The sequence below is a fragment of the Paraburkholderia sp. GAS32 genome, assembly GCF_050434225.1.
In the GTDB taxonomy this organism is placed as follows: Bacteria; Pseudomonadota; Gammaproteobacteria; order Burkholderiales; family Burkholderiaceae; genus Paraburkholderia; species Paraburkholderia madseniana.
In genome coordinates, this window is record NZ_JBNPVS010000025.1 from 57672 (window position 1) to 115342 (window position 57671).

General features: G+C 59.4%; 47 protein-coding genes and 1 tRNA gene (2 of these 48 cut by a window edge). 21 read left to right on the forward strand and 27 right to left on the reverse strand.

Annotated elements, in window-relative coordinates; all coding sequences use genetic code 11:
• From pglZ to P3T25_RS27365, 5 genes are all read right to left on the reverse strand, one after another.
• Positions 1 to 1076, reverse strand: partial view of a BREX-2 system phosphatase PglZ gene (pglZ, locus tag P3T25_RS27345; RefSeq protein ID WP_429359776.1) — the start only. The gene continues 1120 nt to the left of window position 1, outside the view; only the first 1076 of its 2196 coding nucleotides appear in the window; its start codon is at positions 1074 to 1076; its stop codon lies off the left edge, out of view.
• Entirely contained in the window at positions 1073 to 4771 is a 3699-nt protein-coding gene (locus tag P3T25_RS27350) for a hypothetical protein (RefSeq protein ID WP_429359778.1), read from the reverse strand. The genes pglZ and P3T25_RS27350 overlap by 4 nt, the downstream gene beginning before the upstream one ends.
• 32 nt (positions 4772 to 4803) lie before the next feature.
• Positions 4804 to 8496 carry a BREX-2 system adenine-specific DNA-methyltransferase PglX gene (gene pglX / locus P3T25_RS27355; RefSeq protein WP_429359780.1) on the reverse strand — a complete coding sequence of 1231 codons (3693 nt, stop codon included), beginning with the start codon at positions 8494 to 8496 and terminating at the stop codon, positions 4804 to 4806.
• On the reverse strand, positions 8493 to 12695 hold the full coding sequence (gene pglW, locus P3T25_RS27360) for a BREX system serine/threonine kinase PglW (protein ID WP_429359782.1): 4203 nt from the start codon (positions 12693 to 12695) through the stop codon (positions 8493 to 8495). The genes pglX and pglW overlap by 4 nt, the downstream gene beginning before the upstream one ends.
• 265 nt (positions 12696 to 12960) lie before the next feature.
• Positions 12961 to 13932 carry a helix-turn-helix transcriptional regulator gene (locus P3T25_RS27365; protein WP_429359868.1) on the reverse strand — a complete coding sequence of 324 codons (972 nt, stop codon included), beginning with the start codon at positions 13930 to 13932 and terminating at the stop codon, positions 12961 to 12963.
• Positions 13933 to 14079: 147 nt separating this feature from the next.
• On the opposite strand from P3T25_RS27365, the gene P3T25_RS27370 reads away from it, so the two are divergent.
• From P3T25_RS27370 to P3T25_RS27410, 9 genes are all read left to right on the forward strand, one after another.
• Positions 14080 to 15792, forward strand: a complete 1713-nt coding sequence (locus P3T25_RS27370) for a hypothetical protein (RefSeq protein ID WP_429359784.1) — start codon at positions 14080 to 14082, stop codon at positions 15790 to 15792.
• 231 nt (positions 15793 to 16023) lie between these two features.
• A complete protein-coding gene (locus P3T25_RS27375) occupies positions 16024 to 16257 on the forward strand; it encodes a hypothetical protein (protein ID WP_429359786.1) in 234 nt (77 codons plus the stop codon).
• Positions 16258 to 16571: 314 nt separating this feature from the next.
• Positions 16572 to 17048, forward strand: a complete 477-nt coding sequence (locus P3T25_RS27380; protein WP_429359788.1) for a hypothetical protein — start codon at positions 16572 to 16574, stop codon at positions 17046 to 17048.
• A 91-nt stretch (positions 17049 to 17139) separates the two neighbouring features.
• Positions 17140 to 18105 carry a DUF932 domain-containing protein gene (locus P3T25_RS27385; RefSeq protein ID WP_429359790.1) on the forward strand — a complete coding sequence of 322 codons (966 nt, stop codon included), beginning with the start codon at positions 17140 to 17142 and terminating at the stop codon, positions 18103 to 18105.
• Between the two features lie 80 nt (positions 18106 to 18185).
• Entirely contained in the window at positions 18186 to 19181 is a 996-nt protein-coding gene (locus P3T25_RS27390) for a YqaJ viral recombinase family protein (protein WP_429359792.1), read from the forward strand.
• Between the two features lie 107 nt (positions 19182 to 19288).
• Positions 19289 to 20209: a phage capsid protein gene (locus P3T25_RS27395; RefSeq protein WP_429359794.1), complete on the forward strand. Its 921-nt coding sequence runs from the start codon at positions 19289 to 19291 to the stop codon at positions 20207 to 20209.
• Positions 20206 to 21192, forward strand: a complete 987-nt coding sequence (locus P3T25_RS27400) for a hypothetical protein (RefSeq protein WP_429359796.1) — start codon at positions 20206 to 20208, stop codon at positions 21190 to 21192. Before P3T25_RS27395 ends, P3T25_RS27400 begins: the two co-directional genes overlap by 4 nt.
• A gap of 92 nt (positions 21193 to 21284) precedes the next feature.
• Complete coding sequence (locus P3T25_RS27405) at positions 21285 to 21584, forward strand: hypothetical protein (protein ID WP_429359798.1); 300 nt, start codon at positions 21285 to 21287, stop codon at positions 21582 to 21584.
• A 509-nt stretch (positions 21585 to 22093) separates the two neighbouring features.
• Positions 22094 to 24211 (forward strand): pentapeptide repeat-containing protein, encoded by a 2118-nt coding sequence (locus P3T25_RS27410; protein ID WP_429359800.1) that lies wholly within the window; start codon positions 22094 to 22096, stop codon positions 24209 to 24211.
• A gap of 528 nt (positions 24212 to 24739) precedes the next feature.
• Here P3T25_RS27410 and P3T25_RS27415 read toward each other — a convergent pair.
• From P3T25_RS27415 to P3T25_RS27435, 5 genes are all read right to left on the reverse strand, one after another.
• Entirely contained in the window at positions 24740 to 25255 is a 516-nt protein-coding gene (locus tag P3T25_RS27415; protein WP_429359802.1) for a hypothetical protein, read from the reverse strand.
• A 37-nt stretch (positions 25256 to 25292) separates the two neighbouring features.
• Complete coding sequence (locus tag P3T25_RS27420) at positions 25293 to 26453, reverse strand: helix-turn-helix domain-containing protein (RefSeq protein WP_429359804.1); 1161 nt, start codon at positions 26451 to 26453, stop codon at positions 25293 to 25295.
• 1 nt (position 26454) lies between these two features.
• On the reverse strand, positions 26455 to 27762 hold the full coding sequence (locus P3T25_RS27425) for a hypothetical protein (RefSeq protein ID WP_429359806.1): 1308 nt from the start codon (positions 27760 to 27762) through the stop codon (positions 26455 to 26457).
• Between the two features lie 110 nt (positions 27763 to 27872).
• The gene (locus tag P3T25_RS27430) at positions 27873 to 28418 is read right to left on the reverse strand and encodes a hypothetical protein (protein WP_429359808.1); all 546 of its coding nucleotides are present in this window, start codon (positions 28416 to 28418) and stop codon (positions 27873 to 27875) included.
• Between the two features lie 159 nt (positions 28419 to 28577).
• The gene (locus P3T25_RS27435; RefSeq protein WP_429359810.1) at positions 28578 to 28715 is read right to left on the reverse strand and encodes a hypothetical protein; all 138 of its coding nucleotides are present in this window, start codon (positions 28713 to 28715) and stop codon (positions 28578 to 28580) included.
• Positions 28716 to 28823: 108 nt separating this feature from the next.
• Here P3T25_RS27435 and P3T25_RS27440 point away from each other — a divergent pair, with 108 nt between their 5' ends.
• Together P3T25_RS27440 and P3T25_RS27445 are read left to right on the forward strand one after the other, a co-directional pair.
• The gene (locus tag P3T25_RS27440) at positions 28824 to 30287 is read left to right on the forward strand and encodes a hypothetical protein (protein WP_429359812.1); all 1464 of its coding nucleotides are present in this window, start codon (positions 28824 to 28826) and stop codon (positions 30285 to 30287) included.
• A gap of 61 nt (positions 30288 to 30348) precedes the next feature.
• The gene (locus P3T25_RS27445; protein ID WP_429359814.1) at positions 30349 to 32121 is read left to right on the forward strand and encodes a hypothetical protein; all 1773 of its coding nucleotides are present in this window, start codon (positions 30349 to 30351) and stop codon (positions 32119 to 32121) included.
• Between the two features lie 175 nt (positions 32122 to 32296).
• Here P3T25_RS27445 and P3T25_RS27450 read toward each other — a convergent pair whose 3' ends face one another.
• Positions 32297 to 33295, reverse strand: coding sequence for an HNH endonuclease (locus tag P3T25_RS27450; RefSeq protein ID WP_429359816.1), 999 nt, complete (start codon positions 33293 to 33295; stop codon positions 32297 to 32299).
• Positions 33296 to 34064: 769 nt separating this feature from the next.
• Between P3T25_RS27450 and P3T25_RS27455 the strand changes: the two genes are divergently transcribed.
• On the forward strand, positions 34065 to 34385 hold the full coding sequence (locus P3T25_RS27455) for a hypothetical protein (protein ID WP_429359818.1): 321 nt from the start codon (positions 34065 to 34067) through the stop codon (positions 34383 to 34385).
• 4 nt (positions 34386 to 34389) lie between these two features.
• Here P3T25_RS27455 and P3T25_RS27460 read toward each other — a convergent pair whose 3' ends face one another.
• Complete coding sequence (locus P3T25_RS27460) at positions 34390 to 35004, reverse strand: hypothetical protein (RefSeq protein ID WP_429359820.1); 615 nt, start codon at positions 35002 to 35004, stop codon at positions 34390 to 34392.
• Positions 35005 to 35529: 525 nt separating this feature from the next.
• Here P3T25_RS27460 and P3T25_RS27465 point away from each other — a divergent pair.
• Both P3T25_RS27465 and P3T25_RS27470 read left to right on the forward strand, forming a co-directional pair.
• Positions 35530 to 36243, forward strand: coding sequence for a MobA/MobL family protein (locus P3T25_RS27465; RefSeq protein WP_429359822.1), 714 nt, complete (start codon positions 35530 to 35532; stop codon positions 36241 to 36243).
• Between the two features lie 223 nt (positions 36244 to 36466).
• Positions 36467 to 36685: a hypothetical protein gene (locus tag P3T25_RS27470; RefSeq protein WP_429359824.1), complete on the forward strand. Its 219-nt coding sequence runs from the start codon at positions 36467 to 36469 to the stop codon at positions 36683 to 36685.
• Between the two features lie 159 nt (positions 36686 to 36844).
• Here the strand turns inward: P3T25_RS27470 and P3T25_RS27475 are convergent, their stop codons facing one another.
• The 6 genes from P3T25_RS27475 to P3T25_RS27500 all read right to left on the reverse strand — a co-directional run bounded on the left by P3T25_RS27475 (position 36845) and on the right by P3T25_RS27500 (position 42280).
• Positions 36845 to 38083 carry a hypothetical protein gene (locus tag P3T25_RS27475; RefSeq protein WP_429359826.1) on the reverse strand — a complete coding sequence of 413 codons (1239 nt, stop codon included), beginning with the start codon at positions 38081 to 38083 and terminating at the stop codon, positions 36845 to 36847.
• A gap of 218 nt (positions 38084 to 38301) precedes the next feature.
• Positions 38302 to 39666 (reverse strand): DUF3987 domain-containing protein, encoded by a 1365-nt coding sequence (locus P3T25_RS27480; RefSeq protein ID WP_429359828.1) that lies wholly within the window; start codon positions 39664 to 39666, stop codon positions 38302 to 38304.
• Between the two features lie 35 nt (positions 39667 to 39701).
• Positions 39702 to 40055 carry a hypothetical protein gene (locus P3T25_RS27485; protein WP_429359830.1) on the reverse strand — a complete coding sequence of 118 codons (354 nt, stop codon included), beginning with the start codon at positions 40053 to 40055 and terminating at the stop codon, positions 39702 to 39704.
• 10 nt (positions 40056 to 40065) lie between these two features.
• The gene (locus P3T25_RS27490; RefSeq protein ID WP_429359832.1) at positions 40066 to 40317 is read right to left on the reverse strand and encodes a hypothetical protein; all 252 of its coding nucleotides are present in this window, start codon (positions 40315 to 40317) and stop codon (positions 40066 to 40068) included.
• The gene (locus tag P3T25_RS27495; RefSeq protein ID WP_429359834.1) at positions 40314 to 40601 is read right to left on the reverse strand and encodes a helix-turn-helix domain-containing protein; all 288 of its coding nucleotides are present in this window, start codon (positions 40599 to 40601) and stop codon (positions 40314 to 40316) included. Before P3T25_RS27495 ends, P3T25_RS27490 begins: the two co-directional genes overlap by 4 nt.
• Before the next feature lie 692 nt (positions 40602 to 41293).
• Positions 41294 to 42280 carry a hypothetical protein gene (locus tag P3T25_RS27500; protein ID WP_429359836.1) on the reverse strand — a complete coding sequence of 329 codons (987 nt, stop codon included), beginning with the start codon at positions 42278 to 42280 and terminating at the stop codon, positions 41294 to 41296.
• 1091 nt (positions 42281 to 43371) lie between these two features.
• Between P3T25_RS27500 and P3T25_RS27505 the strand changes: the two genes are divergently transcribed.
• A complete protein-coding gene (locus P3T25_RS27505) occupies positions 43372 to 44745 on the forward strand; it encodes a hypothetical protein (protein ID WP_429359838.1) in 1374 nt (457 codons plus the stop codon).
• Between the two features lie 349 nt (positions 44746 to 45094).
• On the opposite strand, the gene P3T25_RS27510 is transcribed toward P3T25_RS27505, so the two are convergent.
• The 5 genes from P3T25_RS27510 to P3T25_RS27530 all read right to left on the reverse strand — a co-directional run bounded on the left by P3T25_RS27510 (position 45095) and on the right by P3T25_RS27530 (position 47686).
• A tRNA-Ala gene (locus tag P3T25_RS27510) sits at positions 45095 to 45170 on the reverse strand.
• A gap of 88 nt (positions 45171 to 45258) precedes the next feature.
• A complete protein-coding gene (locus P3T25_RS27515; protein WP_266261486.1) occupies positions 45259 to 45609 on the reverse strand; it encodes a c-type cytochrome in 351 nt (116 codons plus the stop codon).
• Positions 45606 to 46400, reverse strand: coding sequence for a BON domain-containing protein (locus P3T25_RS27520; RefSeq protein ID WP_154558884.1), 795 nt, complete (start codon positions 46398 to 46400; stop codon positions 45606 to 45608). Before P3T25_RS27520 ends, P3T25_RS27515 begins: the two co-directional genes overlap by 4 nt.
• 26 nt (positions 46401 to 46426) lie before the next feature.
• The gene (locus P3T25_RS27525; RefSeq protein ID WP_097390968.1) at positions 46427 to 47014 is read right to left on the reverse strand and encodes a phosphoheptose isomerase; all 588 of its coding nucleotides are present in this window, start codon (positions 47012 to 47014) and stop codon (positions 46427 to 46429) included.
• 228 nt (positions 47015 to 47242) lie between these two features.
• A complete protein-coding gene (locus P3T25_RS27530; RefSeq protein WP_408381760.1) occupies positions 47243 to 47686 on the reverse strand; it encodes a YraN family protein in 444 nt (147 codons plus the stop codon).
• A gap of 37 nt (positions 47687 to 47723) precedes the next feature.
• On the opposite strand from P3T25_RS27530, the gene rsmI reads away from it, so the two are divergent.
• Positions 47724 to 48602, forward strand: a complete 879-nt coding sequence (gene rsmI, locus P3T25_RS27535) for a 16S rRNA (cytidine(1402)-2'-O)-methyltransferase (RefSeq protein ID WP_097390966.1) — start codon at positions 47724 to 47726, stop codon at positions 48600 to 48602.
• Positions 48603 to 48812: 210 nt separating this feature from the next.
• Here rsmI and P3T25_RS27540 read toward each other — a convergent pair whose 3' ends face one another.
• Positions 48813 to 49415, reverse strand: coding sequence for a septal ring lytic transglycosylase RlpA family protein (locus P3T25_RS27540; protein WP_429359842.1), 603 nt, complete (start codon positions 49413 to 49415; stop codon positions 48813 to 48815).
• Positions 49416 to 50054: 639 nt separating this feature from the next.
• On the opposite strand from P3T25_RS27540, the gene P3T25_RS27545 reads away from it, so the two are divergent.
• From P3T25_RS27545 to P3T25_RS27555, 3 genes are all read left to right on the forward strand, one after another.
• Entirely contained in the window at positions 50055 to 50699 is a 645-nt protein-coding gene (locus P3T25_RS27545) for an MBL fold metallo-hydrolase (RefSeq protein ID WP_097390963.1), read from the forward strand.
• The gene (locus P3T25_RS27550; protein WP_429359844.1) at positions 50696 to 51325 is read left to right on the forward strand and encodes an exonuclease; all 630 of its coding nucleotides are present in this window, start codon (positions 50696 to 50698) and stop codon (positions 51323 to 51325) included. The genes P3T25_RS27545 and P3T25_RS27550 overlap by 4 nt, the downstream gene beginning before the upstream one ends.
• Positions 51326 to 51415: 90 nt before the next feature.
• Positions 51416 to 51874: an Lrp/AsnC family transcriptional regulator gene (locus P3T25_RS27555; protein ID WP_012431468.1), complete on the forward strand. Its 459-nt coding sequence runs from the start codon at positions 51416 to 51418 to the stop codon at positions 51872 to 51874.
• A gap of 14 nt (positions 51875 to 51888) precedes the next feature.
• Here the strand turns inward: P3T25_RS27555 and P3T25_RS27560 are convergent, their stop codons facing one another.
• The 3 genes from P3T25_RS27560 to P3T25_RS27570 form a co-directional block, all read right to left on the reverse strand.
• Complete coding sequence (locus P3T25_RS27560) at positions 51889 to 53133, reverse strand: cation diffusion facilitator family transporter (protein WP_171925062.1); 1245 nt, start codon at positions 53131 to 53133, stop codon at positions 51889 to 51891.
• Between the two features lie 257 nt (positions 53134 to 53390).
• Positions 53391 to 53693 (reverse strand): H-NS family nucleoid-associated regulatory protein, encoded by a 303-nt coding sequence (locus P3T25_RS27565; RefSeq protein WP_054037926.1) that lies wholly within the window; start codon positions 53691 to 53693, stop codon positions 53391 to 53393.
• Positions 53694 to 54088: 395 nt separating this feature from the next.
• Positions 54089 to 54751, reverse strand: a complete 663-nt coding sequence (locus P3T25_RS27570; protein ID WP_154558891.1) for a HugZ family protein — start codon at positions 54749 to 54751, stop codon at positions 54089 to 54091.
• Positions 54752 to 54876: 125 nt separating this feature from the next.
• Between P3T25_RS27570 and P3T25_RS27575 the strand changes: the two genes are divergently transcribed.
• Complete coding sequence (locus tag P3T25_RS27575; protein WP_429359846.1) at positions 54877 to 56088, forward strand: MFS transporter; 1212 nt, start codon at positions 54877 to 54879, stop codon at positions 56086 to 56088.
• Between the two features lie 257 nt (positions 56089 to 56345).
• Positions 56346 to 57671: the 5' portion of a collagen-like triple helix repeat-containing protein gene (locus P3T25_RS27580; RefSeq protein ID WP_429359848.1), read on the forward strand. Its footprint extends 396 nt past the window's final position; 1326 of the gene's 1722 nt are visible here — the first part of the coding sequence; the start codon lies at positions 56346 to 56348; its stop codon lies beyond the right edge, outside the window.

Consider the following 57671-nt stretch of genomic DNA (forward strand, 5'->3'; position numbering starts at 1 on the left):
CGCACCGCCATCTTGCATCTGAGCTCAGAGCGACTGCTCAGGACCGGGCCTCGGTGCGCCATCAAGCGCCCGAACCGGGAGATGGCCTCCGGCAAATTGAGGCCGTTCAGCGCAGCAGCAAAAGCCTTGGTCTTCTCGCGCACGGCAGCACTTCCATACCTTGCGTGCGCCGCGAGTGGCTCTGCCTTGAGTTGCGTCACCAACGATTCATAGCGCGCAACCTGTTGCTGTTTGGCGGCTTCGGTGGCGCGGTCGAACCAAGCGTCGGCTGCTCCGGCCAGTTGATGAGTGGTGTGTGACGAGATCGTCAATCCATCGAACAAGACCTCCAGCCGGGCTGCGACCTTGGCCCTGCTGGACTCCGAGCCAGTGGTCTTGTCTTCCAAGGCTTCACAAAGCATGGCAATGGCGACCAACTCATCGGCGCTCCCTGTATCGATTGCCGCAAAAACGAAGCTCACCAAATCGCCGAGCGTTTCCCGAAGGCGTTGGACCGCTTCTTGACGCGCGGGGTCTTCCAAAGTCTTGAATTGCTCACGCCGTTGGGCATCGCCAGCCCACTTCAACAAGTCAAGTTCCGTCGGTGGATAGGACTCGAAGCCCAATACAACCTTGAACAGCTCCTTCCAAGCCCGATCCTGGTCCAATACGAGTGAGCGGACAGGGGCGTAGCCCTCTGCTGGCATGAAGCGCACGAGCAGTTCAGCCAGCCAGCGATGGCGAGCCAGGCGCGGGTCAATGTGCGCCGCCCGAAAGAGAGCCAGCACGGTTTGCCAGAGGTCGTGCGTGATGGCGCGTCGCTTGGCGCAGCGTGCCAGTACGTCGGAGCCTAGCTCACTCTCGTCGCCTGAAAACAGCAAGACAACCGGCGTCGTGCTGGCGGCATGGCGGCGCATCGCGTCGCGAACGGCTAAAGGGGAACTGCAGGCCGAGACTGGCCAGCTCGCAGCGTTCACATCCACCGCTGCGCCATCGAAGGCGTCCAAGGGCAGCTGCAAAAGGATGAACCTTGCTGGCGGGTCCGCCTCGTGCGCCTGCTTCGCCTGAAGACTGATCTGATGTGCCGGGACCTTCATTCCTGTTCCCGGATCACGATCTGAATGTCCACACTGACTTCGCCGAGCGCCTCAAGTAGCGTCCGCGCATCGGCCAGTGCCTTGAGGGCATCGGTCTTGACCAATCTGGCGCGTTCAATTCGCCGAGGAGCCTTCATGCCGGGTTCCGGTTCCTGCTCCGGAGTGGATTGAGGCTGCGGGCTCGGCGGTATCGCCCGATTGGCGACATCGGCCATCAGTGTTCCCGCATCGCGCTCAAACTGCGCAACGGCAGCATGCAGTCCGTCGACGTATTCGTAGCGGAGCACGGCATGCGCGAGGCTTTCCAGAATCTGGTTGGCCCGTGGCGCAAACTCGCCGCTGCCGCTCGCAATCGAGCGCAGACTGTTGACCAGATAGTGTTTGGCCTCAACCCGCGCCAGCGCCTGGACGCCACCCAGCACGGCCTTGGCTTCGGCAATTTCCTCGGTACTGAAATCCAGTCGGGACACCAGATTGACGAGGTCGATCTCCGAGCTGCTGGACTCCATCGCAGCGAACCAGTCTCTGAGCCGTGTGCCGCCCGTCTTGCGCAGGGCAGGTTCTCCCGTGGCCACGACATCCGTCTGCACCAAGGTCATCAACTGGTCGACCACGCGCAGATAGTTCAGCAGATGGGCTGCCGTGTCGGCCACGCGCTTGCGCGCGGCACGCGAAAACTCCACCAGCCCAGGTGCTGACCGATAGAGTGCGGTCATCGCCGGGTCCAGCATTTCGCCCGCGAGTTTGGTCGCCTTGTCCCATTCGGCCACCGTCGGCAAGGGTTGCTCGCGCACCTCGCATTCGTTCGGCACGTTGCCGACCTCGCCTTTGAACGGTTGACCGAAGCGGTACAAGGAACGATTGCTCTTGGCCAGCCAGGTCAAGATTACAAGGTCTTGTAGGTCCTCGCGCAGCCCGCGTCGATCGGGCAAGTCCAGCCAGCGGCGGAGATCGGTCACCGTGGGCTCGCGTCCTGTCTGCTGCGCAATCTGTCTAGCAAAATGCTGCGACCAGTCGTCACGCAACTGCAGTGCGGCCTCGCCGACCTCGGCCAGATCGAGCTTGGGCGCAATACGCTTGGCGTCGTCCCGAAGCGAGGCTTCGAGTTCGACACGATGGGCGGGCTTCTGGGCCGCCAGCACCATCAGATCAGCGAGGCGCTTGACAACGATCGGGCGTGGTTCGGCGTCAAAGTGCGGGTGGGCCGGAAATTCGTAGTCCAGCGCTTGCTCGGTGAGTTTTTCGAACGCATCTTTGAAGTTAGCCGCCACCGGTGGGCGCAAGACCAAAGAGGGGTCCAGGCTGAAGTAATGCTCGTCGACCGTTTGCGCGGGGTCCAGTGCTTCCTGGGCGACGCTGTTGAGCCCGTAAGCCGTGTACAGGCAGTTGCGAATGAACTGGCGCAGTTGGTCACGCTGGTTGGTGAGCAGCACACGTGCTTGCTCGCGATCCGCCTGCGACAGCTGGCTGGCGTACTGGTCCAGGTTGTTGCCACGCAAGACGAAGTTGATGACCACCAGACGGCCCAACTGGTCCTGTGTGTTGGGGGACAGGAAAGACGGCAGCCACGCCATCGAGCGGCCGACCCTGCCTTCGTTGAGGAATCCGTTGATTTTGGCCACGTCGTCCTGTGGGCCGTGCTCGGGTTGGTGATCAAACGGGAAGTCGATCAGGATGCGCCACGTTCCTTCGCGCCCCTTGAGGGTGTCGAAGGACTGCTCACGGACATTGCCAAACAGAATCTCCGCGCCGCGCCGCGAGCCGCGCCAGCTGATCTCCATCTCGGGCGGCAGCAAGCTGGAGCCTGCATCGGCCAAGCCCAAGCCATCGGTGATCAACTGCCTGACTTCCGCCTGCCGGTTGCCCTGCGTGTCAAACGACATCGCATTGGCCAGGATGGCGTCGGTGTCGACCTTGGCCACTTCGACGGACACGATCGGATTCGGCGAATCGTCCGCGATCTTGATTTCACCGGCCTGGCCCGCCCAGCGCTTGAGCTTAGTCAGCACGGTGATGCCCTCGCTGCCCGGCACCGGCGTGCGAATCGTGCCGTGGTTCAGCGCCGCCAGCTTTGTTGGCGTTAGGTTCTTCAGGGCTTCGACTTCGGGCACCAGCGCCGCCAACACCAGAGTCTTGAGCAGCCGCGCGTCGTTCTGCAAGGCGGCTGCCTTCTTCGGATCGGCCTTACCCGACTCGATGTCTTCCCAAGCTACGCCGTGCTGGGTCTCCAGAATCGGCAACAACCGCCGCCGCCAGAGCTGCTTGGCCTGCTCGAAAAAGAGCTTGATGCCATGGGTGAAAGGCTCGTCCCCATCGGCAATCACGTCAAACAGATCGCCAACCGGGATGACGTCGCCAATCTCCAGTGTGTCGGCCTTGTCCACTAGCATCTGCTGCATCAGTTTGAGTGCCGTGCGCTCGCGCTGCAGCATCGACGACACAGCGATCAGGGTCTGAACCAGTGCTGGTGTGAAGGGGTACAGGTCCTGCAGCATCTGCTGATCACCGTCGCGGGTCAACAGGGTTTGCAGTACTTCGGGTTGGCTGCCCAGCAGCTTGTTGATCGCACCCTTGAGCAGCGCATCCTCTGCAGGCCCGCGCGTGCGCAGCAGTCGCTTCTTGGCAATCTCTGGAAGGTTTCGATCTTCCAGGTTCACCTTGTCGAAGCGGGCCTCCCAATACTGCAGCGTGTCGGCAAACGACAACTGCTCGGCACCAGGCATGTGCTCACCGACCAGTTCGCGCAGATCGCGCTGACGGGCCATGAAGCTGACGATGGGCGTCGGGCGGTCAGCGTTGCTCGATTCGACCAGCTTCGCGACCTTTTGTCCTTCACGGGCAATCCAGGCCACATCCGCCGCACGGCTGGCCAACCACAGGATGAACTCGTCCAGAAACAGGATGATGCCGTCGTAGCCCAGATCCTTGGCGTGGTGCGACATCGCCGACAAGCCCTCGTCCAGCGAGGTGTACATCTCGCGCTGCGAGGCCGACAAATGGCTCACGCTGCCGAAGAACGCACGTGTCAAGGCACCGACAAGTTGGAATCGCTCAGGGCTCCCGGGGGGCACCTTCAGGGTGGCCTCGAAGCGAGCGGCGGCCCAGGTCTGCGTGACGCGCCCCCAGCCGCCGCCACCAGTGGCCGCGCCGGTTGAGCCATTCAGGGTGCGGAAGAAGGCCTCGTCGCCCATCTGGGTGCGCAACTTCTGCGCATCGTTGAGCATGCCCTCGCTCTGATAGAAACCAGGGCTGGGCGCCTCTGGGTGCAAGCGGGCGGTGAGTTCAGCGTAGCCAGAGAAGAGCGCCGATTCCAGCGTCTCGGCATTGATCATGTGGTACGGCACGACTAAGAACTTCTTGCCCTGCGTCCAGCCGTTGTGCTTGGACACCACCGGAGCCAACTCGGACTTGCCACGGGCCATGGCATCGCCGCGCAACAACAGCGACAAGATGGCCATGAAGTGGCTCTTACCGGAACCGAAGCTGCCGTGCAGGTACGCGCCCTTGCTCATCCGGCTGTCGATCGCGCCCTTGACCACCCCGAGCGCCTGATCGAAGCACTTCACCAACTGGGGCGTAGCGATGTAGTCGCGCACGGTTTCCGCAGGCGCACTCAGGCCATCGGTGAGGCGAAGAACAAAGTCACCCTGGTGAACCTGCTCTGGCAGGTCAAATATCTCGCGCAGTTTTGGCATGTTGTTGTGTCCCTCGTATTCAGTGAATCAGGTCAGGCCTGGGCGGCAGTACTGGCCCGCCTGCCGCGTGTGCGACGAACGGGCGCCGGGGGTTGCCAAGCGCGCACTGCGCTCAGCGTCAGCCCGTGCTGCGCTAACTGCGCATCGAGCAGGCCTTGTAGGTAGTCGCCGGTGTTCATGCCCAGGTCGTCATCGACCTCCGGATGCCATTGGTGCACCAAAGGCAGAAGTTCGTCTAGACCGGCCAACGCGGGCGTCAAACGCGCCGCATCAGCGCCTTCACGTTGCAGCATCTCGTACAGGTAGCCCGTCAGGGCCAAGGCTCGGGCCTTGGCGTCATAGCCGGCCCACAGCAGCATCGGGCTTCCTGCGTCGTTGCTACGCTCCAAGTCCGGGAAACTGACGAAGCGCTCCTTCGGAACATCCAAAGCGCCGCGCAACTTCCAGTACACGCCGTCGCGGTAGTCGTCTTGCTTGTACTTCGGTGGGACGGGAATGGCACCCACGTCCGTCGCTTTACGTCGCGCCTGCTCCTCCTTGATGACCTCGATTGGCTCATCAGCCAGTCGCCGGGCCACCTCCGCATCGATCGCATCCTCACGCCTCTGCATCAGCCAGGTGTTTTGCCAGACTGCGCGCTTGCGCAAGCCACTGTCGCTGTAACGCAGCGCATCCAGATATGGCACGCTGGCCTGCTGCACCAGTGCCACAACGGTCGCGTGCGCGTCGCTGCCGCTGCCTGCATACAAGTCCAGAGCGCGCCGAAATTCTTCGTCACCAGACAAAGCATCGACAAGCTCGCGAACCGCACGCAATTTCGGTGCGGGATTTGCGTCGCGCTGCCACAGGTCTGGGGCTTCCAGGCGATTCAACAGCCACTCTTCGAGAGCCGCCTTCTCCAGCGTCTCCCATTCGGCCGTAGCCCAACGACGCTTGTACTCTGGTCGCTCGATCAGTGCTAGATCGCGCGACTGGCGAATGGCAGCGATCCGCCTTTCGACCACGGCACGGTAATTCGCGGGCCAATGGCTCGGGATCTCGGCAACGGGATGAGTCCCATGGCGTTCGAACCAAGTCGTTGCAGTGCTTCCGGTAGCGCAGTCTTGCGCAAGTACCAATTCGAAGGCGCGTTCACCAAAACCGATCGGAGGAGGCTCTCCGTCGAAGATCAACTCTTCAGGCGCCAAACCGTAAGATTTGTACACCTGCCAATCCAACTCCTCCTGCAGGGCGACCATCTGGCGCCGAAACAATTCGGCGGAATTTTTTGAGCTTATTAGATGCGTACGGGCCGGGACATTGTCGGTAATAAGTTGGTCCGGAAGCACTCTGGCGCGCTCAAGTGCCACCTGGTGAATCTGGAGAGAAACAGCGGTTGGTCGCTCCTCCACTGTCGGGAATCGACCAGCTACGGTTCCTGCGTACTCATAGAAGTCCTCAAATGCGTCCGTTCGTTGGCGCGCCCCTCGCTGATCGACTGTGCTGCCTTTGTTATGACAAACCTGCTTGAACCAGAAACAGGCAAGCGATGAGTTCAATAGTCCAGTTAGCCCGTGATACTGACTATCGCTGGAGTCGGCCGCAAGCTTGATGATTTGGGCTGATCTATTGAATACTTTCCCTCCGTTGTCCACGACAAAATGGTTATGCGTGGCGACAAAAGCGAAAGTAATCGAATCAGGTGGATTAAACCGGCGCAAGGAAATCTGATGCCACTCCCACCATGGCCTGCTTTCTGAGAAGTAGGTGCCACCAGAAAAAGTCGCTCGATTCCCCAGTACTGTGCGATATGGCCAAACCCAGCGATGAAGGCCTGGCATGGTTTCAATAGCAACAAGGTCCGTATCAGAGTACGGGAAAAGACTCGATTCGCTGCTACGTTCAACAAGCCAGTCGCGGACAACGTCGCCTACAACAAATCGCCTTACGTAACGCTCCTCTACCCCCGCTCGCTTGAAGTCACCCAGGTTGGCCAGAAATACACCGTCTGCATTTGTTTGCCCCGAGTAGCCAATCTCCACGACTTCCTCTGCAACAGTACTTTTATCATTCGCAATCTCCTTTACGAGATCTGCAGCCCCTCCGCCCCCCATAGTCCACGGGTGACTCGTGAAGGCGTCGCGACTAGCATCGGAAACGCTCACCCATTCGGAAATGGAACCCCGAATATCAATCTGATCAACGATAGCCCGCCAGACAACTCCCAACGCGGGATCTTCGGGCGTTTTTGGCTCACCTTTGATCCCCATTACAGCTCGAACCGTTTCACTCGCAGGGGCTCGCTCACGGCCAATCAAAATCACTGTCGGCGTGCCATGGCCTGGGATGTATGCCCCCGAGGTGTCAATTACATGAGTGAGGTCCACTTTTTGGAAAAATACCTCTACCAGCTTCTTTCCAAACTCGCGCTTCATGAACGAGTTGGCAACGATCAAACCAACAAATCCGGCCCGCTGTGTGGAGTCAGCTCGCTTGGCTAAAGCCCAAAAGCGTTCGCAGAAAGGTGCAACCAAGGCATACGTCCGATGACAACTTTGGTATCGCTGCCTATATAGCGCAGAGATCGCGCGATCCTTTACAGTGATGTACGGAGGATTTCCGACGACCACCGCATATTTGCGCGCAAGGATCACGTTGGTGGCGTTCAGGTCTTCCGCTGCGAAAGCATGGCGATAACGATGGTCTGCACCTGCTCCCAGGTTTTCTTGTGGGTTATTCAAGCCCAGTGAGATTTGCGCGCGCGTGTAATCACGCTGGTCGAAGCCGTGCAGCAGACTGTCGCCCGTTTCGATGTGCAAGTGGAAGTCTGGAGCGAGCCTCAATTTGTGGACGCTCGCCATCTTCAATGCGGCGATGAGCAGGCGGAACCGCGCTATCACCACCGCGTAGGGGTTGAGGTCAATGCCCGCGATGCGGTCGAGTGCCTCCTGCAAGGCCAAGTTGACGTTGTCCGGGCGCTTGCGCAGCCAGCGCGGGGCCAGGCGTTCGAAGGCGCCGAGCAAAAAGTGCCCCGAACCGCAAGTAGGGTCAATCAGGTCGACTTCTTCCAAGTTGTAGATGTCGAGCGCCGGGGTCAGGGTGCGGTCCAGGATGAAGGACTCGACAAACTCGGGCGTCTGCAGCAGCGCATAGCGTTCGCGGGCGGCCTCGGACAAGTCCTGGTAGAGGTCGCCCAGGAAGCGCGTGTTCCAGTCGGGGTCGGCAAAGTCGTGCACCAAGGCGCCACTGTCCGCGTTGGTGGCGCGAAAGAAGCGCACCAGTTGCTTGCCCATGTCGGCCGACACCGGGCCGAGCAGCAGGCTGCGCTGAACTTTCAAGACGTCCGACAGTCCAGGCAGACGTCCGGCCACGGCGAACACGTCGCGCAGGTAGTCGTTGTCGGACGCCGTGGGGTTTTGTAGATAGAAGGCTTCCTGCCGTGCCACGGCGGTTTGTCCCCGGCTGTCGGTGCCGGCGATCAACGGGGCGTCGAGCAGATCGTTGTCTTCGCAGAAACGCACGAACACGCAGGCAAGCACCCACGCCACAGCCGATTGCGTGAATTGGGCTTCAGCCCAAATGGCCACATCCTCTGATGTGCGCCCAGCGTCACGCGCGGCTTGCCAGTCGGCGGTGAGGTGTGTCCGGTAGCCATTGTTGTCGGTGACGAAGCGTTGCCGGAGGTCAGCCTCCAGGTCTCGAACCTGGAGCTTGAGGTCCGCCAGCAGTTTGGTGCGATTGATCATCTTGGTTTTGCCTTCGTGCTGGTCGTCATGACGGCGCTGCCGTGTGTGCGGTGGGCGTTCTCAAGCCAGGCGCGCGGGATGCGACCGTAATCTGTGGTGTTGATGGTGACCGGAACGGCTTCGCCATCCAGCACCGGGCGGTTGTCGGGTGTCAGTGGACTCGCAAGCAAGGCAATCAGCGGCGGGCGCTTGCCAAACATGCAGGCATCGGCGAGCTTGGCGAACAGGGGCATCTTCTGCCAGCGTGCTGCCAGACCGAGGTTCACCAGCAAGCCCGGCCGATCGTCCTGCAGGAGTTGCGCTTCGACCTTGGGCCAGACTTCACCGAGAACGGTGGTGAAGTTCTGCGCATCCACCGAACCTGCGGGCGCGGCATCGGCGGCCAGCAGGATGTTCCAGTCCACGTCCCACTCCTTGGTTTGCGCCTCGAGTAGGGTGAGCACGACCTCGTCGAAGTCGATGACTTTCAGTCCAAAGCGCTGCGCCAGTTCACGCTGCGCGATCGCGAGACCCTTGGGGTCGACGGACAAGGTGAGCAATTTGCCGCTGCTCAAGGCGTGCTTGATGCGCTCGTCGATCTGCAGAGCGGCCTGCACATCCGGCGCGGTCGCCGTGCGCGGACGGTTGTTGGTGCCGAAGCGGGTGATCTGCGTGGTGCCCGAAATGATGCCCGCTGAATAGAGCGTGACGAAGGCGCGCTTGGCGGCGTCCCACTTCACCTCCAGCCCAGCGTCCTTGAGCAATTGCTCCAGTTCTGTGGGGCCGGGCAGCGGCGCGGCCTCAGGGTAGCGAGCGAAGATCCGGCGCCGGATTGTCTCCAGGTCGAACTGACGCAAACCGAGCAATGAGTTGGTGGCCAGTTTGACGGCGCGCGCAGCAGACAGCTGGACTGGGTAGAACTCCAGACGCGAGGACAAAGCCGCCTGTCGGGCACAAGCGGCGGCCAGACGGATCAGTCGCTCAGAGCTCAACCCAGCATCGCCAGCCGGCGGCGGTATGCGGGCTAAGGTGTCAGCCACCTGTTGCGACGACGGCAGGGGGTCTTGTTGGGCCAGCCGGTCCGCTGCTTCACCCAGAACCACTGCGTAGCTGGCTCGAACCTCAGGAGCCGAAGGGTATAGCCCGGCCGCACCGCTGCTGGCCAAGGTTGCGACCACCAGATCGTCAACTTGGGGCGCTTCCACCAACGGGCGAACGTTGGCTGCGCGCATCACAAGTTGCCAGCGGGCTGCTTGCTTGGTGCGCTCGACGGTGATGACGGCCCGTGTCAGGGCTTCGGCCTCGCTGCGTCGGGCCGCGCCTGTTTGCACGCTCCCACGTCGGGCCAGCAGTGCGGTGGCAATTTCCCCAACGGTCGCAATGCCGCCCAAACCGGCCAGCACAAGGGCCACGTCGTCTCGCAGGTGGGTGATCTCTGGCTGGCGCGACATCCGCTCAGCCATCGACTGCAACAAGTCCTCCTGCAGCGGCGAGGTGCCTGGCTGCGCGCTCAAGCCGAGCCATCCCTCCAGTACCTCGAGTTGGGCCTCATCGCCTTTCTTGGGCACGAGCAAGGCAGCTGCGGCATCCACGGATAGTTTGGCTACGGTGGTATCTGCGGGCTCGTCATCCTTGGCCGCGCCACCGCTGAATTGGTGCCGCAGGCGGTCGGCAATTTGATGCAGTTCACGTGCTACAGCCAGCGCAATGCCCCGGTGCCTGTAGAGCCGATTGCGCGGCAAATCGGCCAGATCCCCCGCAGTAGCCAGCTCATCGCGGCCGATCCGGTCGAGCAGTTCGAGGTGACGCGAATCCAGCTCCAACGACTCAAGGGGGGTGCCCGGCGTGATGCCACCCGCCGCCTGTTCTTCGCCGAATGGCAACTGACTTTGCGGAGGTTGCGTCGTGTGCGTCGTGACAGGACGCGAGACGTTCTCGAATACCTTGCGCCATTGACGCAACATCTGCTCGGCGTTGTCAAAACGCTTGCGATGATCGCGGGCCAGCGCCCGGCTGAAGAAGTCGAGTGCCTGCTTGCGAATCGACGCGTCAAAGCGCTCTGAGTCCAGAACGATTTCCGACTTCAGGGTCGCCGGGTCGGCGCTGCCGTCGCCCCATTCGGGCAGTGTGCCGGTGGCCATCTCGTGCAAGGTAAGCGCGCAGGAGTAGCGCTCGGCATAGCCATCCCACATCCCGCGTTTGCGCAAGAACGGGTCCATGTAGACCCGTGTACCCGCGTTCAGGTCGGTAGCGGGCACACCCGCCAGCGAGAAGTCAAACAGCGTGAGGGTGAGTCGTTTGCCTGTCCCCGGTCGAATACCGATGTTGTCTGGCTTGATGTCGCGGTGCGGCACGCCCTCGCGCTCCAGGTACTCCACAACGGAAATCAGCTCTTCGCCAAACCGCTGCAGCAGGTCCAAACCCAAGCGCCCTTCTTGCCGCAGGCGCTCGCCCAGCGTTTCCTCTCCCGCCGAGGACAGGAACAAGGTCGCCAGTCCAGCAATTTCGAAGCGCTCAAAACACTGGACGATGTTCTGATGGGGCTGGAGTCTGACCAGCGTCTCGGCTTCCTGCTTGAGTCGATAGTTGTACTCCGACTCCAACGCAATCTTGAAGACACCCTGGCGTGGTTGTCCCGCGCTCTTGCGCCGCACCTCTAGGGCCAGGCTGGTACCGCCCTTGCCCAGCCGACGCAGGACTTCAAAGCCGTTGAGCTCATTGCCGGTGTTGGCCTCAAGCGGCGACGCCAGGGGGGACGCCGGTGCGGTCAGAGCGTCTTCAAGCGCCTCCTCGGCCTTGTCGAGCGCAGTCAGGAATTCGTTGGTCGAGCTGAACCGATCATCGGGCGAGGGCCAGGTAGCAAACTGGATCAGCTCCTCGATTTCGGCCAAGCACCCGTTGACCATCGCCGACAAGGTGAGTCCGGGGCCCTGTTCGCACTTGGTGACCAACTCATCGCCGCTGATGGCCGGCGGCTCACCGGCGAGGACGAAATACGAGATGGCACCAAGCGAGAACAGGTCCAGCTTGATGGCATCTGGCCGGGGCGCGTTGCGTGCTTCGGGCGCGAGATAGATCTCTTGAGTCACACGGTCTGAGAGCATTTCGACATGGAGCGTGCCCGTCGTCTCGCCCTCGGCCTCTTGCAACTGACGTGTAGCGATCTGCCAATCGAAGAGGGTGACGTCGAACGAATTGGTACCGACGGTCCTGACCATGATGGTCTGCGGTGACAGGCCCCGGTGGTAGAGCCGATAGCGGTGCGCCGCATCCAGTGCTTCGGCAATCGCGCGCACGAGCTTCAGCCGTTGCCAGAGATCGAGTTGTTCGCCTTGCGCCCGAATGAAGTGGTCGAGCCGTTGAAGTCCTTCGTCGTACTCGAAGATCAGGGCCGGCCCATGTTCACTGTCAATGAAGTCCGACGCGCGCAGGATGCCCGGATGGCGTATGCCTTCAAGCAATTGAAACTCTCGGCGAGCCGCGTCGGCCAGCATGGCGCGTTGCGCGGCATTGAGCGTGCGCTTGGCGGTGTAAAGACGGACTCGTCGCCGGAGGTTCTTCAGCGATACGTGCTTGGCCAGCCAGTCCTGGTGAAAGTCGGTCTCTGCGAGGACCTGTTCGAGCTGGTAATCACCCACGCGCCGGCTTTGCTGCGGCGGACGAATGCCAACGGTTTCCAGCGCCCGGTTGATGGACGTCGCCAGATCGCGGTCGATGGGCTGCGCGTTAGCGACCGGGGCTGTCTCATCGAACAGTTTGCTGGCAATGTCCGCCCGCAGATGCACGTTCTCTCGCGCGGGACCGGTAAGCTTGCAGCGTTGCGCAGGGTCCGACAAAAAGACCAGGGACTGGATAAAGGGCGTGCGACGCTTCTGGACAGTCAGTTGCTTGCGCAGGAGCGACGCGAGCTTCTTCGCCTTGCGGTTGGTCAACAGCAAGGGGTTATCATCGAAGTACTCTCTCCCGCCGTCCCGCCAGATCCAGGTGTGAGAATCGCCGCCGACTTCGCCAGGTCGGCTCTTTATCTCGACAAGAAAGATGCTGTAGCGCGAGATAATTAGTAGATCAACTTCGTTGATGCTCCCGTCGTCGGCGACAAACTCGAAGTTACTGTACGCGCGGAACGGTTCGCGGTTCGGCAGCGCGCGCTGGACAAAGTCGAGCGCATCCTGTTCCCACGGAAACTGAGACGGCGAAATCGTCTTCCAGCGCCCACTCATCGACAAACTCCTACTACGTTAGAGGCCTTAGCTAGACGACCTGGATGTGTCGTGCCGAGCCTTCCTTTGTTGTTTGGTGGGCGTGTCATATCAATCGCAATCTTGTTCGGGCTCGACGGGTTGCGCAAGGCGACTAATGCCGCTTCGATCTGATGTGGATCATCAACGCTCGCGTCGAACAGCGACTGCAAAAGACGGTCTACGCCGTCAGCGCTATGCCGTCGCGTCAGCTCATGTGCGTAGTACTTTGCGTGACAGGCAGTAATCAATCGACTACCCCCGCATTTTTTCCGGCCGCACCGTGACCAGCCGGTTCAAGCGTACGTGACTTTCCCTTGCCTACATGACGATCGTGATGCGTCACATACCCAGGCGCCAGCACCGCATTCGTCACGCCATACAGGGCCAGGTGGTCCCGCAACCAAAGCCGGTACTCCGGCCCGCGCAAACTATGATCCGGCGAGCAGTCAACACTCCACTTGCGCAGCACATAACCCGCCGTCGCAGCGCGTAACCGCATCTTGAGCATGCCATCGCGCATTCGGTAGTCCACCTCGGTAATCCTTGGATGGGGTTGATCAGGATGCGGCACGAGTTCGACCTCGACGATGCGCGACCACTGGATATCCTGATCCGATTGTTCACGTGCCTCAACAACACCGTCAGGCAGGACCAATGCCTCCTGAATACGCGTCAGTACGAAGTCACGGAACTCACCCGATTTGCGATCATAGGCACGAGCATGCCAACGCAGGCCTGTATCCAACAACGCGAAGGGTACGATTTCACGCTCACTACGTCCCGCGCCAATGGAGTGGTACTTGATGCGCAGCACCTGACGCTGTTTGATCGCCCGGGTGACCATCGCAAGGATGGGCAAAGCGGGCTGGGCCAGCCGCGCCGGGATATCGCACACAACCCCCGCTCGGGAGCTGACAGGCTCCCCATCCCCGTACCCCTCTGACAACCACGTGAGGATGCGTTCGGGAGAAAAATCAAACAAGGGGGAGAAGTTTGCTCCGAGCACGTAAATTTTTGCCCGGCCGTCATAGGCCAGGTTCCCCGGAGCCAGGTCACGGTACACGCTTAGATCGCGGGTCGCCGCCGCCGTTTGCACGCCAAAGCGATCAACCAGATCCTGCCGGCGCATGTCGCCCACAAACCAAAGCTTCTGCTCGATATAGGCCAGGCGGTCACGCTGCGCGTGGCTAAGAGCGTGTAACCGTTCTGGTGGCATCACAGGGGGCTGGTCCGTATTCAATAGGTTCCATTTTACCGCATAGAGAGCATCATGCCGCATCCTTCGGCAATTCATTTTAATCAAACATGCAGATCAAAATGATGTATATTAAGAATTATAAAGATCCTCTATAGGGACATTTCCATGTGGCTGATCACGACTTTCGGCTTCTTCAGCATTGTGCAAAAGCCCGAGGATGTCGCTCGGGGAACCCTTACCGTACGAGCCAGAGCGCGCAAAGACCTGCTGACGCTGAAACAGCACCATCTTCCCGACCTAGGGCCGATCGAGCAGAGCAACCACACGGATTATCGCTACCGGGCCACAGCTTCACGCATATCGATCGCAGCCGCTGTCGCCCACCTGACCGGCGAAGTGGATTACAGCAATTTCAAAAGCGCCGTTGAAGAACGTCAGGGCGCCATGCGAGCCAAGCTTTACCACGATGTCTGGCATGTGCTGTACGGGATTCAATCCAACCCAGCTTTCGATCCCCCGGAACCCAAGGCAGACAGCTACGGAGGCATCCTCATGAGCGGCGGGGGCAAGGTGTTGCTACGTGCGCCAGCCAATCAGCATGGAGGCTATGCCTGGACCTTCGCCAAGACGGCATCCAGCGCTGGCGATGCCCCGAAAAAAACGGCCATGACCGCCATGTACCAGAAAACGGGCTATGTGGGCCGCGTCCGCGCCGAAATTCCGGGGCTCTTCCAAGGCGACGACAGTCTGTCCAGCTACTTCCTGATGGACGTCGATTACCGGGAAGGCGAGCCCAACTGGCAAACGTCAGCACTGCGCTGGGCAAAGCCTGATGAGGCACGAGACCTGATTCGTCTTTCGCCCAACGAGGACGGCCGCAATCGCGATCTGGCGATTCTGGATGCAGCCGAAGCCACGCTGAAAACCATCCCGTACCTTGAGCACCTGGCGGTGCAGCCAGAGGACTGGGATGAGCTGCACGCCATGCCTGAGAGCAATGTCGTACTTCACCCGCGTCTGTGGTACAGCATCGAAGACATGGCCGCCATTCGCCGCGGCTTCTATCCGACTGTCATGGAACAGAAGTGGTTTCTGACCTTCACCGACAACCGCCTGCGCATGTACCGCAGCTGGACGGGCTACCTGATCTTTGATGTTGGATTCACGTTCGGCCCGAAAGGCGCCGCATATGTCAGCGATGTCATCGTCAACCGGGAACGTGAACAGTACCAGCAGGATGACGCCGATGAAGACCTGACCTTGATGAAAAATGTGATCCAGGGCCATCTGCTGATGCCGCTGGATGCGCCGGTAGAAGACGACTTCGCCCTCGCATTGCAGCAAGCGACAAAACCAAATTATCTGGGCTCACCCGATGTAGTGGGCAAGCTCATCGCCAGCATCATCGACGTCGTGGTACGCGATTACATCTCGGACCCAGAATTCCGTGACGATGTACTCAACACACGTGAGGAGGTCGCACTCACCGAAAGCCTTCCCTCGGAAATTGACCGGGGAGTGCTCGCGCGCGGGGTAATTTCCGCGCTGTCGGGTTTTGATGATGCCTACACCACAATGCCGACTTGGCACAGCGCCGGAGAACTTGGCTCGAACATCATGGAACACTTGGCGCCCAAGATCAGCTTTACCGGCTACGAAAGCCTCTATGAACTCGTCGCAGAAGGTATCAAGCAATTGATCGACAGGGCTTATCAACTGCTAATGGCCTATTACGAAGACCCACAAGCCACATGGGACGAGCACGTACTGCCCCAGTTACAGGCATTGCACCAGTACGTGACAGCCGTAATGCTTGGCACCAATACGGTAACCTACGGAAAGAAGACTCTGGACGATATCCGCTGGGAGGCGGCATGATGGTTCATCAGACACGCTAGGCCGGTGCTACGTCTGCAATTGCGATATTCAGCCGCATTTTTTCAGCTTCTCTGACCGCACCCAGCAGGTCGCCCTGGACGGAAAGACGATTACATCTTTGTACGAGGAAGAAACATTCCGGTTTTGCGGAAAGTCGTCTTGGGATGTAATCGAACAGCCCATCGTAGCGAGCTTCAATCCGGTCTATCAGGTATTCCGGATCACCGCGACATGCTCGAAATGCCGGAAGCGGGTGACCGTGCCCAGCGCCGCTACGCGCTCCACATTTCCGAGATGGAAGACATTTCGCAGCCTTGGCTGGCGTCACATCGGACGCTGGACTCCCGGGAGATCGCTGCCTTTTGCCCGTCATGCATCGCCCCCTGGCAAAAGGCAGCGCTTGGCACAGAACTGATCGAAGAGGACAACCTGCCCGTAGAATCCCGAATGGTCGAAGCTCAATAGCCCGAACAGAACAACCACCGTCGACATTCATTCGGTGCTGGAGATGGTGCTCGGCTGCTCGCTGACACCCGACATCGTAGCTGTATCCGAATGAACTAAAATTCAGACCTATATCACCCACCTGAGCATGGCCCTCGTTGCCGCTCCGTTGGCACGATCCCGTGCTGACGCATTCCGTCTCAGGAGTCTGGTGATGATCCCCATATGTCCCCTCGACTATTTGGTCGCCTTCGCGATCGCTTTCCTTCTCGGCGCGCTCTGGACGTTGTGCTTCGGCTGCTACGCAAACAAGATACGGCGGGAGGCGGCCGCCCATGCATGATCACCGCCCATTTGAACCTTCCGACGATGACGAGGAGTGGCTCCAGCACTGCAGGCGACCGCACGATCCACGCGAGCCCCCGGATGATCGTCACCTTGGCGATGAACTGCCCCGCTACCACTCTGGCACGCACAGCGTGATCTATCCCTGTCCGGCCTGCCAGTCATTACTGACTGAGCCGCGTCATCGTGCGCGGCGCATCGGCGGCGCAATTGGTGCTGCTGCCGGAGCAGCTAGCGCGGCAGCAGCAGCACTGACCGGAGCAGAAATCGGAGCGACAGTCGGTACGCCTGGCGGGCCATTCGGCGTGCTGTGTGGCGCCATTGCCGGCGCGGTCATCGCTGGACTGGCCGGAGCTGCCGCTGGCTGTGCCACTGGCGCGACACTTGGCGAATCCCTCGACCAGAAGGTCCTCGACAACTGGCGCTGCCGCGCCTGCGGACACACCTTCTCCATCCGGCCGGACTGACCGGCCTGCGCTTCTCCCCTTTCCTGTTTCCTGATCTTTCCACTGTCGCCCGGCTACGTGCCGGGCTTTATGCACTTGTCTGGAGGTTGATATGCATCTCGTCAGCAATATGGCCTATGTCGGCGAAACCCCGTGGCACGGACTCGGCAACCAGCTTTCTCCGAAACAGCCGATCGAAGTCTGGGCAAAACAAGCCGGCATGGACTGGAACATCGAATCGGCCGAAGTCCGGTTCGTCGCCGGACTGCCCGGTTCCGGCCTCGGTTCCATCCACGCGTTTCCCGAACAACGCGTGCTCTATCGCTCCGACACGAAAGCTCCACTGTCCGTCGTCTCGCCTCGCTATCAAGTCGTGCAGCCGCGCGAAATCTTGGAGTTCTATCGCGACCTGACCGAAGTCGGCGGCTTCGAGCTGGAAACGGCGGGCGTACTCAAAGACGGCAAGAAGCTCTGGGCGCTCGCCCGTACCGGCCAGTCGATCTCGCTCAAGGGCCGCGACGAGGTGAATGGCTTCCTGCTGCTCGCCACCGCCTGCGACGGCACGCTCGCAACGACTGCGCAATTCACATCGGTTCGTGTGGTCTGCAATAACACCTTGCAGATCGCGCTCGGAGACAGCGCCGGTGCCGTCAAGGTACCGCACCGCAGCCAGTTCGATGCGCAGGCGGTCAAGCGCCAGCTCGGCATTGCGATCTCGTCGTGGGATGGGTTCATGGTGCGCATGAAAGCATTGTCGGATCGCAAAGTCTCCGACACGGCGGCGGAAACGTTCTTCCAGCGTGTCTTGACGTATCCGGCGAGTACAGGTTTGCCTGCTCCGGCGACAAATGACAGCGCGATCAAGACTGCGCACGCACTGTACGCCGGTCGCGGCAAGGGTGCCACTTTGCCGTCTGCCTCGGGTACGGCATGGGGTCTCGTGAACAGCATCACCGAGTTCGTCGACCATCAGCGCCGGGCACGCAGCGAAGATCACCGGCGCGATGCCGCGTGGTTCGGCGCTGGCGCCACGCTCAAGCAGAGAGCCTGGGACGAGGCGATGAAGCTCGTCGCATGAAATTTCCATTCCCTGTTGTTACGTCATATATGCCCGGCCGGGGTTTTCCCCGCTGGGCATTTTCACATCTGGAGGTGGTTATGTCTCAAGCTGAACCGGCAGGACGGGGCAGAAACCGTCCGGCATTACGGCTCGTGGAAACGAAAGACCTCTCACGCGACGAATGGCTATCCGCGCGGAAGAACGGGATTGGCGGATCGGATGCGGCGGCAGCCATCGGCCTGAGTCCGTATATGAGCCCGCTGGAATTGTGGCTCATCAAGACCGGACGCGATGCGAACGTGCCCCGGCCCGATGCGGACGACACGACGGAGCCCGTGTATTGGGGCACGTTGCTCGAACCTATTGTCGCCGCGTCGTACACGAAGCAGACCGGAAACAGGGTGCGGCGGGTCAATGCCGTGCTCCGGCATCGGTCTATCCCCTTCATGCTTGCCAACATCGATCGTGAAGTCGTCGGCGTGCCCGATGTGCAAATCCTTGAGTGTAAAACGGCCGGAGAGTTCGGCGCACGGCTGTGGCGCGAGGGTGTGCCCGAATACGTGCAGGTGCAGGTTCAGCACCAACTTGCCGTCACGGGTAAGCGGGCGGCGGATGTGGCCGTGCTGCTCTGCGGGCAGAAGCTTGACGTGCACCGGATCGAACGTGACGACGCATTGATCGCACGGCTCATTCCACTCGAAGCCGCGTTCTGGCGATACGTGGAGACCGATACGCCGCCGCCCGCGGATGGCTCGGAATCGGCTGATCGTGCGCTGCGCCACCTGTATCCGGGAACCGGCGGGACGGTTGATTTCAGCGACGACCGGCGCATGTCGTCGGCGTTCGCCGACCTGGTTGCAGTTCGGGCCGACATCGAGCAACGCGAGGCGCAGGAAGCGCTGCTCAAGCAGACGATCCAGCAGGCGATGGCCGAAGCCGACCGTGCGATCTTCGAGACGGGTTCGGTGTCGTTCAAACGCAGTCGCGATAGCACCGGTGTCGATCTCAAGCGGCTGCTTGTCGATCACCCTGAATTCACGACACAGTACGCGCTCACCAAACCCGGCTCACGCCGGTTTCTCGTGTCCGTCTGAACCACTTCCTGCAGTTCCCGCGGTTTTCTCTTTCTCCCACGTTGGTTTGCTTCGCCCATCAGTTTCTCTTTCCGTTGTCCGTTTCCCTAATCTACAGGAGAACCACCATGCTCAAGGGCCTCTCAATCACGCCACCCGTGATCGGTCGCATTTCCATTGGCCGTGTCGTCGAAAAGAACGGTAAACGCCTGCCCGAGAAGGACGATCAATTTACTCTGACGACCCAGGTTCAGCAGCGCGGCGAATGGGTGCTGCATCCGCTGAACGAGTCGTTGCGCAAAGTCACCTCTGGCAAGCTTCGCGCGATTCCCGTGCGTTTCCTGTTTAACGATCCCAATCTGAACCTGCGCGCCGAGTATTCGCTGTTCGACCGCGATACCGGGCGACCCGTATGCGTCGGCAATGGCGAGACGTGTAGACGCGCGGGCGACGCAGGCATTGAAGCGCTGCCGTGTCCGTCGCCAGACGGCTGCGCATTCGGGCAGGCGGGCAACTGCAAGCCATATGGTCGGCTGAACGTCACGATCGGCGACGAGGATGAACTTGGGTCGTTCGTCTTTCGCACAACCTCGTTCAACTCGATTCGCACGCTTGCCGCACGGCTTCATTACTTCAGCGCCGTGTCAGGCAATCTGCTCGCGTGTCTGCCGCTGGAGTTGAAGCTGCGCGGCAAGTCCACAACGCAGAGTTACCGGTCTGCCATCTACTACGTGGACCTCGGGGTGCGCGGCGGCGCCACGCTCGAGGAGACGATCACGCACGCACGCGAACTCGATGCGCGCCGCAAGGCTGCCGGTTTCGATCAGACGGCGCTGGATGCCGCAGCGCGAACCGGTTTTGCCAACGGCGCTTTCGAGGACAGTCCGGAGGACGGTGCGGCCGTCGCCGAAGAGTTCTACCCGGAGGGCGAACCGGATGGATCGAGCGTCAAGGCTCAGACAGAGCAAGGCCAGACCGGAAACGATCGGCCGACGCTGCGCGACAAGCTCGACCGGAAAGCAGCGCTCCTTGGGGGAGCCGCCGCATGAGTACGCGTGGCGTTGCGCCGTCGCGCTGGTCAATCGTGCTCGCAAGCGGGGCCACCGGAACCGCCATCTGCATGTCGGTGCTTGCGGGCTGGCAACGCGGTGGGCGACTGTCCGAGCGCCTGGTGTGGGTGGCAATCGGTATCGTAATGGCGAGCGCCGCCCACCTCCTCCCTGCCCTTACCCGCTCAGCTCGACGACCGGTTCGCTGGGTGGCTAGCTGCTTGTGGATCGCGTGTATGGGGGCGGCTTGCTACGGTCACGCGACGTTTTTCCTGCTGGCGCAGCAGCACGCAGGTGAAGACCGAGCGGCATCAGTCACGCCGACGGTCACGACGCTTTCGGGTTCGTCTCATCACAGTCTCACGGCGATCATGACGGAACGGGCGAGGGTGACGGGCGCGCTGGCTTTCGCCAATACCCGGCATTGCTCGCATGACTGTTCAACGTTACTGATCCGTCGGGCATCGCTGGCGGCACAGCTCGATGCGCTGAACGCTGAGGCCGACGACGTCAGGCGAAGTCGGACGGCGGATGACCGGGCAGAGGAACGACGGGACACGCTAACGGCCGATCCAGTCACAACGCGACTGGCGGCGTCACTCGGCACAAACGTGACTCGCATCGATCTGATCTCGGGACTCGCGTACGCCGCGATACTCGAAGGAGTTGCCGCTCTACTCTGGACGGTCGCGCTTCAGTCACGAATCAGGGGGGCAGTCACGCCGGAGGTGATAGATCCGGTAACGGTCAGTCACGTCAGCGTCGCGCCTGGTCGCGTGTCGGTTAGCGAACCCGGTACAGAGACTGTCGCGTCTCCAGTTCCCCGAGAGACGCCGGAAATCGAAGTCATGAAACTCGCCCGGGATGTCGCAGCAGGTCACGTGCGCGCAACCGTTGCCGATATCCGCCGCCACAAGGGCTGCTCGCAGGCCCGCGCGGCAGCCTTGCGCAAGCAGCTGAACGAGCTCTCCCAACCCTCGTAAGCCAGGCGCCCGCCTGGATTCTTTCCCTTAAATCCCGTGTATCCGATTCCCGTCGGAGGCGGACGCACGTCTATCCACTGGAGAAAACCATCATGAATCTGCCGTCCATCCACCTCGCTCGCCCGCGTCTGAAGCCCGGGAAGATCTTCGTCACACCCGCGGCGCTGAAGGCGTTGCAGAGCGCGGGCATTTCCCTCTTCGACCCGCTGCTCCGACACATACGCGGTGACTGGGGCGATATTCCAGAGAGTGATCGCCAACAAAATGAACTTGCCCTGACGGCCGGCTTACGCATCCTATCGAGCTACGCGCTACCGAACGGTCGACGGGTGTGGCTCATCACGGAATGGGACAGGTCGGCGACGACCATCCTGCTGCCCGACGATTACTGACGTGCTGATGGCAAAAGCGTCCTCGCCAGTTTGCGAGGGCCCGTGTTCATTTCGTTAAAGAGCGAGCGCCTTCGGGCGCTCGCTCACCCTGGTTCGAGATTTTTTTGCACGTTTCCAGATAATTTCGTCCCATGCGGTGCAATGCATACCGTGGAGCGTAAGTGAAAACGAAAGCGTCTCAGAACGGCCAAGCGACGTTCAACGGCATTGCGTTGAACTGCCAAACTTCGGCCATCGCTGTCATTCGCTCCGCATGGTCCCCGTGCTCAACGGATGCCCGCTCGCGAGTGAAGCCTAGGACTGGAGTCGACCCCATATAGCCGTTCGGCGCCCCATCGGGGGAACGGCGGCTTTGCCGGCCTAACGGTCTCTCGCGTACATCCGCTGCAGTCTAACTGTCCGTCTTAGCCGTGTATCCAAAGGTCTATCTCGAATGCGCCTCCCTACTATGGCATTGGGAGTTCCATCGGTATAGTCTTTACGAATCCTGGGCGATCCACGGTTCTTATATGACGAACGAGACAGAACCGAAGGGAAATAACCCGCCGCGGGCGGACAGTGGCGTCAATGCCGCTGCGACGGCCGATGCCACCGACGAAGGTGCCGAGCGAAACCCCGCGTTAAAGCCCCGGCCTGATTTTGCAGCAAAGGCGTCCGATCTTGAAGCGCTTAGGGATGCGGTTGCTGATGCAGCGAGCGTTGCGGGCGGGCTATGGTTAAGCTATATCTTCACATTCTTTTATCTAGCTATTGCGGCTGGCAGTGTGACGCACCGCGACCTTTTCTTCGAGCGACCGGTAAAACTACCATTCCTTAACGTCGACCTTCCTCTCGTTGGTTTTTTCACCTTAGCACCAGCAATTTTTATTGCCGTACATACTTACCTGTTGCTGCACCTTGTTTTGCTGGCGACCAAAGTTGGCGCGTTCGCTATCGAACTTCATTCGCAGGTCGGCGACGATAGTCAGAGAGAACGACTCCGTGGGCAATTGCCGAGTAGTATTTTCGTTCAACTGCTCGCAGGCCCGCGTGAACTCCAGCATGGTCTGATTGGCTTAACTCTGGGACTTATCGCACTTTCGAGTCTCTGCGTCGGACCGCTTGGATTACTCATATTTTTCCAACTTCAATTTCTGCCCTATCAAGATGATGCGGTTGTGTGGTGGCAACGAATCATTGTGATTGCGGATGTCGGGTTACTTTGGATTTTGTGGCCGACCTTCTGGCGAGGAAATCAGGCACCCTCGTCCAATGTCAAAAACGGCACCTTTATACTCCTTTCCTGCGTAAGTCTTACTGCTGTTATCTTCGCCTTCGCGATTGCCACGTTTCCCGGCGAGTGGCTTGAAGACCGCATACCTACGATCGACATAATTCCATTGAGGGACGCAAACGGCGGGCAATGGCACTTTATCTCCCCTCATAAATTCTTGGTTGCCGGGGATGTTGATTTGCGGACACGCAGGCCAGTTAGCCTCTGGTCTAATCGGCTCGTACTTCCGGGAATTGATGTGCTTGATCGTTCTAAATTTGATACTGAGGCGAAGACGATGGACGCGACAGAAACGCTGTCATTGCGCGCTCGCCACCTACAAGGCGCTGTTCTTATTGACGCTAACTTGAGGAAGGTGGACTTTACTGCGGCAAAATTGCAGGGCGCGTTGCTTACCGACTCCGACCTGCGGGGCGCAAACTTCGGATGTACACGTGCACAGTTGCAAACTAAGGACTTCGAATGCACTCATCTCGAGGGCGCTGTTCTTGTGGGGGCACATCTAGAAAACGCAAACCTGGTTGGAGCACAACTTGCCGCCGCATCTCTAACAGTGGCTCATCTTCAAGGGGCATCGCTTGCCGGCGCTAACTTGTTAGGAGCATATCTTGGCGGAGCTTATCTTCAAGCCACGACGCTTGACAACGCTGATCTTCGGGGAGCTGTACTCTCAGAGGCAGATCTCAGCGAATCGTCATTCGAAGGGACGCAACTGCAAGGAGCAGTACTCTCTGACGCTAAAATTCAGTACTCTTCATTTCTAAGAGCGTTCGTTTGGCGAGCAGACATTCTTGGGGTCTCCGCTAAAGACACGATTGTGTCCGCTCCTGAGACTGGGCCCAAGGACGTGTGCGGGAACACAACCGCGAAAGAAAAATGCACATTTGTGGTCTACTCGCCAGAAACTTTTCATTCACTAATGCGCCGGCTTGCGGAAGATGTCCCCGCAGGCGAACTTCGGGTCAATGCGCTTCAGCGAATTATGCAGAGACTCAATCCCGAAACACCGTTAAATGAAGAAAAACGGATAACCGCTGCGTGGATAGGATTCGAGAGATCGTCCCCTGCAAAGACTGTATTCGAGAAGGGGCTCATGTCGCAGTTGCGTGCTACCGCTTGCGCGGTCGAAGGTGCGCCCTATCCGCTTCTCGGAGTTCTCGATCGACTCTGGGAATACACTATCGATGAGCCTCAACTTAGTCCGGCGAAGCTCGCGCTAATCGATTCGCTTCTCGACGAGAAGCACTGTCCCGGCGCTCAGGGCCTATCAGCAGCCAAAAGAGGTGAGCTCCGTCAGATCCGGGAGCAAAGTGTAGGCGCAATACCCAACCAAATGGCCAAGCGGCAGAGGTGACTGATTGGCGTTCTCACGGTAGCTGTTGCCAACGGCAAGTAAAAGTGCGGTCGAAAGTACAGACTGTATGAGACGCCGGATAATACGCGCAACGCGGCGCCCCGGACCCTGCCGTAGGACGGTCCATTGGACGGCACAAGTCGAAGTCAACCGCGAAATACGAATACCCCGCTTCCTGCTTGTTCCGACCATTCCAGGGCATAGCGACAGACCATTATGCGGGTCCTGCGTCGCGCGCTGATAAAATCCCGCACAGAAGGATCGCCCTCCAAGGTCAGGACAGTCATGGATTACCGCGTCAGCTACGAACACAGCCTGAAGAATGCACCTGATGCTCATGGGGCGAAGCTCACCGATAGATCAACGGCCCTTAGCGAATAGTCGCTACGCGAGGCGACTTCGATCCGCGTCCACGCTGAGTGTTGCGAGCACTACTTCACCCTCCGGACATCGAATGGGCGCGCGGTTGTGAAGTCAATCATGCTTGCTAGCGACTCAACACAGTGGCGATTCATTTGATCGAAGAAGTCACCCCTGACTGGCAACCGCGAATAATTCGGTAAATAGCGCGCGCTCTTGCAAAACAACCGCCATTCTCGAAACATCGCGAGCCGCGGTGACGGCATCGCGCAACTTCTCGTCGCTCCAAGGAGCGCGGCGTGCGGCTTCAATCATCAGTGACAGAGAAGTTCCTGATGCAGCCCTCGGAAATCGCGCGGCCAATATCCGTCTTGCTTTCTTGTCATCTAGAACCACGCTCCCTAAACCTTCCACTGCCATGGCGATAGCTGCGCTTTCGCCATCATCCAGGGTTTCTGTCGACGAGCCGCTTAGCAATGAGAGGTACGTTTCGTACGCCCGTTCTGACATCCGGCAGAGTTTCAATGATCCATCGTCGAACAGTGGTTGCAGAGGAGCACTCTCGGTTCGCTGCCCCGGCATGCGTCGAACCTCGGCCGCGGTGCGCTCCTCCACCCAACATGGAACGCCTAGAGCCTGCAGTAGCTCTTTGGGTATCCCCGTTCCGAGAATATTGAATAGCACACTTGCGTCCAGTACCAACGGTCCGCCCGGAAATTCACTAGATGGTAAGCTCAAGCTCGTCCCCTTCGCCTTCCGGAACCACATGCTCTAGTACATCTCGCACAGAACCCAAGTCCAGTTGCAGCTTTTTCGCAATCTGCTGCTCTGATAACAAGCCCTTTTCGAATGCCTCTGCAGCCAGTAGCATGGTCCGCGGGGTAAAACGGTTAGAGGTTTCCGGCTCGTCCAGCTCGCGCCGTACCTCTTCAAGGTGCTGCGTTCCTAGTCCCTTCGCCTTCAGTGCCTCATAGGTGCCTTTCGGCAAAAGGCCCAACCCTTCGAGACGACGCGTCATCGCTTCAATAGAAGTATGGAAATAAACGGCCATTGCAAGTAGCTGTCGGACGGAGAACTGGCCCGCAGCATCGCGCAGTTCGGCCGCCTTCTTTCGGACCGTCATTGCGGGCATAAGCAACGCTCGCGCGAACGCATCGCAGAACCTTTCTTCCCTGTCGCCTGAATCACTTTCAAGAGTATGAATGACCACACCGGAACGTCTCAACAGAGCATGACAAAGCTCATGCGCGATAGTGAGGCGTCTGCGTGCAGCGGGGTGAACTGCGTTCACGACGATGAATCCCCCAACTGATTCATCGTAGGCGAAAGCTCCGCTAATCCGCGGGGGAAGGCCGCGCTCGAATACGCGCAACCCCATGTCTAGCTCGACAAGAGATATGAGGTCAGGTATTGGACCAAAGCCGATGCCTAGGCGTTGTCGAGTAGCGAGTGCGACGTCTTCCGCCTGCTGCTCGACAGGCCCAGACTTAGAAATAGAGATGACTGGCAAGTCTGGCTGCAGCATCGGTCGGTCGAGCATGGCTTCGAGCTCCACCGACGCTGCGGCAAGCTTGTTCAGAAGCAAATGCGCGGCAGTGCTATCGGCGTCATCACTGCTCGAGTGAGACCGAAACTTCAACTCCATGTCCAAACTTGGCGTGCCATCAGCGAGAAGCTCGCTCTCCGACACGGCATACAACTCCGCAAATGCTCGCAGCTCATCGGACGAAATCGATCGCTTTCCGTTCTCGATGGCGACCACAGTCGTACGCGCGAATCCAAGGTTCTGCGCCACCGCTTCCTGCGTCAACTTTGCTAGCGAGCGGGCGCTTTTCAGTCTCGGCCCTAAGACCTCGGGACGGACCTTCAATTCGATAGCCATGCTATCCCCTCGCAGTTCGTGAAATCCATGAGTTTCCGCCGCACGCAGAGAGGAATGCACTCCACTCTGCCGCGTGACAATTCAACAAACTGATCAAGCCGTTTGTCGTACTTTCGATGCCACCGTCAACGAACCGGGCTAAATCAACGGCGGTAGCTTGAGCGGCGTTGTGACCCGATGCCGAAGCCAAATCGGCGAGACGTTGCATGTCTCTAGCACCGTTTCTCGCAAGGTCAGAGAAAAATTTCATCTTGACCGCACCATCCCCCGGCCGCAGCGCTGATTCGAGCGTGACTGCGGTCAAGTCTTCAAAGAGGTACTCGGTCGCGCCGTCGAGATTTACGGAGTGTTCCGCAGAGCGCCTAAGAAGACAGTTTCCGCACACGCCACAGTGGAACATTTGTCCGTCGCGGGACGTGAGCCGCGCATCGCATGAGCACGACCAGTGCCTCTCCAAGACTGCTCGCACGTTTTCGCCAGCATCCGACAGCGCACGCAAAACACCGCCCTTCGTTTCGAAAAGCGCCGGATGATAGAACTCGACCTGCTTCCCCGTCAATGCTTCAATGAAGCGAGAAAGTTTGGTGGTGAAGCCGGGATAGCAGCTCCGGTGTTTCGCCTCGTGCCCGGTCATCACCAACGATCCGCCAATGCTGCCTTGACCGTTCTCGGGAATCATGACCTTGTTTGCTCCCGACTCGATCGCGCCGAAACTAGCGAGGAGATAGAACATAAACGGGCGAGACCTGAAGCTGGGCTCTCCGCGCCGCATCGGTTTTACCGAAACGGGAACTCGCACGTACTGGATGCCTTCAGATGCCTTGCGTTTCAACTCGTTGCCATGAGCCAAGCCCGAAGCGCGGGCATCGGCATAAACACAAACCACTTCTGTACCCGGTTGTCTCAGTTGCCACAACCGGACCTGTCCGTAAGAGTCCAAACCGTGGCTGAAGGGAACGAAGAGTAACTCTCTGTTACCGAGCGATATGTCAGTTAACGGCGACTGCTCCAACGTTGGGGGGGCGCCCGTTCGCTCCGTAAAAGCAAACGACCAGTTATCTCCGGTCAAATAATTTAGACAATGCACGAGCGAGTCTTGAACCGCTTGCTGCAGCCAAAGGTCTCGCTCGAAAACGGGAAGCTCAATGTGCAAACGACGCCCCCAGCCCTTCGCATGGTGTCGCATAAGCTTTCGGTCAGCATACTTGACCGCACCAATCAACGTCATCAGGTCGTGAGCGAGCCCGTCCGATTGCCGGAAGCAATACGCGGAGAGGCGATCTGGGCGCACCTTGATGTCGTCGCCCAAGCGAACCAAGTGGACTTTAGGAGGCTTGCGTGCGCGCCTGTCCGCAACACGCCTGTCCGTAACACGGAAGCGGGCTGAGGGCGAACCGGCAGGAGAAGTGGCTTGGCGATTCATAGGTTTATATCTAGAGACAGACCTAGCATCTGGCCCTTATCTAGCTTCTTCCGCATGCGGGGGGCTGGCTCCGAGGTGAAGTCGATGTCGGCGGCAAGCTTGGCCATGGCGCGACGCAATTGAAAACTCTGCATCTCACCAAACTCATCAGCGACACTCAATGCGCAGTGCTCAATTCCGTGACGGGCGCAGTCGCTAACCACAGCTGCACGGACCACGCCCTCCAACTTATCCATAGGACCGCCATAGGCTACCTGGCGAGCAACCTCGCAGACGTTTCTCTCAAGCGGCGAGCTGGCGCTTTGCTCGAAGTCGTCCACGACGGCGAGAACGCTATCGATACCGAAGAGATCCCCGCGCGCTTCTTCTACCTTGAACGCGAGCTCCGCGAACCAAGTCGAGCGCACACCATCCTCCCATTCGCGGCACGAAGCTCGATGGATTTCAAGCACAGCCTCGGCCTTGTCTGGCAATTCCACAGCTCGCACGGCTTTCCGCCAATGCGGCCGCAACGCTACAGTCGTATGCAGATCATCACGCATCCACACTCTCCGCCCGATTCGGATAGGTACATCATAGGCCACATCGTGACAATGTCAATTTATTTTTATATTAACTTTCGACATTGTCAAATCGGGTTAGGAAATTGTGGACCGTCGTCAGCGGAGTGCGATGGGAGCACCGGGAGAATTGACGTTGCGTCAAGCAGAGCGACTTACGCCTGCAGTTGGCTCTTTCGGCTCTTTCGGCTCTTTCGGCTCTTTCGGCTCTTTCGGCTCTTTCGGCTCTTTCGGCTCTTTCGGCTCTTTCGGCTCTTTCATCGGCAGCCGATCACGCATACATCACTTTGCTCTCGGTGCATCCCATTTCGCCGTCATCGCCGCGATTGACTATGGATCGTCCGCGGGGAACAATCTGCGTCACATTTTTAATTAGGTTGTCATGCCATGCCCGGTAGCGATCAAGTCCCTGAGGAACATCGGAAGCACCTGCAGGAGTTCGCACAGGCGCGGTCTCCGGAGACTCGACAAATCGCGTTAACGGCGCTGATCTCTGGAAAATTCCTGCCGAAGTTCGCCGATGCACCGGAAATTATCGAGGGCAAACGTCGCACGCTCATAGATGCCGTGTCTCACGAAACGCCACGTCTTCGCCTGTTGGCCATCGCCGAAATCATGCGACTGGGTCAGGTCGTCAAGCGTTGGCAACCGGAAATCACGGCCGCACTGGAACAGGCGTTCGTGTCCGAACTGCCGCCGATCAGCCTGCTCGACGAGGCGGACGATCGCCTGAACCTCGCGCGCGCCTTGTCGCAGTTCCAGCGCGACTGGCTCGTGGATTATCTGGCGACATCGATCGTCGAGGAGGAGCAGGGCGAAAAGGCGCGCGCCGAACTCATGGCGGCGCTTTTGGTTCGCTGCGATACGCTCGCCGCAGCGGTCGCGAAACTCGCGGCGCGCTTCAAAATGCTGCGGCCCTCGACCGATTCTCCCGCGAATACCGTGGCGCGCCGGCTCACGCGGACGCTTAGCGCCTTGCGCGCCTGTTTGCCCGAACTTGACCTCGAGGCAGGCACGGAAATCGGTGCCGCGCTAAATACCATCGTGGAAGGCGCGTTCTCCGCATCAGGCCGGCCGGACGACGAGAAAGCAAAGATCGAACTGGTACGCGAGACGCTTCTGGCGCTGCACGACATCGTCCGCACGCGGTTCTCCGTGGTCGCAGACGCAACCACGTATCAGGTCGTGAGGTTGTGCAAGCGCTTCTGGCGTTCGAGCAGTTGGCCGGACGAGCTTGCCGGCGCACTCAGCAAACTTATCACGGACGTCTCTGAGGCGCTGATCCTGCTCGGCCGCCAAGGGCGGCGCGATCAGTCACTTCTCGATCAACTTGACATTCTGTGTAAATACCCAGAACGCGCGCGGGCGATATCCAAATCACTGGCGGACCGGCATATCGAGCTCGACGAATCTGTACGCAAATGGCTTTCACGCGAGCGGGACACGGATTCGACGCTTTCAAGTCATGCTGCCGAAGAAATGGCGGCAAGCAACGCGGACGCGAGCATCGGATTGGCGCTGCAAACCGTGCGCGAGGCGCGAGCAATGGCGGCTGGTCTTGGCGAACCGCTTTTGTCGGGACTGGAGATCTATGAGCCGAATCTGGCGGGTGCCACGCGGGCGCTACTTGACACGGTGAACGCTTCCGCAGTGGAAATTGAACAGGTGGCCAGGTTGCGCGGGATCAGCCTGTACGGGAATCGAGGTGAGGAAATCGATGTCGCGCCAAAATTTTTTGAAGTCGTCGGTGCGACGCCGCGAAGCCGAATGACTGTGACGCAGCCTGCAGTCGTTCGGATTCGCGAAAACGGGGATATCAGGGACGTAATCTTGAAAGGACTTGTCCAATAGGACCTATCGAGCAAGACGCGTCGAAAACTAATGTGGGTATGCGTGACGGAGACCAGAAAAAATGGACGAGAAGATTGCGTATTACTTGATTTCGAGTTTGATCGACCGGGTCGAGCACGGCACGGTCGGCTCAGTGTCGGAGGTAGAGAAGGAAGCGTTGAAGGTCGCGCTTCGCGCCCTGACCGGGTATTCGTCTGCTTCCGCGGAAGTCGCTAAGGTAGCGTCCGCCGATGTCGCCAAGGTGGTTAGGCAAGCGGAGGAGGCAGCAGCCGAAGAACTGGACGTTGAGCCCGGAATTCGCGACCCCGACGCGATCGACTCTTCCGCAGGGTTGAAACCATCGATCGAACCGCCGGAACTCGAAAAGCTTGGGACCGTGGAACTCGTGCTCGACGCCTTAAATACCGATGCACCAAGCGACCCCGGGTATCTGCTGTGTCTGGACTTCGGCACGGCATCGTCGAAGGCATGCGCTACGAAGGGACGCATGCACTTCGGACTGGAATTGGGACGAGCAGTGGGGAGCGAAGGATTCACGCTTCCCTCGTCGATCTTCGTCGACGACGGCAAAGTCTATTTCGGCTTCGAAGCGATCGATCGTAGCGAAAGCATGGTGGAAGCCGGTCGCCAGCGTCTCGACTCCATCAAGAGCTGGCTCAGCTTCGCGGACCAAGTCAGTATCGACACCATGCTTCTTTCCGAAGCGCTCAATCCCGGCCCCACCAGGTTGACGCAAGGTGACTTCCTGCGTATCTATCTGGCGTATTTCACGGACATTGCCACAACGCAACTCTCGACACTGTCAGTTGAAGGGGCCCCGCTTGGACGGTTCATGAAGCGCCGCTATGCGCGTCCCTGTGGCCGCGACGCGCAACAGGCAGCTTGGGTCGACACACTGATGCGACGCCTGTTGTCCGAGGCGCAGATCCTTGCCGACACATTTCACGGGCAATGGGCGGGCGGCATCGATATCCGATGCCTCAAGTCGGCTATCGATGCAGTAAGAAAGCTTGAGCAGCGTCCGGAGTTTCTCATCGGTGACGGCGTGCCGGAACCGGTCGCAGTCGCAGCGACGGCGATCGAGAGCAGCGAGAATCGCATCGACGCGTATATGGTCGTCGACGCGGGCGCCGGCACCACCGACTTCGGCTTGTTCCTCGCGCTCCGCAACCAAGATATAGATGAGCCGAAGGTGGTCCAAGTCGCGCCATCGATCAAAGGATCTGGTCAGGCAGGAGACAAGATCGACCAGTGTTTGCAGGCGTTCATCGGGCAGCGGGAAGGATTCGATTCCAAGAGCACGCACGGCGCGATGATCGAAGCGGACTTGCGCCGGCGCATTCGCGTTCTCAAGGAGCTCCTGTTCACGACGGGAACGCTCGAGTACACGCTGGCTGACCGAACCGTCGGCTCCTTTACACGCGAAGAGTTCTGCAATGATTTTCGGGTACAGTCGTTCGCCAAATTGCTGCAGAAAGGCTTCGTCGATGCGCTGAGCGACGTGAACGATAGCTATCTTGACTACCTGGCTCGCGATCCGGTGAAGCTACAAGTCATTCTCACTGGCGGCAGTTCGCGCTTACCGATGATCCAGGATCTCGCACACGGCGTGATCGAGGTGAAAGGCAGGAAAATCTCGCGCGTTCCAGTTGAGGCCATGCCCGACTGGATGGAACGCGCGACCGACGCGATGAGAAGCGTGTATCCGCAACTGGCGGTTGCCATCGGCGGCGCAGAGGAACAATTGCCCTCCACGGACTTCGCACCAGAGGAGTGGTTCCGCAAGACGCATAATTCGGTCGTCGCAACACGAGACCCGATCTCGGGTGCATAAGACAGCACAACGATCACCGAAACAAAAAACGGCACTTCCAGTTTCGGAAATGCCGCTTTTTTGTCCAACAATGTGGCGTGTCAGTGGTCCAGCTACGCTAGCGCGTCGCGCCTCTCTTTTATATTGGGACTGCCACGGGCAAACAGCATTCCGAGTGCCCATCGCCGGGCACAAATCATTGAGCATTGCCGAACCGCTTCTCCGCCGCCAACTCCCGATGCACCAGCCGATGACAGTTTGCGCATAGGCACTGAAGGTCTTCGAGCTTCGTCTTGTGGCCGTCTTTCATTTCACTCATCTGCGTAGCCGCATGGTGCACCTCGATACACGCTTCCGCGTCCGCTGTGCCATACGCGGCGACGGGGTCACAGCCACATCTCTCGCACGTCAACTTTCCGTGCAGCCGAAGAAACTGTGCCTTCTTGGCCTTCGACACTTGCGCTCTTTCTCGCGTCCTGTGTAGACGCAGTCGCACGCGACCTTCTTCGAAAGTTGACTCATCATTCTCCGAATTTTGATCGCCTCGAGTTTCCGCGTTTTTTGGGATCACCTCAAAGCCAGCTTCGCGCAGCAGTCTGACACACGGCGACGCCTCGCCGCCTGAGAAGTGCTTTGGCTCAATTGGTCGGCCGTCGAGCGCTAAGGAAAGTGCCAGGCCAAATATGGCTTTCGGCGGCAGTCGATTTCCTTGCTCGGATATCAAATCGTAGTCCAATGACGGGCCATATGCATCGTCAACGTAGCCGTCATCATACATTTGCACCGCTCGCCAAATGAATTCTGGCGTAGCCTTGGAAAGTGTCGCAACTGACAGACGCTCGCCAGTCTCGACAGACTCCGCACCTTTCGCGGGCGCCGCAAATTCCTTGCAGATGTAGCCTACTCGGGACAGTTTTTTACTCGCGAAATCCAGCAAAGACTGTGAGAAGTGCTGTCGCCACTCGCTCTCAACAACCAGCGCTTCGACCGTTAGCTCCAGGCAACCTGCTTCTAATAGCTTGAGGAAGCCTTTCGTGTAGTCCCTACGGCTCATCAACCGGCCGACTGCATTCGCGCTGCCGTCGACATTGAGCAGGCGTTCAAACGCCTTGTAGTCGATCCCAGCTTTGTCTTGTGCCACCCGAGCCTTCTCAAGCAAAAACTGGGTAAAGCTCTCTTCAGTCGCGCGATCCACGATCTCTTCCCCTCGGCTTATTGCGTTGTTATCCGTCGGACACACTGTAAAGACGTGGGCTGCCAAGCACAACCCAGACCAACCCAGTCGACTTTCCGAATGCCTTCCACGAGCCTGTAGTCATGCCGTAGGCGCATTTACATGCAATCTTGAAAAACGTTGCGCCCGTGACGACCCCATGTCCTCTGAGGTCCGATTCGTTCGCGGTCTCCTCATCAGAAGTTGACGGCAGCGTATAGAACTCCCTTCGACTATCATCCATTCATCACCTAACATTGACGACTTCTCTTGGAGGCCAATTGGCGACGCATGTTCGTGGCGTAACCGAACCCCGCGATCTGGAATCCGACGTCATGACGCGTTTTTCTACGCGGCTCGACCGGCGCTTTACGACGCTCTACAAGGGAGAATCACAGGTTCCTGACGCGCTCGGTGCAACAGCACTCGGTAGCCAGGACAAAGCACTCGCTGATATATCGTCGCACGACGTGGTCGATACTGCCTCGTCGAGTTTAAGGCCAACGAAGCCGCCTTCCGGTCGGAAGCGCGAAAAGAACTACGCATCGCACTCTGCAAAACAGTTGAGAGACAGAAGAATCCGCTCCGTTGGGCGCGATCTGCACACTTTATAGGCTGGGGAACGATGATCACAAAACCACTCCCCGGAATCGGTACGGAGGCTGTCGAATCAATTGCACTCGCAAGTTACCCCGGAACTGTCTGCCCGCTACTGGGTGTCCACGTTCAGGCTCCGGAGAATCGAGTCGATGTGGATCAATTCATCGAGATGTTCCTCGAAAGCCGAATGGTTGGATCAAATGCGGAACAATTTGAAAAGTATCTGGCTTTGCTTTTCACACTTGCCGGATCTTGCTCGACAGACTCGCTCAAATCGATCGAAGGCTCCGTCTATGTGTACGTCCCAGATGAAGGTTTGCGCTCCGCGGAGCTTTATTCGATTCGGTTCCGCGGTTTGGAACACCTTTTCCTGCTCACACAGGGCAGAAAGATGCCAAGGCACGCCATCCAAAAGCATGCTCCTGAAATAGAGCGAGACCGCGGCATAGAGCGCGGTGGCATGGAGCCCTGAAATCTCACGACTGAGGTGTGGTTGCGCGGTGATACAACTGCTCAAGTCTCGACCGGTCCTTCGCTGAGCCTTGCTGAAACATCTTCTCGAGTGCACCGCCGTAGAACATAAGCTGCGCGCGACGTTCCGCCGACGGCTCGACATGACGCGCAGCCTCATCGCTGGCGCCCTTTCTGTAAGCCAAGTAAGAACAGCCAATGCGGATGGCGAGCAGCAGTAAAAAATATGCGATGAGGATCACACGGCTAGATGAAATCGTCTTCTTCAGGGCACCAGTGACTTCCCTGGCACTCGTCGTCGCCTGTTCCAGCGACAACACCATTTCATTAGTCGCCACGGCCACCGCTGATGTCGCGGATGACGCGGCGGTTAACCCAACCGAATTTGCAATGTCCTCAGCCTTGTTCCATGCAGCCTGAGCTAGCCTGACTTGAGATTCGATGAGCACGGCTGTTTGGGCCATTGATTCGGCCCGCGCTCTCACAGCCGTAAACTCGCCTCTTACCTTTGGCAAATCATCGGTAATTGCTTCAACCTGTTCTTGTAGCGCTTCGGTATTTTGACGATACCAGTAGTAGAGTTTCTTCCAGTCGGTAGACGTGCTTCCGCTATCACTCATTCAATGCTCCTTGAAGACTTGACGCCTCGCATTGTAAGGCCGCTAGGACTGCCCTCGACGATGTGGACGCACGTAGCACTCCTTCGACAATGCCTCACCTCTCGTGCCACATAAGCATCGAAGAAGTCATGAATCCATCAGGCCCTCTGCAGACCTATCAATTAGCGTGCGAATAATTCGAGTTGTCTGAAGACGCGTTCACTTTGAACGCTCATCGACACGATGTCTACAACCCGCCTTCTCTTCGTGCGTCACTTGGCGTTGGTCAGTCTCTACTACTTGAGTATTTTTTTACTCTGCATGTCATGTTGTGAGATGAGCAGTCACAGTCATTGGTAGAGAAGAGTTTTCGTAGTAGCTGAACAATATCCATCCTCAGTCGATAGTAAAGAGGGGAATTAGGATGCGCACTTACCATTTCTCTCAGAAGACGTGAAAGCGCAGCAATTTAGCCATCTCACACATGACCAGCGATCAAGTTTTCGCTGGCTTTTTTATCCATGCAAGAGAAAGGGTAGTTTCACCATGGCAAGCTTCCATCACACCGTCAAAAGCGGCAAGAAAGGTTCTGCAACGGATCACGGCGCGTACATCACAAGAAAGGGGAAGCACAGCAAGCGGGAGGAAGATCTGGTCGCCTCCGGTCACGGCAACATGCCGAGCTGGGCACAGGAAGATGCATCTGCGTTCTGGAAGGCTGGTGACAAATACGAACGTGCCAATGGCGCCGTATACCGCGAACACGAAATCGCTCTTCCAGATGAACTCACGCGCGACCAGCAAAAGGAGTTGGTCGATCAGATCGTATCTGGGCTGGTAGGCACCAAGCCGTTCCAGTATGCGATTCATGCACCGAATGCTGCGCTTGGAAGCGGCTCGAACACACACGTGCACCTGATGTATTCTGACCGAGAGGAAGACGGCATCGAGCGATCACCTGAACAGACCTTCCGGCGCTACAACGCGAAACATCCTGAGCGCGGTGGCCGCAAAAAAGTCAGTGGCGGGAAGAACCGGATGGAGCTGCGCGACGAACTGATCGCCACGCGAAAAAAATGCGCTGACCTGCAAAATGCTGCGCTGGAAAAGTGCGGCCATACCGCTCGCGTCGATCATCGATCGCTCAAGGACCAAGGCATCGACCGGATACCGGAACGCCACTTGGGTCAAGCGCGGATTCGCACGATGTCGACGGAAGATCGCGAAGAGTACCGAGCACAAAGGCAGCCGCTCGCATAACGGCGGCATACTGCCAACAAATGCCATGGATGGTGCGCGAGAAGGACGGCGGGCCACGCTTGCCGATCTCGGTGAAGCTCCGCGACAAATTCACATCCTTTCCTGACACTTATACGTTCCGCTGTCTGACCGAAGACAGCGCGCCCACGACAGGAAGCACGTTCGCACGCAGATCTTAAACAGAAGCGGTTTCGAAGAATCGCAGCATCGGAGACTGACGAAGATGCATCGCCGCCACAAGAAAAACAATGCCTCGACCATTAGGCTCGTGAACCGCGGCGAGTGCCTCGCGCGTCTGTGCCTTCGGCTCACTCGAATTCGCAAGACGATTGACAGCGAAAATTTACGTGGCGGCACGCGGCGGATCATCGCGCAATCTAACGAGCAATCTTCGCGAATTTTTCCTGAAAAATTCATTGTGAAAGTTCTGCAGCGCATGTAGTGCCGCGGTCAAATTCCCTCGAGACTTTCTTGCAAACGTTCCTTTTAAGAATCCCCCAAAAAGCTGAAACAGGAATCGCACATTGATGGTCAATGCCGGAAGGGGCATCGCGCTCGCCCCCTAAACCACCGCAATCAGCGGGTCAATAAAATCAATAGGTTAGGCGTATTGGATGCTGTTTTGGCGAGTATGCTTCGCAGTATCTGCGCTGCTCTCCCGCTCCTGCGCGCCCCTCTTAGCCAGTCGGCGTGAGGGGCGCGCCTCACGATCGGGCATGCCGAAATACGCCCCCGAAGGTTCGTTTTTTAGGCGTACCAGAACGCGACGCAACGCCAGATAGTCGAGCGTTTCCCTGAGCTTCTTACGCCTCACAGGGTCGTCGGCACAAACCTCTCCATGCACCCAATCCGGCCCATAAAGCCCGGGGCTCCGATCGCCTCGAATATAGCCGCCCCTGCCTCCCGTCCCCCCGGTCACCCAATACCCGCCGACCTGATCTGAATAGTCCTCCAATGCCGCCCCGATCTGTTCGGCTTCCGCTCTTTTGTCGTCGAGTACACCCCGCAAAGATGCGGTGTCGACTAGCAGAGTGAGGTGCAAGTCATACCCGCCTTCCAGTGAAGGCAGGACGGCCCATACGTACCCTGGCGCATCGGTGAACAGCGCCGGCTTCCGTCTCATGCGGTCGAAGAACTTCGCACGGCACGCTCGTAGTGCCTGAAGGTCTTGATGCTGCTCATCCACTGGTGCCGTGATCAGGTTGATACGTTCTCTCGCGTGGAACAAACGCAGATGCAGGACGGTCAAGCTATGGTGTCGAGTGAATAGGTCATCAAGATAGGCACGCAGGTTCTCGACGTTCTCTCGACTACCCAGACTCCAGTTGTGCCGTTCCCGCCGTAAGAGTTTTCTTGCGAGCATCGCCTGGCGGAATTGGGCCACGAAGTCGTTGTAGACGTCGGCCTCCAGACGTTCGGTGTTCCGGAAATGGAGGCTGATGTTCTGACCACGGCATTTTTGAACAGGATGGCGAAAGAACATTTCCACCAGAAGCTGCAGATGTGGTGCATATAGCAATTGCTTTGCCGCCGGACTCGCGGGGTCAAGTGACCACAAGGCATGCAAGTCACGCGCGAGAAGAAGCCCCAGTTTCTCGGTGTTGGGGGACCATCGGTTTGGGGAAGCTCTCTTGAAATAGGTCGGCAGGCAAGCGGAATTCTGCGGGTCAAAAACATTTTCCGCGACTACCCACGCCGGACGCATCACTTCCTCGATAACAAAGGGTGCCAAAGAGGTTTCAAGCGACAGCGAAACCATGTGATCAAGCCGTGCGAGAAGCCCGATATCCGGGCCGTTCGAGCTGAATTTGGCGCCATCCTTGTCAATGTGGAAATTCAAACTGCGCTCCAGGTATAGGCCGAGTCTGGAGAGAAGCTGCGGCTCGAAAACATGTTGGGGCTTTGGCGGCTTCATGGCGGCGTTATAGCGTACGTTGATCGGTGTCGGGGCCGCTTGTCCGTATCGGTCTGCATGCGAAAATCCCCGCCTACCGGACGGCGGACGGGGACCGGGAGACACGATCAGACGAGCTTCGGCGGGTAGGCGTAATTCGTCGGCTAAAACGTGGGGACGGAATTCGGGATCAGCTCGAGCTTGATGACCCGACGGCCGTTTTCAATGCGCGGCACGACCTGGGCGAACCCTGCACCGCATATCGCCGTGATAGCGGCTTTCATTTCCACCTTGCTCCAGCCGAAGTTCGGCGCCAGAGTGACGATATCGGCCTCTCGCCAGCTCGGCGTCCACCTTCCCGACTGACGGGCCAAGTTGTGAAGCGCATCCAGGAGGCGCTGTCCGCGCTGCACGCCATCGGGCGTCGCCTTCGGTGGAAACACCGTCGAGAGCCAGTGGGCCGAGAAGCATTCCGCGATCGTGGTCGCCCGTGTCATCGTGTCGACCGATATTGGGCCTTCGCAGCGTTCGAAAACGTGCATACAGCCAGCGATCCGTCGCGTATTGGCAGCCAGACGAACGGCGAACACACGCGCATCGTTCGACGACAGAAAGGAGCCCGGCATCTGAACGAAACGCTCTTGGGCCTGCCGAAGAACCTTCTCGGCCTCGGGCGGCACGTCGATCACCGGAAGCTGACTCGCTGGCGTCGCTTCGAGGTTGAGCCGCGCGCTCGCGATCAACTCGACAATGCGCTGGTCGTAATCCAGAAGCGCCACCTCACGCTGCTGACTGCCGGCCCCCTCCATTGCGACCTCGACGGCCTCCATCATCAGCAGTCGATACAGGTAGCCGGACCCGCTCGCGTCTTGAGCATGCTTGTCGAGCCATGCGCGATGTTTGTCGTTCTGGACGTTCACACACGTAACAAAGATCGCGCTATCCGGGGCATTCTCGACCAGCTCGTCGTCATCGTCGTCGGCACGATCAAGCGCCGGCACGTGGCTGTCGTACAGATCGTTCAACTCCTGGAACGAGCGGCTGAGCTGGCCACTAACCTGGTCGCCGAGATGACCGCGCCCTTCAGCCATGCTGAGCATCGAAAGAACTGAACCGCTACGAATCTTGCGCAGCAACGTGGCAGGCGTCACGTTGTCGAACAGCCAACGCTTCTTCCAGCCCTTCATCGCCTCGACGACGGGGGCGTTGAACCGATCGTGGGTGTCCGACTTACCGCTCAATGGCGGGCCGGCAAACCGGAGGTGCAAGGTCAGCGGCATCGCTTTGCCGTTGTGGCCGCGAATGCGGAAATTGCCGGATGCAGCGAAAGATACATTGCCGAACAGGTTGATCAGAATCGCCTCCTGCACCGATCCGTAAATAGTGCGCTGCTCGCTTGCAGCGCGGAACAGACTAGGCGTGAGGGTGTTGATCGCCTGCCAGGCCGCCGGATGACCGTGACCGGTCGACAGACAGCTCGCCGGCTGCTGCGGCGCGCCGAACTTTGAGCGAAAGTTTTGGGGGGACATAAAGCCCCCGCCACCGTGGTAGACGGGGAAGTTCATTACGTGACCACCTCTTCCTTCGCGTTAGTCTGCGGCGCATTTGTTGACTCGACAGCGGGCACGTCATCGGCCTCCTTGCCCGGCACCGGCTCGCCTCGACGTTTCGCTTCGTCGGCCAGCAATTCATCGAACATCGGACCGCTGATCGACACACCATAGTCGACCAGCTTCTTGATGATCGCGCTCTTCGAAACGTCCGCGTTAAGCTGGTCGCGAATGTCCGGATACAGCGCAGCGAACAATGCTGCACGCTCGCGATCGCGCTTACCTTTCGGCGACTCGAGCTCGCGGATAGCTTTTTTGATCGCCTCGATGTCAACCTTCGTATTTTCGGTATTGGTAGGTTTAGCCATGCTCACCTCCTTACGCCGTCACGCCGAAACGGCGCTTACGTGTGCCAGCCTTGCGCAACATCACCTTACGGCAGTCGTGCGGATTGTCGAGCATCACATCGAGAAGCGTTGCACACGCGTAGACCCAACGCCCGATATTGATTAGCAGATGGGCTTCCGCGGCTTTTTGGTCCTCAAGCCAACACTGATGCTTCTGAAACTGTTCCTCGACGGGCTCTTTGGCAAAGGACTCGATTTCAGCGACCATTTCTTGAGTGTTCATGCGGCCTCCAACATGGCGCGAACTTCGGTGGCTTTGAAATACCAGCGGCGGCCGAAACGACGCGGCTTCAGGCCCCAGAAGGTGCCCTTTAGCGAGAGCGATTTTCTGATCGTCTGCGACTCGCAACGCAGATAGCGCGCGGTTTCGTCCGTCGTCAGGTACTCATGGACGAAAGTCGCTTGTGCTGGAATCGGCGCCGTAACGGCCGCCGATGCGGCCGGCGTCTGGATGATGTGTTTGCCGTGATCTTTATTAATCTCGGCGGCGACATGCGATGCAGTCACTTGAATCCCCTATAGAAACCCCGTTCTGGGGCATGTTTCTCGAAACCATCTGGTAGATCTGCGTTGATCAAGATGGCGCCGGGGGAATTAAAATCCTGCACGGCGTTGAAAAACAGGGCGACGACACTTACCGACGAGTAGCGACGGTTATCGACGGATGCGGACATACAGGGCACTGCACTGGATGCAGCCGAAACATGGATGCGCAGACGGGCTGTCTGTGCAGAAGGCGGCTGCTGCGGCAGCGGGGCAGGCGGCAAGAACGTTGGCCTAGCCGTCGGAAATATCAGCTATTGCTGTGAATTAGACGTGTGGCGCTTCCAGCAGAAGTATGGCTGGTTGGCGACGATGGCGCGATATGTGGGAGTTCCATAGTGGATCAACCCAACGGCGTTGCATCGCGAGTCCCGACGCCGGGCCAAAGTGCTTAGGCAAGTAAATTAGTTCAACCATCGGGCGTAATTCGGCGAACCCCGAACAGTATTCGAGGCATTCTAGAATCGGTGTTCCCCTTGCTGGAACGGACGCTCGAGTGCCCAACATAGATGCCCGACAGTCTGAGGCGCCGATCCTCATTTTTGTTGCTGCGGCTGGATCGATCCAGCCGTGCTCGGGCGGCCTGCGAGCCCCCAAGGCACGAGACGGAAACATGTGATGGATAGGACCACAGTGCAGAAATGCCTTCGGGCTACTTATTCGGATGTGCCGACGGCACCCTTGATTTCTCCGGTTAGCATCGGATTCATCGGAATAGCCTTCTCTCTTCTGCGCCGTAGTCTGCTGTCCAGCCCGTCTCGGGACAGATAGTCGACGAGTGTCTTTTCTCCATTCTTATCAAGCTTGTATTCATCTAGCTTGTACTCCAGTTTCCCGTCGGCAGACACGTTCCCCGTGAAGGGTAGCGTTTCTTCTTGGGCCAATTCCTTAAGGTATTTCCAAACATCCGCCACCTTAAGGCGCCCCCCTGCTCTCCTGATCGCCTCCTCGATCACAGTATCCAGTGAATTGCGGCGCTCTTTGGTTGGTTGAACGATTCGACTCGGTGCCGGTTGTGACTCGTTCCTTACGCCCGTGTCAGCTTGAGTCGGTGGCCGCGGAACACGCACTTCCCCTTCAGCAAGATCCGCGTCAAGGAACACGAAGATTTTTTTGGTTTCGAAGCAGAGGGCGTCCAGCCACTGGCGATCAGCTTCACTGAAAGTCGATGGGTAACTAATCCGTATGGCCGGATTGAACTCCAGTTCTCCGTTCAGAATATCCCAATAGCGAACGCGGGCGTCCTGTGCTATCAGCTCCAGCGCGGACAGCGCCCGAACGCGTTCGTCGGGACGGAGACGGATCGCCTGGTTTGTTCCCGGCCAGTTTCGTTGCCATATTGGATCACTATCCTCCAATTCGGCCAGAGCCATAAAGAGCTGCCCGGCGGCAACTCCTCGGCGGTAGATATTCGCCAGCTTCGGCTCTGGAGGGAAAAGCATGGCCCTCTGAAGTTCCTGCTGGCTGAGCCCAGACTCCCACTTCGAGCCGAACTCCTCAATCTTTTTCGCCATCTCGCCTGGAATTTCGACGTAGTGGCGACCGATCCAGTCAATGATTTCGTTCAATGAGGTATAGGGCTGGGACGGCAAAAACAGGAAGGGTATCGCTGTGCGCTCATATCGAGCAATGTTCGATGACATCGTCAAATTCCGAATCTGATTGAGCTCCGACCAACGGTGCTATCAAGCCATTACGCGCCATCTACCTTAGACAGCGTCGCTCGCAAAGGAGTACAGCCTGGATCTCGAACAGCAGTGCCAACGGTTCGTCAATCCGTGCTGAGCTGGCGTTATTGCGTACGGCCAGCGTTTCAAAGACAAGGCAAACACTATGGACCGCAGACCGCGCGAGTCAAAGAGTGCTGCGACAGATGGCACCGATGTACCCCGCATATACCTCCTAGATGCCGTGACTTCCCTACCCGGTGTTTACGGACGCGCTTAAGAGAACCTAAGGGTGCCGTCGCGACGCGTACGCGAGCAAACAGATCCCGGAACAACACACGCGCGCAGGAGGCCATCTTCACCCTCGCGACATGCCCGCACCGTGCCGCGAGCCAGCGCAGCCAAAGTTTTCAGCGAAACGCACAATCAAAGATGCAGACGAAGTGCAGCGCTCAGCGGTGGGCCGGCGGGAGGCATCCCGATGACTTCGCCTTATGACCGTGAAGTTCGCCGCTTTAACCCGATTGTCGCTAGAATGCGGCGGACATCGCACGATAGGTTTGACTGCGAATTTCGCTCCCGTCATTAAAACCAGCGGCGCTATGCCGGACCGCCCAATCACACGCCTGTTCAACTAGCTATCCAATATGGTGAAGCCGTCTATAGCAAGCCTTAAACCATATCTCGCGCCGCTTCTACTCCACAGTACCGGGACAAGCACGCCGGCAGTGCTAATAGACGCGCTCCGAAATGAAATCGAAGCAGCTATCGAGAGGCCGTCAAATCCAACCCGAGTCCTTCTAGGGCGTGCGCGGAGTCAAGCGGCAGGCGGGGTGAGGATAAAAGTCATCGAATACGCAGAAGAGCGCACCCCACCTTGGGCGCCCAATAGCGGCTATCGCGATGTCAGCCACCATCTTGTTATTGTCGCAGTAAAGAGGGGCTACGCGGCCATTTGCGCTTCTGATCCAGCGCTACGGAACAGGCTGGCTAAGTGCCTTGTCGCTGCGACGCCAGTTGCACGTGACACGCTAGAACGAGCCTTCGTAGGAACGCGTGCCAAAGCAATGTGGCTGAACGGAATACACCCTCAAACAGATGCAAAGCCCACCGCGAAAACTTTAATGGGATCGGCTCTTGAGTACAGTCTCGACCCACTTGGAGATCAAAGTTTTTACTATTCGGCAGTTCGTAGCCACGTGGACTTGTCGCGCCCCGGTACTGGCAGTGCGGCAGTCCTGGTCGGTGCCTCACCTGACGCCGGTCACATTTGGATAAATCGTCCCGATAATTGGTCGAACTTCGTCGTTGATCTCGAAGCCGTACTCGACGCAGTCGCTACGCCGCCACCTGCCGTCCGCCGATTCCACGCACTTGCCCGCACAGTCTCCAACATTATGGGCGTGAGCGACGCCTATGACATAGCACTTGTACCGCCTGAACTTTTAACAGACCTCGAGGTGGACCCCGTCACACGGGAGCTGGCAACGCGTTGGGCATACACCGCACAATTCGCCATCACCGCGACGAACGGGCTGTCGGCAACCGCTAGCGTACATCTTGGTAGCGTCTATATTGGCACCGTCGATGTACACGTCGTGTCGACCGGAGATCAAGTTACCGTCTCTCTAAACTGGGCTGACAGCCCTGTCGGACAGGAATCGGAACGCCAAGAATGCGAAAGCGTTTTAGCTAACCCACAGTGGCTGAAAATCTATTATGAGAGCGGGCATACCATCGCACAGGGACGATGCTTCCTTACCTCTTATCAGGATCAACCGTTCACGTGGCGGTTCGAGGCAATGGCTGGCTTTGATGTCGCTACTGAAAAACCCGCCCTTCTCCCCGGCAGGTCACTTGCTGACTGCATCGGCGAACTCAAGGCGAATGGTCAGCCGGATGACTCTCTCTTTTCCTACATTCTCAATGTCATGTTTCCTCACGGCTGGCTCGCCAGCGACGACGGCGCAATGGAGTTTGCAGACTTCGTGCATATCGACGACGCTTCGCATACCGTTACATTGGTCCATGCAAAGGCTGCGAGGAGCGGCGATCTGAATCGTCAAGTGTCCGCATCGCTCTATGAAGTTGTTGTAGGTCAAGCGGTGAAGAATCTGCGCCACCTGGTAAATACGACCCTTGAACAAGAACTGACTCGGGGACGAAATGATCAGATCGCGCGGGCCGTTTGGCACAACGGTGTGAGACAACCGGACCGAGCCGGCATCATTGCCCGCGCTCAGCAGCTTCCCTCGAATCATCCGAGACGAGTGATTATCCTTCAACCACAGTTAACGCGACAGGAGCATGATCTTTGTCGAAGCGGACAGGCCACGCCAACCAGACTACTCAAGATGCATCAGTTGGATACGCTCATGCTCGCAGCGGAACTGTCTGCCAAAGCAGTAGGCGCGACATTGACAGGGTGGTCAGCGGCCTAGATGTGCTGGTTCAGTTGTCCAACTCCGTTCCCCGCGCGACAGTGCGGCATTTTGCGGAACCGCCATTGCCGATAGCTGAGAAGGCGCACAAAACGGCAACGCGAATGTCGTCGCGGCGTAGCTTACGATGGAAGCGCGTCTGCTTTTCGCGCTGAACAAAGCTTCAGGTTCAACTAAGCGTGACGCACAAACGCTATGGCCGATTGTTCATCCGTTCACCATCCGTGCCCACGACAGCTCATAGATCGAGATGGATCGGTTTGGACCGAATCTGGTTACACAGTGGTTACACAGCCCGTGGAAACAGAAAAGGGTTACAGGCAAATCACCTGTAACCCTTTGAATTCTCTGGTGGAGGAGAGGAGGATCGAACTCCCGACCTTCGCATTGCGAACGCGACGCTCTCCCAGCTGAGCTACCCCCCCAACGTGCAAACAATTCTAGCACAGGCATTTTGCGTTTTGCCAAGCCCCCGCGGCGGTAAAACCCGGAGGCAAAACGGGCGGCAAAACATCACTTCGACGGCGCCCCAGCCAGCACCCAATCCACTACCGTGCGGATGTCCGCATCGCTCATTGATTGATGCGCCGGCATCGGAATCATGCCCCATACGCCGGAGCCGCCGTCCTTCACCTTGCGCGACAATTTCGACGGCGCTTGCGCATCGCCCTTGTACTTCGTAGCGATCTGCTGGAACGACGGACCGACCAGTTTGCGGTCCACCGCGTGACATCCCATGCAGGCATTCGAGTTAGCAACGATCTGACCACGCGGTGCATCGGCCGCACGCGCTGAAGAGGCAAAAGCGCCGGCCAACGCGCTAGCCGTCAACATCGCGACAACGAAAGCAACGCCCCGCGTCATGGCGTCGTCGCCTTCGGATTACCCGGATGCACCGCGTTCGAATTGCTGACCGGCGCCGGCGCCTGCTGATCGAGCGGACGCGAACTCACCGATGAATCGGGGATCGCACCGACAGTCGGCGCGCTCGCGTCCGGCTGCGAAGCGGCAACCGGTGCGGTCGCCGCTGCCGCGGCAGCCGCCGCCGCTTCCTGCGGCTGAATGTACTGGAACACCTTCACGACCTGCGTCACACCCGGCACGCGGCTCGCGACGTCGGCGCCGCGATTGCCTTCGTCCATCGTGACAAGCCCCATCAGATACAGCGAACCGCGCTCGGCCACGACCTTGAAGTTGTTCGCCGAAATGTTCTTCTCGGCGATCAGCGCGGTCTTCACACGCGTTTCCAGGTACGTATCATTGGTGCGCGACGAGAACGAGCTGGCCGGCATGATCGCCAGTTCGTTGACGATCGTGTTGACGTTGTTCAAGCCACGCACGATGCTCTCCGCGCGTTGCTTCGAGACGTCACCCGCCACTTCGCCGGTCAGCAGCACGCGGCGGTTGAACACCGTCACATTGACGTGCGCGTTGTCAGGCAAGTTCTGGCTGATCTGCGACATCGCCTTCACCTGCAACTCGCGATCCTCGGTCTGCGCGCCGAGCGTGCGCCGGTCGGTCGCCACCAGCGCGCCGCCGCCCGCCGCGCCGGCAACGGCGAGAAAGCAACCCTGCAACGTCGCGGACAGTCCCGCGGCGAACCCGACCACCAGCACGGTTCTCACCAGTGTCTTCTTGACGCGGAATACGCTCATCAACTAGCTCTCCTTCGGAATCAATGTCAGTCTTCGCCCAGCAACATGGCATCGATGCCGTCGCACAGACAATGGATGGTCAGCAAATGCACTTCCTGAATACGCGCGGTGCGATCGGACGGCACACAAATGTGAATATCGGTATCGCCCAGTACTTCCTGCATACGGCCGCCGCCCTTACCGGTCAGCGCGACCACGATCATTTCGCGTTCGTGCGCGGCCTCGATCGCGGCCAGCACATTGGCGGAATTGCCGGACGTGGTAATCGCCAGCAACACATCGCCTGGCTGGCCAAGCGCCCACACCTGCTTCGAAAAAATCTGCTCGAATGAGTAATCGTTGGCGATGGCAGTGAGCACGGACGTGTCGGTGGTCAGCGCAATTGCCGGCAAGCCCGGGCGCTCACGCTCGAAGCGGCCGATCAGTTCGGCGGCGAAATGTTGCGCGTCGGCCGCCGAGCCGCCGTTGCCGCACGCCAGAATGCGGCTGCCGTTGGCAAGCGCAGCGAACATCGTGTCGATCGCAGCGGCGATCGGCATCGACAGGGTTTCGAGGGCTTCGAGTTTGACTGCCGCACTGTCGCGGAAGTGTTGTTGAATGCGTTCGACTGACATCGAGTCTCTATTTTCTACCGCGAATGGACCGCAATGCGCGGCCGTGTTGTGAAGTCGTATTGCGAAGTCGTGCCGCTTCGGTGAACCATGCCGGCAACACAGTGCGGATGCGCAAAAACATCGCGAAATGCGCTACCTCGTCGCTGCTTTCTATACGCCGGTGTGGTTCACGAGGCCCGCACGCGAGCGCAAGTTTATCGCACTCACGCGCGTTCTCCCCGCACTGCATCAGACTTCGTCAGCGCGAAACGCATCGCGCAGCCACACGAGCCGACCCGCTTCGAACGCAATCACGTCGAAACGGCATGCGGGCTCATCGTGCGAACGCCTGCTGCGGGTTGCCAGGTAATGCCGCGCGGCACGCACGATCCGCTGCTTCTTTTGCCAGCCGATACTCGCTGCCGCGCCGCCATAATGCTGCTGCGCACGCGCGCGAACTTCGACGAACACAAGCGCACCGTCACGGTCGCGCATCACCAGATCGATCTCACCGCCCCGGCACAGCACGTTGCGCGCGACGAGACGCAAACGCTGCCGCTGCAAAAACTCCATCGCACGCGCCTCGAAAGCCGCGCCGACGAGTTTGGACCCGGTTGGTCTCGAAAAGTTGTGGCCGTCGGCCCGCGCACTCACCTGCCCGCCACCCGGTTCACGCGCCGCTGCGTGGCACAATGGCGGCCTCGTTCTGTCTGTCTGCGTCTTCTGCCTCATGACTCCTCTCTCCGAACTCGCGCAAGGGCAGCAGTACCCTGCCGCCGCGCTGTATGTGGTGGCCACGCCAATCGGCAACATCGCCGACGTCACGCTGCGCGCGTTGCATGTGCTCGGACTGGTGGACCGCATCGCCGCCGAAGACACCCGCAACACCGGCCAATTGCTCGCGCGCTACGGCATCTCGAAGCCGCTCGTCGCGGTTCATCAGCACAACGAGCGGGCCGCGGCGCTGCGCCTGATCGAACACCTGCAAGCGGGCGAACGCGTGGCCTACGTATCCGATGCGGGCACGCCCGGCATCTCGGACCCCGGCGCAAAACTCGTCGACGCGGTGCGCGAAGCCGGTTTCCCGGTCATTCCGCTGCCCGGCGCAAGCGCGCTCGCCACCGCATTAAGCGCGGCCGGCGACTGGGTCGCGACGTTCTCGTTCCTCGGCTTCCTGCCGCCGAAGGCAAAAGCACGCGCCGCGGCACTGCAAGCGCTCGCGAACCATCCGCACGCGATGGTGTTCTACGAAGCGCCGCACCGGATCGTCGAAACGGTGCAGGCGTTGGCCGACGCATTCGGCGGCGAGCGCAAGCTGCTGATCGCACGGGAATTGACGAAGTTACATGAAGCGCTGCACCGCGGCACCCTGGCCGAAGGGCCAACGTGGCTCGCGGCCGATCCGAACCGGCAACGCGGTGAGTTCGTCCTGGTGGTGGAAGGTGCGCAGCCGGAAGCCGCTGGCGAACACGATCACGACGCGTTACTGGGCATCCTGTTGGAAGAGTTGACGGTGAGCAGCGCGGCAAAAGTTGCGGCAACCCTCACCGGTGCATCGCGCAACGCGCTCTACACGCGCGCTTTGGCGCTTAAGAAAGACGAGGAATAAAGCGGACGGGAAGGGATGTGCGCCAGCGGATCAGGCTCGCAGCGCGAGCCAGGACCGCAAGGAATGAGCGGCTGCGTGCAGCCACGGTTGATGAGCAAAGACAAAGGGCCGCGCGAAGCGGCCCTTTGTCTTTCGGCGAACAACGGCGCGAGTTAGCGCCATGTTGCCCGGCGTCACGAGCGCGTCAGAGGCGCGCCCGCGGCCCCTGCATTATTTCTCTGCGCTCGAACCTGAGTTCGACGCCAGCGTTTCATTCAGTTCAGCGCGTGCTTCCTGACTCGTCAACCCTTCGATCTTTACTCGCGCCGTACCGGCATGACGCATGTCGAGCGCAGCGGCGGCGGCCATCGACAGGTCAATGATCCGGCCACGCGCATACGGGCCACGATCGTTGATGCGCACGACAACCGAGCGCGACGTAGCCGGATTGGTCACGCGAACATACGAGCCGAGCGGCAACGTGCGATGTGCCGCAGTCAGCGCGTGCATGTCGAAACGTTCGCCGTTGGCGGTGCGGCGGCCATGGAAGCCACGGCCGTACCACGAGGCGCGACCGGTCTGCTGAAAGTCCGAAATGCCCGAACTGCCGTCAGTCAGCGGCTTGGCATCGGCCAGCGACGAGCCTTTGGCGGCTGCGTCGGATGCCGGCGCGCTACCGAAAGCTTGCGGGCCGAAGGAACCTGCCTGCGCATTCTTCGTGCTCAGCGGTACGCCGCTTTCCGACGTGTTGCTCGCGCCCGGAGGCGTGGCGCAACCGGCCAGCACAAAAAAGGCAAAAAGAGTCCCCAGACCACGGGATAACCGAGTTTTCATAAGACGTGCAATCAAATTGTCGAGCCGCATCACGCGAAAAGTTGAGCGTGTTGCCTGCGACTCCGGCGGCAATGGACGACAACGCGCCGCGCAGAAGAGCGCAGTACGTCAAAGCCCGGATGCGGCTTACCCAGCCGCTACCGCACGGTTAATTTTCACGTCTGGCGCAACCTGTCCCCGGCAGCCTGACCAGACCCCACATGCCGCCATCGAACGTGGCAAACACGTTCTTGCGCGCGGAACTCAGCGCGCAGGAACAGCGGCGTAGGCCCCACCCAGCGTCACGGTATTTCAGTCCGTTGCAGGCGCGCGGCGCCTGGCTGGGTAAGACGTGTGCATCGAATGCATCGATACCTGATGGCCGCCCAAAGCTGCGACAGCCCATACTTGAGTGGCAATCCGCGTGCCCATTTTTGATGGGGACGCATCGCCGTGTGGCATGCACAATTCCTTGTGCATGGAGGCCATTATACCCAAAAGAAAATTTTGGGATGGCAAGCGACTGAAAACCTTGATGAATTTTCACTCTTGCTGCAAAAATGGGCAGCTCAAAGCCCGCTGCAGCGGGCCCTCAGCGCCCTCGACGAGCGTCGACGAGACGCCGGTACAATCAACGTTTTTCCAGCGGCGCCGTCATCCATGAAAGTCACCTTGATCCCCGTTACGCCGTTCCAGCAGAACAGCTCGCTGCTCGTTTGCGAGGCAACCGGACGCGCGGCCGTCGTCGATCCGGGCGGCGACCTGGATGTCATCCAGGGTGAAATCGCACGCCAGAATGTGACGGTCGAAAAAGTATTCCTCACGCATGGCCACATCGATCACTGTGCCGGCGCGAAGACGCTCGCCACACACTACGGCGTGCCGATCGAAGGGCCGCATCCCGACGAAAGTTTCTGGCTCGACAAGCTGCCGGATCAAAGCACGCGCTTCGGCTTTCCTGCTGCCGAAGCGTTCGAGCCGGATCGCTGGCTGCAAGACGGCGAGACCGTGCAATTCGGCGACGAAACCCTCGAGGTCTATCATTGTCCCGGCCACACGCCAGGCCACGTGGTGTTCTTCAGCCGCGCACATCGGCTCGCGCTGGTGGGTGACGTGCTGTTCGCCGGATCGATCGGCCGCACGGATTTTCCGCGCGGCAATCACGCCGACCTGGTCCGCGCGATCCGCGAAAAACTCTGGCCGCTCGGCGACGACGTCACCTTCGTTCCGGGCCATGGTCCCACCTCGACGTTCGGCGCTGAGCGCCGCACCAATCCGTATGTCGCCGACGGAGTCAAAGCATGAGCAGCGAAATCTACGTGAGCACCGATGTCGAAGCGGACGGCCCAATTCCCGGCCCGCATTCGATGCTCAGTTTCGCCTCCGCCGCATACACGGAAGACAAGCAGTTGATCGCCACCTTCTCCGCGAATCTCGAATTGCTAGACGGCGCCAAGCCGCATCCGGTGCAGGAAGCATGGTGGAGGACGCAGCCGGAAGCGTGGGAAGCCTGCCGCAAGGATTTGCAGGATCCGCAGGCCGCACTGACGGCCTATGTCGAATGGGTGGAGGCGCTGCCGGGCAAGCCGGTGTTCGTGGCGATGCCGGCCGGTTTCGACTTCACCTATATGTTCTGGTACATGATGCGGTTTGTCGGCCGCTGTCCGTTTTCGTGGTCGGCGCTCGACATCAAGACGCTAGCCTTCGCACTGACTGGCCTGCCGTACCGCAAAAACATCAAGCCGCGCTTCCCGAAGCACTGGTTCGATGAACATCCGCACACGCATGTCGCGCTGGATGACGCGATCGAACAGGGCGCGCTTTTCTGCAACATGCTCAAGGCTCTGCGCGCGGTCCAGGCAGCCACGCTGGTGGCCGCTAAAGATGGGGACGGCTCAGGACAAAACGCCGCTGAGGAACCGGCAAATTAGGTAATCTCCCTCGCCGAAGCCGTTTTACATTGCGTTTCGTTTTCGAGACCTCTACCATGCGTTGATAGGGCGACGCCAACGGAGGCGCAGTTGACACTCGATACGTTCTCTCAAAAAATCCTGCGCCTGCTGCAGCTCGACGCACGCCGGTCCGTGCAAGAAATTTCCGACCAGGTCGGCCTGTCGAGCACCCCGTGCTGGCGCCGTATCAAGGATATGGAGCAATCAGGGGTGATCCAGCGCTACACGGCATTGCTGGATCGCGAAAAGCTGGGGCTGCACGTCTGCGCGCTTGCGCATATCCATCTCACGCGCCACACCGAGGGCGGGGTCGAACAGTTCGAGCGGGAAATTGCCACCTGCCCGGAGGTCACCGAGTGCTACAGCACGACCGGCGAATCCGATTACATCCTTAAGATCGTCGCGCCGGACATCAAGGCTTACGACAGCTTTTTGCACGAACGCATCTTCAAGATTCCCGCCGTCGCGCAAGTGCGCACGAGCGTTGTGCTGCGCGAGATCAAATTCGATACGCAATTGCCGCTGTGAGACTGTAACCGTACTCACGTGGCGCTATGCGGTTGCTCAGCCTTGGCGCTGGCGATGGCCTCGCCCGGCCCTGCTTCCGTCGAGACGCCGCTTTCGGCCTGCAGTACGTCCACCCCCTGCAGCACGGCCAGCTTGCGGGCACCGAGACGGCGCCTGAGCGCGTCCAGATCGACACGAGCAAGACACGGCTCATCACTTTCGGCCGTGTGCGAGCCCGGCGTCGGCAAAACCACTTCGACATCGAGCCCCGTGCTCAAGTAGTGCATATTGACCGCCGCGGCCTTCACGCCACCCGCGGCGAGCGCAGCGTTGACAACGGCAACGACCCGCTCCCGGGTCGGCAGATTGACGGGCGGGCGCGCAACTGCGTCGTTCTCCGGGTCGACATGGATCAGCGCGTCGAGCACACGGTTGTCGGCCAGCACGCGCAAGCGCGCCGATTCGGCGATGTAGTGCCCTTCCGATACCGAGATCAGCGGGTCGACCAGAATGTGCGCATCGACAAGCGCAAAGTCACCCATCTTGCGGGTGCGCATTTCATGCACGTCGCGTACGCCGGGCGTCGCGAGCAATAGCGCGCGCATGTCGGTGGAGGTGGCTTCGTCGAGCGCGCGGTCGGAAAGATCTTGCAGCGCGTCCCAGCCGAACATCCAGCCCATGCGCGCCACCATGAAACCGACAATCGCCGCGGCGATCGGATCGAGCAGACGCACGCCTGCGAGGCTGCCGATAATGCCAATCGCGACCACCAATGACGAAGCGGCGTCCGAGCGTGCGTGCCATGCGTTCGCAATCAACATCGCTGAACGCACGCGTTGCGCTTCGCGCAGCATGTAGCGAAACAGGCTTTCCTTGAAAATCAGCACCAGCACAGCCACCGCGAGCGCGCTCATATGCACGGCAGGGATGCTTTGCAGATCGGCGAGACGCGTGCCGGCACGCCACAACATACCGACGCCGACCACAATCAGCAGCGCCCCCAAAAACAATGACGCAACCGTTTCATAGCGGCTATGTCCGTAATTGTGATCCGCGTCGGGCTTGGCGCCGCTGTGCCGATTAGCGATTAGCACGACAAAATCGGAAATCAGATCGGCTAACGAATGGATACCGTCGGCGACCAGCGCCTGCGAATGGGCAAACACCCCGATGACGATTTGCAGCGCCATCAGCACCGTATTGAGCGCAATACTGACAAAGGTACTTTTGCGCGCGACGCGATGTTTCTCGACGGACTGGACGGCGGCGGTGGAAGGCATCTCTGAAACGACGTGAAGAGTTCAATGCCTGTATTCTACCCGGCCCATCTTGATATGCGCTGGATAAACCACAAAAAAACCTTTTAAATCAGACGCTTATCTAAACGAAAAGCATTCGCGTTCCAGTTTCATGGAACGCGTGTGACAAAGAGTCACGGCAATTTGCAGCGACAATAAAAAAACCGCGCCCTGACGGTACGCGGTTTTTTTCTGGTAACAGCAGGCGCTATATGCGCCACTGATTGACCGTATAACTATTACTTCTGGATCAGAAATTTCTCGCGATCCAGACCTGCGATCCAGCGCGGCGGCTTGCCGCGGCCCGACCACGTGCTACCGCTATCCGGATCACGATACTTCGGCGCGACGCCTGCACGCGGACGACCGGCCTTAGCAGCCTTGGCACCACGGCCACCACCGAGTTCAGTCAGCGAAATGCCGTAATCGGCCATTTTCTGCTTGATCTCATTCAACACTTCTGCATATTCACGCGACTTTGCTTCTTCGATCTGCTTTTCGAGCTTCTCGCGCTGGGCGAGTAGTTCCTTGTAGGAAGACATAGGTTCCCTTGTGGTTTGGATAAATGACTGCCAGTCTTAAGCCAGCTTGCCCTTTGAAGTGATCATGCCTCGGAATTTGATGGCGAGATTAACACAAAATAGAAAGACTACAAAAGCGCCGTCGTAAAATTAATCTCAATTCGTTTCAAAAAATTTCACTCCGACGCGATGTTACGCAGACCCTTTCAAATAGCTAATTTTCGCATTCCGCTGAAAAGCAGCGTCGCACATCGATCATTATTGGATTAATTATCAAAAAATGAAATTTAAGATAAAAAAATTGTCCCAACATTTCATGCCATGAAAGCTTTAACATGAAACGTCGGAACATATTACGACCCGTGCTCTGCCTTGTTATTGCGGCATGAGTGTTTTCCCGAAACAGCAATCGAAACTTAATTAGCGTGGCGCTGGATGCAATCTTCGAGCGCCGCATGCAAGGTTTCGGTATTGCGTTTCGCATCGTCGAAGACAAAACGGGTACGCGCGCCGTCCAGCTTCAGATCAGCGCCATAGCGATCGACGCCGAGCAGTTGAAGTCCACTGGCGCCCGGGGAATGACCGGCGAAATGTTCGATCAGCGCATTTTCTTCATCGAAGCCGAGTGGCGGCAGTGGATCGAGTTCGGCGCCGTCGAGCCAGCCCATCGCACCGAAGCCGCCGATGTAGCGCAGCCGCTCGAGCCTCATTGCCCAGAACGTGAAATCGCCGAGAACCAGATACCGTTCGGCGTCCGGGTGATAGCGCAGATAGCGCTGTACGACTTCGGGGGTCGAGTCGACCGGTTCGAACGTGCCGAGCAAGGTGACGCGCTGGCCGCTCAGCACGTCGCCGTCCGGTGCGTCGACGACCAGAAAGCCGGCGCGCGGGTCGGCGTGCAGGTTGTGCGTATGCTCGGCGAGCCGGCTCACGAGGATCGTCGGACGATGCCGCGGGTCCGGCGCGAACGGCAGCACCGAAGGATAAGGAAAGCCTTCCGGCTGACGCGCGTGAGTTGCGAGCGTACCGATAGCGGCCATATGAAGCAGATGCAGCGGTGCGTGAGCGGGAATGTTCAAGTTCGCGTTCCTCGATGGCCAGGCATTGGATCGATCTGCTCCAAGCATAAGACAGCGCGCTTCGTTAGAATCGGAAATTCGCTTTCAACGCGCTTTCTCACGCGTTCTCCCTCCTCGAGATTTCCGTGTCCGACCGCTCCGCCGAATTCGTCACTCTCCCCGCTGCTCATCGCGATCTCTCCGACACCGCGCGGCAGCGCGCCCGTATCGCCACGATGGCGCTGTTCTTCATCGCCGGCATGATGTACGCGTCTTGGGGCGTGCACGTGCCGACAGTGCGCGACCGCTTCCATTTGAACGCGGCGATGCTCTCCTACGCACTGCTTGCTCTCGCCGGTGGCTCGATCGGCGCAATGGCGGCGAATGCGTCCTGGATTGCGCGGGTCGGCACGCGCCGGGCCTGTCTGACGGGCGGTCTGGTGATGTCGGCATGTGCGGTGCTGATCCTGATCGTGCCGGCTTACTGGATGTTGCTGATCGTGCTGGCCGTCTTCGGTGCGGGCATGGCCACGCTCGACGTCGCGATGAACGCGGAAGCCAGCGCTGTCGAGAAAACGCTCGGCAAGCCGATCATGTCAGCGCTGCACGGCATGTTCAGCGTCGGCGGAATGGTCGGCGCGGCGGTGGGCGGCGTCCTGTTGTCGCGTGGCATGGCGCCGGCTGTGCATCTCACGCTGGCCGCGGCGATCAGCGCGCTGGTGCTGATTGCGGCCTGCCCTTCCGTACTGCCGCACGTGCCCCACGCCGACCATCCCGACGCCGCCACGCCGCGCGCCAACCGCTGGCGATCGCCGGCCTTGTGGGCGCTCGGTGCCATGGCGCTGGTCGCGCTGATCGCCGAAGGTGCGATGTACGACTGGGCTACCGTCTACATGCGCGACGTCGTGCTGTCCACGCCGGCCCTCGCGAGCGCGGCCTACGCGGCGTTTTCGGGCGGAATGGCGGCGGCGCGTTTCGCCGGCGACGCCGTGCGCGCCCGCTTCGGCGCACCGCAACTGGTGATGGCGAGCGCGTCGCTTGCCTGCGCGGGGATTGTCGGCGCACTGCTGCTGCCGAATCCGGTCATCGCCCTCATCGGCTTCACGCTGATGGGTCTCGGCCTCGCGAACATGATGCCCGTGCTGTTTGCGGCCGCTGCGAGCGTCAAAGGCATTCACGCGGCCGAAGGACTCGCGCATGTCGCCGGGCTGGCGTACTTCGGGCTGCTGCTCGGGCCCGTGATCATCGGCGCAGTGACGCAGGCGACCAGCTTGCCGATCGGATTGTCCGTGGTGGCCCTGTGTTCGGCGCTGATCGCGATCGCGGGTCCGAAGGTGCTGCGGCGTTTGAAGATCTGACGCAGACGCGCGCTGCTGTTGCATCGGCGGGCGTCACGCCATATGAAAACCCGCGTTCTTACGTTACGTTACGCGCGGCCTGAACGCTGATGTGTTCCCCGCCACATCGGCGGCATCAACACCTTCATCGCGTCACGCACCCTCTCCCAACCTCTTGATTTGTATGACCTTACTCATCGAATCGAGCATGCGAACACAAGTGGCATAGGCCTTGCAGTTAGCTTCCCAGCAATTCTCAAATTACGGGGGAGCAGACCATGAATCGCAATTTCAAACTGTCGGCGATCGCCATGTGCGTGACGTCGATGATCTTACTGACCGGATGCGGAAGCACGTTGACCGTCCCGAGCGCCAAGGCCGGGGCGGGTAGTGGTTCCGGCAGCGGCTCGGGCTCCGGCTCCGGCTCGGGTTCTGGTTCGGGAAGCGGCTCGGGAGGCGGAACGCCGACGCCTACTCCGACGCCTACTCCGACACCGACACCGACGCCGACGCCCACGCCGACGCCCACGCCGACACCGACGCCGACACCCACTCCGACGCCCACTCCGACGCCGACGCCCACTCCGACGCCCACTCCGACGCCCACTCCGACGCCCACTCCGACGCCCACTCCGACGCCCACTCCGACGCCCACTCCGACACCAACGCCGACACCAACGCCGACCAGCGCCAATCCGATCGGCGTCGTCGTCCAGAACACCAGCAACGTGCTGACCACAGCCGGCCAAACCGTCTCCTCGATCGGCAGCCAGATCGGCCTCACGCCGATCCCCGGCGCGAACCCGGCCACCACGACCGCGCTCGGCAACGTCGTCTCGAATCTCGGCGCCGGTGTCACCGCAGTCGGCACGGGTGCGGCGAACGGCCTCGGCCAGCTCGGCAATTCCACCGATCCGCTCGGCACGACGCTGGCGAGCAGCGGCGGCCTGATTTATAACGCAGGCCAGGCCGTCAACAGCGCCGGTCAGCTCGTGACGAGTCTCGGCAGCGGTCCCACCGCACCGCTCAGTCCGCTGACCACGCCGCTCGGCAGCACGGTCTCGACGCTCGGCATTGCAGTCAGCAGCCTTGGCACGCAACTGAGCTCGCAGCCGACGAACGGCCAGATCCAGCAAGTGACGCAAACCGTCAGCACCGCGATCACGCCGATCACCGCCACACTCGCGCAAACGACCCAAACCGTCGGCGATACGACCGGACTCGGCGCACCGCTGAACGGTTTGCTGTCGACCATCGGTCACGGCCTCGACACCGCGGGCAGCCAGGTCAGCAGCGCGACCAACAACCCGATCGGCCAGAACCTCGGCAATGTCGTGACCAAGCTCGGCGACACGGTCACGTCCGCCGGCGGCCTGCTGACAGCGGGCGGCACAAGCAGCAGCAACCCGCTCGGCGGCCTCACCGGCATCCTGAATCCGGGCGGCAGCGGTGGCGCAACGGGCAATCCGCTGGCGCCGTTGACCAGCATTCTCACCGCGTTGCCCGGCACCTTGAGCGGCGGCCTGACCGGCGGCAGCGGTTCGGGCAGCCCGCTTGCGCCAATTACCAGCGTCCTTAGCACGGTGACCGGCAGTCTCGGTGGC

What these genes read in the sequence shown, in the direction of transcription:
- P3T25_RS27410 (WP_429359800.1), top strand. Translation starts at nt 22,094, where the DNA reads ATGACGAACGAGACAGAACCGAAGGGAAATAACCCGCCGCGGGCGGAC.
- P3T25_RS27515 (WP_266261486.1), bottom strand. Translation starts at nt 45,609, where the DNA reads ATGACGCGGGGCGTTGCTTTCGTTGTCGCGATGTTGACGGCTAGCGCG.
- P3T25_RS27520 (WP_154558884.1), bottom strand. Translation starts at nt 46,400, where the DNA reads ATGAGCGTATTCCGCGTCAAGAAGACACTGGTGAGAACCGTGCTGGTG.
- P3T25_RS27390 (WP_429359792.1), top strand. Translation starts at nt 18,186, where the DNA reads ATGTCTCAAGCTGAACCGGCAGGACGGGGCAGAAACCGTCCGGCATTA.
- P3T25_RS27405 (WP_429359798.1), top strand. Translation starts at nt 21,285, where the DNA reads ATGAATCTGCCGTCCATCCACCTCGCTCGCCCGCGTCTGAAGCCCGGG.
- P3T25_RS27565 (WP_054037926.1), bottom strand. Translation starts at nt 53,693, where the DNA reads ATGTCTTCCTACAAGGAACTACTCGCCCAGCGCGAGAAGCTCGAAAAG.
- P3T25_RS27350 (WP_429359778.1), bottom strand. Translation starts at nt 4,771, where the DNA reads ATGCCAAAACTGCGCGAGATATTTGACCTGCCAGAGCAGGTTCACCAG.
- P3T25_RS27525 (WP_097390968.1), bottom strand. Translation starts at nt 47,014, where the DNA reads ATGTCAGTCGAACGCATTCAACAACACTTCCGCGACAGTGCGGCAGTC.
- P3T25_RS27385 (WP_429359790.1), top strand. Translation starts at nt 17,140, where the DNA reads ATGCATCTCGTCAGCAATATGGCCTATGTCGGCGAAACCCCGTGGCAC.
- P3T25_RS27435 (WP_429359810.1), bottom strand. Translation starts at nt 28,715, where the DNA reads ATGCGTGATCGGCTGCCGATGAAAGAGCCGAAAGAGCCGAAAGAGCCG.
- pglX (WP_429359780.1), bottom strand. Translation starts at nt 8,496, where the DNA reads ATGATCAATCGCACCAAACTGCTGGCGGACCTCAAGCTCCAGGTTCGA.
- P3T25_RS27365 (WP_429359868.1), bottom strand. Translation starts at nt 13,932, where the DNA reads ATGCCACCAGAACGGTTACACGCTCTTAGCCACGCGCAGCGTGACCGC.
- P3T25_RS27490 (WP_429359832.1), bottom strand. Translation starts at nt 40,317, where the DNA reads ATGAACACTCAAGAAATGGTCGCTGAAATCGAGTCCTTTGCCAAAGAG.
- P3T25_RS27445 (WP_429359814.1), top strand. Translation starts at nt 30,349, where the DNA reads ATGGACGAGAAGATTGCGTATTACTTGATTTCGAGTTTGATCGACCGG.
- P3T25_RS27460 (WP_429359820.1), bottom strand. Translation starts at nt 35,004, where the DNA reads ATGAGTGATAGCGGAAGCACGTCTACCGACTGGAAGAAACTCTACTAC.
- P3T25_RS27480 (WP_429359828.1), bottom strand. Translation starts at nt 39,666, where the DNA reads ATGTCCCCCCAAAACTTTCGCTCAAAGTTCGGCGCGCCGCAGCAGCCG.
- P3T25_RS27370 (WP_429359784.1), top strand. Translation starts at nt 14,080, where the DNA reads ATGTGGCTGATCACGACTTTCGGCTTCTTCAGCATTGTGCAAAAGCCC.
- P3T25_RS27420 (WP_429359804.1), bottom strand. Translation starts at nt 26,453, where the DNA reads ATGGCTATCGAATTGAAGGTCCGTCCCGAGGTCTTAGGGCCGAGACTG.
- P3T25_RS27430 (WP_429359808.1), bottom strand. Translation starts at nt 28,418, where the DNA reads ATGCGTGATGATCTGCATACGACTGTAGCGTTGCGGCCGCATTGGCGG.
- rsmI (WP_097390966.1), top strand. Translation starts at nt 47,724, where the DNA reads ATGACTCCTCTCTCCGAACTCGCGCAAGGGCAGCAGTACCCTGCCGCC.
- P3T25_RS27540 (WP_429359842.1), bottom strand. Translation starts at nt 49,415, where the DNA reads ATGAAAACTCGGTTATCCCGTGGTCTGGGGACTCTTTTTGCCTTTTTT.
- P3T25_RS27470 (WP_429359824.1), top strand. Translation starts at nt 36,467, where the DNA reads ATGCATCGCCGCCACAAGAAAAACAATGCCTCGACCATTAGGCTCGTG.
- P3T25_RS27485 (WP_429359830.1), bottom strand. Translation starts at nt 40,055, where the DNA reads ATGGCTAAACCTACCAATACCGAAAATACGAAGGTTGACATCGAGGCG.
- P3T25_RS27505 (WP_429359838.1), top strand. Translation starts at nt 43,372, where the DNA reads ATGTGGCTGAACGGAATACACCCTCAAACAGATGCAAAGCCCACCGCG.
- P3T25_RS27500 (WP_429359836.1), bottom strand. Translation starts at nt 42,280, where the DNA reads ATGTCATCGAACATTGCTCGATATGAGCGCACAGCGATACCCTTCCTG.
- P3T25_RS27380 (WP_429359788.1), top strand. Translation starts at nt 16,572, where the DNA reads ATGCATGATCACCGCCCATTTGAACCTTCCGACGATGACGAGGAGTGG.
- P3T25_RS27545 (WP_097390963.1), top strand. Translation starts at nt 50,055, where the DNA reads ATGAAAGTCACCTTGATCCCCGTTACGCCGTTCCAGCAGAACAGCTCG.
- P3T25_RS27395 (WP_429359794.1), top strand. Translation starts at nt 19,289, where the DNA reads ATGCTCAAGGGCCTCTCAATCACGCCACCCGTGATCGGTCGCATTTCC.
- P3T25_RS27400 (WP_429359796.1), top strand. Translation starts at nt 20,206, where the DNA reads ATGAGTACGCGTGGCGTTGCGCCGTCGCGCTGGTCAATCGTGCTCGCA.
- P3T25_RS27465 (WP_429359822.1), top strand. Translation starts at nt 35,530, where the DNA reads ATGGCAAGCTTCCATCACACCGTCAAAAGCGGCAAGAAAGGTTCTGCA.
- P3T25_RS27375 (WP_429359786.1), top strand. Translation starts at nt 16,024, where the DNA reads ATGCTCGAAATGCCGGAAGCGGGTGACCGTGCCCAGCGCCGCTACGCG.
- P3T25_RS27560 (WP_171925062.1), bottom strand. Translation starts at nt 53,133, where the DNA reads ATGCCTTCCACCGCCGCCGTCCAGTCCGTCGAGAAACATCGCGTCGCG.
- pglW (WP_429359782.1), bottom strand. Translation starts at nt 12,695, where the DNA reads ATGAGTGGGCGCTGGAAGACGATTTCGCCGTCTCAGTTTCCGTGGGAA.
- P3T25_RS27550 (WP_429359844.1), top strand. Translation starts at nt 50,696, where the DNA reads ATGAGCAGCGAAATCTACGTGAGCACCGATGTCGAAGCGGACGGCCCA.
- P3T25_RS27440 (WP_429359812.1), top strand. Translation starts at nt 28,824, where the DNA reads ATGCCCGGTAGCGATCAAGTCCCTGAGGAACATCGGAAGCACCTGCAG.